Source organism: Paenibacillus sp. FSL H3-0329 (assembly GCF_037963285.1).
Lineage (GTDB): Bacteria > Bacillota > Bacilli > Paenibacillales > Paenibacillaceae > Paenibacillus_AQ > Paenibacillus_AQ odorifer.
This window is the reverse complement of the sequence record NZ_CP150150.1, coordinates 1,211,102-1,268,772: the sequence shown is the minus strand read 5'-3', so window position 1 is coordinate 1,268,772 and position 57,671 is coordinate 1,211,102. Positions and strand designations below refer to the sequence as shown.

General features: G+C 44.5%; 54 protein-coding genes (1 of these 54 cut by a window edge). 15 read left to right on the top strand and 39 right to left on the bottom strand.

Annotated elements, in window-relative coordinates; translation table 11 throughout:
- Nucleotides 1–119 precede the first annotated feature (119 nt).
- The 11 genes from NSQ66_RS05505 to NSQ66_RS05455 all read right to left on the bottom strand — a co-directional run bounded on the left by NSQ66_RS05505 (nucleotide 120) and on the right by NSQ66_RS05455 (nucleotide 11,464).
- Complete coding sequence (locus NSQ66_RS05505) at nucleotides 120–2,348, bottom strand: Tex family protein (protein ID WP_076100050.1); 2,229 nt, start codon at nucleotides 2,346–2,348, stop codon at nucleotides 120–122.
- Nucleotides 2,349–2,521: 173 nt separating this feature from the next.
- Nucleotides 2,522–3,721 (bottom strand): MFS transporter, encoded by a 1,200-nt coding sequence (locus NSQ66_RS05500; protein WP_076100052.1) that lies wholly within the window; start codon nucleotides 3,719–3,721, stop codon nucleotides 2,522–2,524.
- Between the two features lie 172 nt (nucleotides 3,722–3,893).
- Nucleotides 3,894–4,451 (bottom strand): TetR/AcrR family transcriptional regulator, encoded by a 558-nt coding sequence (locus tag NSQ66_RS05495; RefSeq protein WP_051491479.1) that lies wholly within the window; start codon nucleotides 4,449–4,451, stop codon nucleotides 3,894–3,896.
- Between the two features lie 207 nt (nucleotides 4,452–4,658).
- Complete coding sequence (locus tag NSQ66_RS05490) at nucleotides 4,659–5,009, bottom strand: type II toxin-antitoxin system PemK/MazF family toxin (RefSeq protein ID WP_036686777.1); 351 nt, start codon at nucleotides 5,007–5,009, stop codon at nucleotides 4,659–4,661.
- A gap of 3 nt (nucleotides 5,010–5,012) precedes the next feature.
- Nucleotides 5,013–5,294, bottom strand: coding sequence for a CopG family ribbon-helix-helix protein (locus tag NSQ66_RS05485; RefSeq protein WP_025698676.1), 282 nt, complete (start codon nucleotides 5,292–5,294; stop codon nucleotides 5,013–5,015).
- A 215-nt stretch (nucleotides 5,295–5,509) separates the two neighbouring features.
- Nucleotides 5,510–6,691, bottom strand: coding sequence for an alanine racemase (gene alr / locus NSQ66_RS05480; RefSeq protein ID WP_036686775.1), 1,182 nt, complete (start codon nucleotides 6,689–6,691; stop codon nucleotides 5,510–5,512).
- Nucleotides 6,692–6,879: 188 nt separating this feature from the next.
- On the bottom strand, nucleotides 6,880–7,965 hold the full coding sequence (locus NSQ66_RS05475; RefSeq protein WP_036686774.1) for an outer membrane lipoprotein carrier protein LolA: 1,086 nt from the start codon (nucleotides 7,963–7,965) through the stop codon (nucleotides 6,880–6,882).
- A gap of 205 nt (nucleotides 7,966–8,170) precedes the next feature.
- A complete protein-coding gene (locus NSQ66_RS05470; RefSeq protein WP_094903681.1) occupies nucleotides 8,171–8,344 on the bottom strand; it encodes an aspartyl-phosphate phosphatase Spo0E family protein in 174 nt (57 codons plus the stop codon).
- A gap of 145 nt (nucleotides 8,345–8,489) precedes the next feature.
- Entirely contained in the window at nucleotides 8,490–9,875 is a 1,386-nt protein-coding gene (locus NSQ66_RS05465) for a helix-turn-helix transcriptional regulator (protein WP_076100053.1), read from the bottom strand.
- A 256-nt stretch (nucleotides 9,876–10,131) separates the two neighbouring features.
- Nucleotides 10,132–10,890, bottom strand: a complete 759-nt coding sequence (locus NSQ66_RS05460; protein ID WP_038569041.1) for a DUF3600 domain-containing protein — start codon at nucleotides 10,888–10,890, stop codon at nucleotides 10,132–10,134.
- Nucleotides 10,877–11,464 (bottom strand): sigma-70 family RNA polymerase sigma factor, encoded by a 588-nt coding sequence (locus NSQ66_RS05455; protein WP_038569039.1) that lies wholly within the window; start codon nucleotides 11,462–11,464, stop codon nucleotides 10,877–10,879. The genes NSQ66_RS05460 and NSQ66_RS05455 overlap by 14 nt, the downstream gene beginning before the upstream one ends.
- A gap of 135 nt (nucleotides 11,465–11,599) precedes the next feature.
- On the opposite strand from NSQ66_RS05455, the gene NSQ66_RS05450 reads away from it, so the two are divergent.
- On the top strand, nucleotides 11,600–11,782 hold the full coding sequence (locus NSQ66_RS05450; protein ID WP_143758648.1) for a hypothetical protein: 183 nt from the start codon (nucleotides 11,600–11,602) through the stop codon (nucleotides 11,780–11,782).
- Nucleotides 11,783–12,181: 399 nt separating this feature from the next.
- On the opposite strand, the gene NSQ66_RS05445 is transcribed toward NSQ66_RS05450, so the two are convergent.
- Both NSQ66_RS05445 and NSQ66_RS05440 read right to left on the bottom strand, forming a co-directional pair.
- Complete coding sequence (locus NSQ66_RS05445; protein ID WP_038569037.1) at nucleotides 12,182–13,144, bottom strand: DUF4367 domain-containing protein; 963 nt, start codon at nucleotides 13,142–13,144, stop codon at nucleotides 12,182–12,184.
- A complete protein-coding gene (locus NSQ66_RS05440; protein WP_038569035.1) occupies nucleotides 13,141–13,707 on the bottom strand; it encodes a sigma-70 family RNA polymerase sigma factor in 567 nt (188 codons plus the stop codon). The genes NSQ66_RS05445 and NSQ66_RS05440 overlap by 4 nt, the downstream gene beginning before the upstream one ends.
- 219 nt (nucleotides 13,708–13,926) lie before the next feature.
- On the opposite strand from NSQ66_RS05440, the gene NSQ66_RS05435 reads away from it, so the two are divergent.
- From NSQ66_RS05435 to NSQ66_RS05415, 5 genes are all read left to right on the top strand, one after another.
- Nucleotides 13,927–14,346: a MarR family transcriptional regulator gene (locus NSQ66_RS05435; RefSeq protein ID WP_051491478.1), complete on the top strand. Its 420-nt coding sequence runs from the start codon at nucleotides 13,927–13,929 to the stop codon at nucleotides 14,344–14,346.
- A gap of 170 nt (nucleotides 14,347–14,516) precedes the next feature.
- A complete protein-coding gene (locus NSQ66_RS05430; protein ID WP_036686760.1) occupies nucleotides 14,517–15,164 on the top strand; it encodes a hypothetical protein in 648 nt (215 codons plus the stop codon).
- Between the two features lie 12 nt (nucleotides 15,165–15,176).
- Nucleotides 15,177–15,488 carry a hypothetical protein gene (locus NSQ66_RS05425; protein ID WP_038569032.1) on the top strand — a complete coding sequence of 104 codons (312 nt, stop codon included), beginning with the start codon at nucleotides 15,177–15,179 and terminating at the stop codon, nucleotides 15,486–15,488.
- Between the two features lie 103 nt (nucleotides 15,489–15,591).
- On the top strand, nucleotides 15,592–16,725 hold the full coding sequence (locus NSQ66_RS05420) for a copper amine oxidase N-terminal domain-containing protein (RefSeq protein ID WP_052096814.1): 1,134 nt from the start codon (nucleotides 15,592–15,594) through the stop codon (nucleotides 16,723–16,725).
- The gene (locus NSQ66_RS05415; protein ID WP_038569031.1) at nucleotides 16,722–17,504 is read left to right on the top strand and encodes a TatD family hydrolase; all 783 of its coding nucleotides are present in this window, start codon (nucleotides 16,722–16,724) and stop codon (nucleotides 17,502–17,504) included. The genes NSQ66_RS05420 and NSQ66_RS05415 overlap by 4 nt, the downstream gene beginning before the upstream one ends.
- Before the next feature lie 781 nt (nucleotides 17,505–18,285).
- Here NSQ66_RS05415 and NSQ66_RS05410 read toward each other — a convergent pair.
- The 4 genes from NSQ66_RS05410 to NSQ66_RS05395 all read right to left on the bottom strand — a co-directional run bounded on the left by NSQ66_RS05410 (nucleotide 18,286) and on the right by NSQ66_RS05395 (nucleotide 22,926).
- Nucleotides 18,286–18,852, bottom strand: a complete 567-nt coding sequence (locus tag NSQ66_RS05410) for a histidine phosphatase family protein (protein ID WP_076141950.1) — start codon at nucleotides 18,850–18,852, stop codon at nucleotides 18,286–18,288.
- Nucleotides 18,853–19,569: 717 nt separating this feature from the next.
- Nucleotides 19,570–20,871, bottom strand: coding sequence for an MFS transporter (locus tag NSQ66_RS05405; RefSeq protein WP_036680431.1), 1,302 nt, complete (start codon nucleotides 20,869–20,871; stop codon nucleotides 19,570–19,572).
- Between the two features lie 74 nt (nucleotides 20,872–20,945).
- Complete coding sequence (locus NSQ66_RS05400) at nucleotides 20,946–22,097, bottom strand: winged helix-turn-helix domain-containing protein (RefSeq protein WP_052096812.1); 1,152 nt, start codon at nucleotides 22,095–22,097, stop codon at nucleotides 20,946–20,948.
- Between the two features lie 148 nt (nucleotides 22,098–22,245).
- Complete coding sequence (locus NSQ66_RS05395; protein WP_038569023.1) at nucleotides 22,246–22,926, bottom strand: YjgB family protein; 681 nt, start codon at nucleotides 22,924–22,926, stop codon at nucleotides 22,246–22,248.
- 523 nt (nucleotides 22,927–23,449) lie between these two features.
- On the opposite strand from NSQ66_RS05395, the gene NSQ66_RS05390 reads away from it, so the two are divergent.
- The 3 genes from NSQ66_RS05390 to NSQ66_RS05380 are packed head-to-tail and all read left to right on the top strand — an operon-like array spanning nucleotide 23,450 to nucleotide 26,593.
- On the top strand, nucleotides 23,450–23,977 hold the full coding sequence (locus tag NSQ66_RS05390; protein ID WP_280513451.1) for a sigma-70 family RNA polymerase sigma factor: 528 nt from the start codon (nucleotides 23,450–23,452) through the stop codon (nucleotides 23,975–23,977).
- Nucleotides 23,974–24,312 carry a hypothetical protein gene (locus tag NSQ66_RS05385; protein WP_038569021.1) on the top strand — a complete coding sequence of 113 codons (339 nt, stop codon included), beginning with the start codon at nucleotides 23,974–23,976 and terminating at the stop codon, nucleotides 24,310–24,312. The genes NSQ66_RS05390 and NSQ66_RS05385 overlap by 4 nt, the downstream gene beginning before the upstream one ends.
- The gene (locus tag NSQ66_RS05380) at nucleotides 24,302–26,593 is read left to right on the top strand and encodes a carboxypeptidase-like regulatory domain-containing protein (RefSeq protein WP_076214298.1); all 2,292 of its coding nucleotides are present in this window, start codon (nucleotides 24,302–24,304) and stop codon (nucleotides 26,591–26,593) included. Before NSQ66_RS05385 ends, NSQ66_RS05380 begins: the two co-directional genes overlap by 11 nt.
- A gap of 75 nt (nucleotides 26,594–26,668) precedes the next feature.
- Here NSQ66_RS05380 and NSQ66_RS05375 read toward each other — a convergent pair whose 3' ends face one another.
- The 12 genes from NSQ66_RS05375 to NSQ66_RS05320 form a co-directional block, all read right to left on the bottom strand.
- Nucleotides 26,669–27,478, bottom strand: coding sequence for an SDR family oxidoreductase (locus NSQ66_RS05375; RefSeq protein ID WP_038569017.1), 810 nt, complete (start codon nucleotides 27,476–27,478; stop codon nucleotides 26,669–26,671).
- A gap of 46 nt (nucleotides 27,479–27,524) precedes the next feature.
- Nucleotides 27,525–27,959, bottom strand: a complete 435-nt coding sequence (locus NSQ66_RS05370; protein ID WP_038569016.1) for a MarR family transcriptional regulator — start codon at nucleotides 27,957–27,959, stop codon at nucleotides 27,525–27,527.
- Nucleotides 27,960–28,076: 117 nt separating this feature from the next.
- Nucleotides 28,077–28,616 (bottom strand): RDD family protein, encoded by a 540-nt coding sequence (locus NSQ66_RS05365; RefSeq protein ID WP_036680417.1) that lies wholly within the window; start codon nucleotides 28,614–28,616, stop codon nucleotides 28,077–28,079.
- Between the two features lie 35 nt (nucleotides 28,617–28,651).
- Nucleotides 28,652–29,179: a hypothetical protein gene (locus NSQ66_RS05360; protein WP_036680415.1), complete on the bottom strand. Its 528-nt coding sequence runs from the start codon at nucleotides 29,177–29,179 to the stop codon at nucleotides 28,652–28,654.
- Nucleotides 29,180–29,183: 4 nt separating this feature from the next.
- The gene (locus NSQ66_RS05355) at nucleotides 29,184–29,483 is read right to left on the bottom strand and encodes a hypothetical protein (protein WP_143763147.1); all 300 of its coding nucleotides are present in this window, start codon (nucleotides 29,481–29,483) and stop codon (nucleotides 29,184–29,186) included.
- A gap of 146 nt (nucleotides 29,484–29,629) precedes the next feature.
- Entirely contained in the window at nucleotides 29,630–31,480 is a 1,851-nt protein-coding gene (locus NSQ66_RS05350) for an ABC-F family ATP-binding cassette domain-containing protein (RefSeq protein WP_076141943.1), read from the bottom strand.
- Nucleotides 31,481–31,859: 379 nt separating this feature from the next.
- Nucleotides 31,860–32,771 carry a L,D-transpeptidase family protein gene (locus NSQ66_RS05345; RefSeq protein ID WP_051491127.1) on the bottom strand — a complete coding sequence of 304 codons (912 nt, stop codon included), beginning with the start codon at nucleotides 32,769–32,771 and terminating at the stop codon, nucleotides 31,860–31,862.
- A gap of 580 nt (nucleotides 32,772–33,351) precedes the next feature.
- Nucleotides 33,352–33,498 (bottom strand): hypothetical protein, encoded by a 147-nt coding sequence (locus NSQ66_RS05340; protein WP_170914278.1) that lies wholly within the window; start codon nucleotides 33,496–33,498, stop codon nucleotides 33,352–33,354.
- Between the two features lie 779 nt (nucleotides 33,499–34,277).
- Nucleotides 34,278–35,246 (bottom strand): sugar phosphate isomerase/epimerase, encoded by a 969-nt coding sequence (locus tag NSQ66_RS05335; RefSeq protein WP_036680409.1) that lies wholly within the window; start codon nucleotides 35,244–35,246, stop codon nucleotides 34,278–34,280.
- The gene (locus NSQ66_RS05330) at nucleotides 35,247–35,978 is read right to left on the bottom strand and encodes a ThuA domain-containing protein (protein WP_038569006.1); all 732 of its coding nucleotides are present in this window, start codon (nucleotides 35,976–35,978) and stop codon (nucleotides 35,247–35,249) included.
- Between the two features lie 51 nt (nucleotides 35,979–36,029).
- Nucleotides 36,030–37,106, bottom strand: a complete 1,077-nt coding sequence (locus tag NSQ66_RS05325; protein ID WP_038569004.1) for a Gfo/Idh/MocA family oxidoreductase — start codon at nucleotides 37,104–37,106, stop codon at nucleotides 36,030–36,032.
- A 6-nt stretch (nucleotides 37,107–37,112) separates the two neighbouring features.
- Nucleotides 37,113–38,066, bottom strand: a complete 954-nt coding sequence (locus NSQ66_RS05320) for an AraC family transcriptional regulator (protein ID WP_052096809.1) — start codon at nucleotides 38,064–38,066, stop codon at nucleotides 37,113–37,115.
- Between the two features lie 346 nt (nucleotides 38,067–38,412).
- Between NSQ66_RS05320 and NSQ66_RS05315 the strand changes: the two genes are divergently transcribed.
- The 5 genes from NSQ66_RS05315 to NSQ66_RS05295 all read left to right on the top strand — a co-directional run bounded on the left by NSQ66_RS05315 (nucleotide 38,413) and on the right by NSQ66_RS05295 (nucleotide 44,326).
- On the top strand, nucleotides 38,413–39,417 hold the full coding sequence (locus tag NSQ66_RS05315) for a substrate-binding domain-containing protein (protein ID WP_036680403.1): 1,005 nt from the start codon (nucleotides 38,413–38,415) through the stop codon (nucleotides 39,415–39,417).
- A 155-nt stretch (nucleotides 39,418–39,572) separates the two neighbouring features.
- Nucleotides 39,573–40,838, top strand: a complete 1,266-nt coding sequence (locus NSQ66_RS05310) for an extracellular solute-binding protein (RefSeq protein WP_038569000.1) — start codon at nucleotides 39,573–39,575, stop codon at nucleotides 40,836–40,838.
- A 77-nt stretch (nucleotides 40,839–40,915) separates the two neighbouring features.
- Nucleotides 40,916–41,782 (top strand): sugar ABC transporter permease, encoded by an 867-nt coding sequence (locus NSQ66_RS05305; protein ID WP_076141942.1) that lies wholly within the window; start codon nucleotides 40,916–40,918, stop codon nucleotides 41,780–41,782.
- Entirely contained in the window at nucleotides 41,779–42,600 is an 822-nt protein-coding gene (locus NSQ66_RS05300) for a carbohydrate ABC transporter permease (RefSeq protein ID WP_170914277.1), read from the top strand. Before NSQ66_RS05305 ends, NSQ66_RS05300 begins: the two co-directional genes overlap by 4 nt.
- Nucleotides 42,601–42,637: 37 nt before the next feature.
- Complete coding sequence (locus NSQ66_RS05295) at nucleotides 42,638–44,326, top strand: alpha-glucosidase (protein WP_036680398.1); 1,689 nt, start codon at nucleotides 42,638–42,640, stop codon at nucleotides 44,324–44,326.
- A gap of 45 nt (nucleotides 44,327–44,371) precedes the next feature.
- On the opposite strand, the gene NSQ66_RS05290 is transcribed toward NSQ66_RS05295, so the two are convergent.
- The 6 genes from NSQ66_RS05290 to NSQ66_RS05265 form a co-directional block, all read right to left on the bottom strand.
- Complete coding sequence (locus NSQ66_RS05290) at nucleotides 44,372–47,947, bottom strand: hypothetical protein (RefSeq protein ID WP_042124678.1); 3,576 nt, start codon at nucleotides 47,945–47,947, stop codon at nucleotides 44,372–44,374.
- Between the two features lie 70 nt (nucleotides 47,948–48,017).
- Nucleotides 48,018–49,790 (bottom strand): hypothetical protein, encoded by a 1,773-nt coding sequence (locus tag NSQ66_RS05285; protein ID WP_036680394.1) that lies wholly within the window; start codon nucleotides 49,788–49,790, stop codon nucleotides 48,018–48,020.
- A 64-nt stretch (nucleotides 49,791–49,854) separates the two neighbouring features.
- On the bottom strand, nucleotides 49,855–51,444 hold the full coding sequence (locus NSQ66_RS05280; protein WP_042124676.1) for an extracellular solute-binding protein: 1,590 nt from the start codon (nucleotides 51,442–51,444) through the stop codon (nucleotides 49,855–49,857).
- A gap of 51 nt (nucleotides 51,445–51,495) precedes the next feature.
- Nucleotides 51,496–52,377, bottom strand: a complete 882-nt coding sequence (locus NSQ66_RS05275) for a carbohydrate ABC transporter permease (RefSeq protein ID WP_036680390.1) — start codon at nucleotides 52,375–52,377, stop codon at nucleotides 51,496–51,498.
- 12 nt (nucleotides 52,378–52,389) lie between these two features.
- Nucleotides 52,390–53,334 (bottom strand): ABC transporter permease subunit, encoded by a 945-nt coding sequence (locus NSQ66_RS05270; RefSeq protein ID WP_036680389.1) that lies wholly within the window; start codon nucleotides 53,332–53,334, stop codon nucleotides 52,390–52,392.
- 33 nt (nucleotides 53,335–53,367) lie between these two features.
- A complete protein-coding gene (locus NSQ66_RS05265; RefSeq protein WP_231574052.1) occupies nucleotides 53,368–54,453 on the bottom strand; it encodes a glycoside hydrolase family 88 protein in 1,086 nt (361 codons plus the stop codon).
- Between the two features lie 170 nt (nucleotides 54,454–54,623).
- Between NSQ66_RS05265 and NSQ66_RS05260 the strand changes: the two genes are divergently transcribed.
- Nucleotides 54,624–55,493: a helix-turn-helix domain-containing protein gene (locus tag NSQ66_RS05260; RefSeq protein ID WP_036680388.1), complete on the top strand. Its 870-nt coding sequence runs from the start codon at nucleotides 54,624–54,626 to the stop codon at nucleotides 55,491–55,493.
- Between the two features lie 97 nt (nucleotides 55,494–55,590).
- Here the strand turns inward: NSQ66_RS05260 and NSQ66_RS05255 are convergent, their stop codons facing one another.
- The 4 genes in view from NSQ66_RS05255 to NSQ66_RS05240 are tightly spaced (at most 36 nt apart) and all read right to left on the bottom strand, a layout consistent with a single transcriptional unit that may run on beyond the window.
- Nucleotides 55,591–56,136 (bottom strand): GNAT family N-acetyltransferase, encoded by a 546-nt coding sequence (locus tag NSQ66_RS05255; RefSeq protein ID WP_036680387.1) that lies wholly within the window; start codon nucleotides 56,134–56,136, stop codon nucleotides 55,591–55,593.
- Between the two features lie 4 nt (nucleotides 56,137–56,140).
- Nucleotides 56,141–56,512: a cupin domain-containing protein gene (locus tag NSQ66_RS05250; RefSeq protein WP_036680386.1), complete on the bottom strand. Its 372-nt coding sequence runs from the start codon at nucleotides 56,510–56,512 to the stop codon at nucleotides 56,141–56,143.
- 1 nt (nucleotide 56,513) lies between these two features.
- Nucleotides 56,514–57,047 (bottom strand): NUDIX domain-containing protein, encoded by a 534-nt coding sequence (locus tag NSQ66_RS05245; protein WP_042124672.1) that lies wholly within the window; start codon nucleotides 57,045–57,047, stop codon nucleotides 56,514–56,516.
- Nucleotides 57,048–57,083: 36 nt separating this feature from the next.
- Nucleotides 57,084–57,671 carry the 3' portion of an amidase family protein gene (locus tag NSQ66_RS05240; RefSeq protein ID WP_036680384.1) on the bottom strand. The gene runs 888 nt beyond the window's last position, so 588 of the gene's 1,476 nt are visible here — the last part of the coding sequence; the start codon falls outside the window, past its right edge — the gene reads right to left on this strand; it ends in the stop codon at nucleotides 57,084–57,086.

The window sequence follows — 57,671 nt, the reverse complement described above, 5'->3', positions numbered from 1 at the left end:
CGTCCTTCACTCCTTTAATGACAAAAAAGGTTCCAGCTGAAAATAATCAACAAGAAGCCAGTCCCCAATAATAGAGACTGGCTTCTTGTTGTCATTCTTAGAGGATCACAGCGATCTGTCTACTTTACACTTCCCGCCTCAACACGCGGCGGACGCATCGTCAAGCTGACCCGGCCCTTCTTCAGGTCAACACCCATCACCCAGACGGTGACATTGTCTCCTACGGAGACGACGTCCATCGGGTGCTTCACAAAGCTGCCGCTGAGCTGGGAAATATGCACCAGCCCATCATTTTTGATGCCGATATCGACGAATGCGCCGAAATCGATAACGTTGCGGACGGTTCCCTGCATTTCCATGCCAGGAACCAGATCCTCGATCTTCAGCACATCGGTGCGGAAGATCGGCAGCGGCAGCTCCTCGCGCGGATCGCGGCCCGGACGCTGCAAGCTCTCCAGGATGTCGCGCAGCGTAGGCACGCCGACATCCAGCTTCACAGCCAGCTCCTCGGCATTTTGTACCTCAAGCTGTGAGGCTACTTCTTTGCTGCCAAGCTTATTCACATCGAGGCTTAGCTCACGGAACAAACGATCCACCACCGGATAGGACTCGGGGTGAATAGGCGTGCGGTCCAAGGTGTTGTCTCCACCCGGAATCCGCAAGAAGCCGATACATTGCTCATAGGACTTGGCACCTAGACGAGGAACCTTTTGCAGCTGCTTCCGGGTCGTGAACTTGCCGTTCTCTTCCCGGAATTTAACGATATTCTTAGCAATCGTTCCATTAACCCCTGCTACATAAGAGAGCAAGGCAGGAGATGCCGTATTGACATCTACGCCAACATGGTTAACCGCCGATTCCACGACGGCTTTAAGACTCTCCTCCAGATGCTTTTGGGAGACGTCATGCTGGTACTGTCCCACACCTATAGCTTTCGGATCGATCTTCACCAGCTCCGCCAGCGGGTCTTGCACACGGCGGGCGATAGAAGCCGCGCTGCGCTCCGCTACATCCAGATCCGGGAATTCCTCCTGCGCCAGCTTGGAAGCAGAATAGACACTCGCTCCCGCTTCATTAACGATCAGGTACGCCAGCTCTGGATTGCCAATCTCGGCAATCACTTCTGCCGTAAACTGCTCCGTTTCACGCGAGCCTGTGCCATTGCCGATTACGATGAGCTGAATGCCGTACTTAGCAATCAACTCTTTGAACTTAGCAGCAGCTTCGCGCTTCTTGTTATTCGGCGGCGTCGGATAGGTCACGGCTACCTCTAGCAGCTTACCAGTATCGTCTACAACGGCTAGCTTACATCCAGTACGGTATGCAGGGTCAACCCCCAGAACACAACGCCCCTTGACTGGCGGTTGCAGCAGCAGGCTACGTAGATTGCCAGAGAAGATCGAAATCGCCTGGTTCTCCCCACGTTCGGTCATCTCTCCACGAACTTCGCGCTCTACTGAAGGAGCAATCAAACGTTTGTAGGCATCCTCAGTCACTGCTTCCAGCAGTTCCTTCACCGGGGATGGCCCTTTAATAATTTTCCGTGCAATATAGGCATGAATTTTATCAGTGACGACCTCAATGCCTACCTTTAATATATTTTCACGCTCACCACGGTTAATTGCTAGGATGCGGTGAGGTGGCATTTTGTGTACAGGTTCACGGTAACTATAATAATTTTCGTATACGGATTCTTGTTCTGCATCCTTTGCTTCAGACACAAGAATACCTTGACTTGCTGTATACTGGCGAACCCAAGAGCGGATCGCAGGATCATCTGCTATGTTCTCGGCAATGATGTCCAGTGCGCCTTGCAGCGCTTGGTCTGCGCTCTCTACTCCCTTTTCCACATCAATATATTTCGATGCTTCAGTCTGCGGGTCCCCTTGTCTTTGCTGCTCCAAGATCCAGTTAGCCAGCGGCTCAAGTCCTTTTTCCTTCGCAACACTAGCCCGCGTCTTACGCTTTTGCTTGAAGGGACGATACAAGTCCTCTACTTCCTGAAGCTTGACCGCATTGATAATTTGCTCATGAAGCTCCTTGGTCAGCTTGCCCTGCTCTTCAATATTGCGTATAACGTCTTTTTTACGTTCGCCTAGATTGCGAAGATAACCCAGCCGTTCTTCAATATCACGAAGCGCATTCTCGTCCAGCTCACCTGTCATTTCCTTCCGATATCTGGCGATGAACGGAATGGTATTTCCCTCATCCAGCAATCCTACCGTAGTGCGTACCTGTTTCAGACTAATGTTCAATTCCTTGGCAATCGCTACGGTTATCAATTCCTGCTCCCGCTGTGCGTTTGCCTCATCCGTAATGACTTCCGTATTGCTGTTATCTACCGCCATTAGTATCCCTCTTCCCGTACACAATCTGCTTATACATATCTTGATCTCATAATTAAAATAGTATCACAGATTCGGCTCTGCACCAAAGACCAGCCCGAATAGCGCGCGTTGTACTGAACCGCTGTGCGCATATAGCGAGGCATCGTGGACGGGTCAGAGCCCGGATTTAGCGATTACGCCCGCTGCCCCATTCCCCGTTTGCCGGAACTCAGTGACAATACAAAACACAAAGCCAGAACGAGCGCGGCTGCCCCATATGGGAAGTTAATACTAAGATCAAACAAATACCCTGCGACGATAGGCCCAGCAATATTTCCGAGACTTGTATAAGCTGAGTTCATTCCCGCTACGAAACCTTGCTGTGATTCTCCGGCCATTTTGGAAAGCTGTGTACCTACTGCTGGACGCAGAATATCCATTGCAAAGAACACAATAAAGGTAACCGTAATAATCGCCCAAAAGCCGCTTACAAACAAGGTCAGCAGAATAAACAATGATGAGACTATAAGACAAGTGGAGATCACCTTGTTCTCCCCGAATTTATTCAAGATCCAGCCAAATGCGGACACCTGCACCACCGCACCTGCAATAGAACCAAAGGTAATTACAAAAGCGATATCCTTAGGCGTAAAGCCAAATTTATGATCCACGAACAATCCGAACACCGTTTCATAATTAGCCAGTCCAAAAGCCATGACAAATACAATAATTAAGCCGAAAAAGTACGGCTCGCGATAAGAACGCATCAGCTGTGTCAAGAAGCTTTCCTGATTATTTTTTGATAACGTCGCTTCCTTACGTTTCTCTTCAGACAGAGACTCAGGCAAGATTAAAACTGTAATTAGAGCTGCAACTCCAGCTGCACCAGCCGCACAGAAAAAGGGTACCCGCATTCCAAGCTCAGCAAGATAACCGCCAATCCCAGGACCAATAATAAAGCCGGTGGTAATGGCTGCATTAATTAGTCCCATTCCTTTAGCTCTCTCTTCAAAAGAAGTCGTGTCCGCTACATAAGCCATAACTGCCGGCATAATTAGAGCAGCTCCTGCACCACCAAGCAATCTCGAAACGAACAAGAGCCAAGGTACATTGGCCAGACCAAAAATCAGCTCAGATATCGCAAACACGATCAAACCTGCTACAATCACCTTTTTTCTACCGATTCTGTCGGATAATCTGCCGGCAAATGGCGATATTAATAATTGGGCAAGCGAGAAGGAGGCGACCAAGAGCCCGACAGTACTTCCGCTGATCCCAAGCTCATTCATGTAGGTTGGCATTATTGGGACTACTAGCCCAATTCCAGTGAAAGCTAGAAAAATATTAAGCATAACAAGCAGCATAGCGCCTCTGTTTCTAAGTAACAATGACATTGTATTAACCCTCCGTGTGTTTAAAGCCAAATCTTCGAATATTATGCATGTTAAGACCGACCATCCGGTCTAAATAATAGTAAAAAAATAACCCTTCCTATCCCGGTGCCTTTGAGAAGCTTCAGCCTTCATGATCCTGAATGTAAAGCTTCTTTTCATGCCCCTCGTTATCTTACCCCGTACGAATCCCTTGTAATAATAAATTTACTGCTTCCCGGTAATATTTTTTTATATCCTCCCGGGTCTTCTCATGAATCGAGAATTCAGAAACTCTTCCAATCCCTTCAAGCATGCCACTCACGATAATTACATAGTTCTCCAAGTCGCCTTTTACCAAATATCCTGTTTCAATCCCTTCCTTCAAAAGATCACGACAAGCATGTGAGGCTGCTTCATAAAGAAGTGAAAGCCGCTTGCTAATCTCTTCCGGGTGGCATCTGCTTCTGGAGAATTCCTCGAGCGCATGAATCAGTGGATTCTGAAAATCATTTGCGTAATGCTCGGCTAACGCATAAAATCGTTCTTCGATCCCTGCAATTTCCTGTTTCTTATCATTCCACGCTTGCAGCCACTCTAACGTATCCACTTCCACTACAAATAGAAAAAGCTCATCCTTGCTCGGAAAATGGTGATACAGACTGCCCTTACTGACATTCGAGGCTACACAAACTTCATTCATAGTTACGGCAGCATAACCCTTCTGTACAAACAGCTGCGTGGCCTTGCGCACAATTCTTTTTTTAGTTTCTTCTCCGTCTGAGCGTCCTTTGATTCTAAGCACCTCCTAAACCGACCGTACGGTCTAATAATATCAGATCATTTTCAAAAAGTGAAGACCTAACGATTCTTTATTTACTATACGCAAAAACGCACATTAAAAGACGCCCGGATTCGTACCCGAGCGCCAATCTCATGAGTTATCTATAACCTAGGGTGATTAAAAATCAATCAGACCAAGGCTGATTTGCAGCGATTCATCCACCTTTTTCATCGTTTCATCATCAAGGTGGGTGATCTTGTCAGTTAAGCGTTGTTTGTCAATCGTCCTAACCTGTTCCAGCAAAATAACAGAATCTCTGTCAAAGCCATGAGCAGCTGCGTCAATTTCCACATGTGTAGGTAACTTAGCCTTCTGAATTTGGGCTGTGATTGCAGCCACAATTACCGTCGGGCTAAAGCGATTGCCAATATCGTTCTGGATGACCAGAACTGGCCTTACTCCGCCTTGTTCAGAACCTACAACCGGCGAAAGATCAGCAAAAAAAACATCGCCACGTTTAACGATCAATGTCTACACCCCGCTTACTAAGCGGCCAAGAGTGCTGTCTGCATCTTCCTCCGCGAGGAAAGCCTCGCATGCCATGGTCAAGTTGATCTTAGCCATTTCCATGTAGCCGCGCTGCATGGACTCCCGGATGGAACGTTTCCTCCGTTCGCTCAAGTACAGCTTCATGGCCTGCCTAATCAATTCACTCCGGTTGGAATTCTCCAATTGAACAATTCCGTCCACTTCCTGCAAGAGATGATCGGGCAAGCTGATCATGATTCTTTTGGTGTTCTGCAAATTAGCCACCTTCTCTTCCACCCCCACAAACCTTCTGCCCTTGTGTTCCAGTGTTACAATATACAAGGAATTTTATACAAGGAATATATGCCGCCAGTATATCAAGTATGCTGCATCCCATTATAAACTAGAAATGGTGGTTCGTATAGGCTTTTAGTCACATCTCCTAATACGATACAATTCCTTCTATTTTCTCCCTTGTATAACATCACTGTCAAGAACTTTCAGTTTGTGAGTAGAGCATTTACTAATTTAGGAAGTGTGCCTTCACTTATATAAACGCGTGGCACCCGATGAGCCAACATGCAGATAACCTCGTAGTGAATTGTTCCAAGCTGGAGAGCCAACTCGTCTGCCGTGATCATCACGTCAGCTTGACGGCCGATGAGAACAACTTCTTCGCCTGCTTTAATTTGTTCCGCTTCTGCAGCGAAAGATTTGAGTGATACCATACACTGATCCATGCAGATTGTTCCGACGACAGGAACGCGGCGTCCACGTATTAGCACCTCCGCTTTGCCAGTTAGCATGCGGGAATATCCATCTGCGTACCCCACAGGTAGCGTTGCAATAATCTCCTCGCTCTCTGTGATGTACCTAGTGCCGTAACTGACGCCCCAATCGGCAGGCAGGCTTTTGACATATACAACCTGCGTCTTCAGCGTCAATACCGGACGTAGTTCTACCAGTTGACGGTTCACCTCTGTGGAGGGATAAAATCCGTACAAGCTGATGCCTACACGCACCATGTTGCTGGATAAATAAGGTGAATCAATGGCCGTAGCGCTATTGCCCGTATGTATGATCGGGATCTGAATGTTCTGCTCCCGCAGCGTTTCCGCCACGCTCATGAACCGTCGATGCTGTTCCAGTGTATAGCTTTTGTCTTGTTCGTCTGCCTTGGCAAAATGGGTAAACATACCCTCCAGCTCCGCCTGCGCAACAGACTGCACTTCAGAGATAAATGCAGGTGCGTCAGCTGGTAAAAGACCCAGTCGTCCCATCCCGCTATCAATCTTGATATGCACCTTTAGCCGATGTTCCGGATCTATAGGAAGCTGTCTTATAGCCTCCAGTACCTCCGGTGTGAACAGTGTTACAGTTACATGGTTCTCCCAGGCAACGGCTATTCCTTCTGGGGAAGTGTAGCCAAGCACCAGTATAGGAATCAGTATTCCCGCCTGACGCAGCTCCAATGCTTCATCCAAAAAAGCCACACTAACATAATCTGCTCCGAGTCTTTCCAGCTCCCGTGTCACTTCCACTGCTCCATGGCCGTACGCATTTCCTTTGACGCATCCCATAAACTTTGTCTCTGCCGGCAAGTAGCGGCGAAAGGCTTCGTAATTGGCACGCAAATCATCCAGATTAATTTCGGCTACTGTCGGTCGATAGCTTGCTTGCACTTCAAGTCACCTTCTTACGTTGTAGTAAAACGTCATTGCTGCATTGCATTAATCATTGTCTTAGTACCAATGGTAATGCTACAGAAGGTGGCTGTCAATGTGTGCTGGAGCCCCGGCAAATAAAGAAAAGCGGATAATACGTTGTAGAGGAAAGAATCCCACAAAACGCAGTATCCGCCTACTTTTTATTATTTACCCGATTGTGCCTCCATAGAAGCGGCAATTTGCATCATTTCATTAGCAGGAAGATTGGCACTTGTAATTCGGTACTCTACACCCTCAGACATCCAAGTCAATGTCTGCTGCTCATCCCCACTCAGAACTCCCCACGTAAAACCAAGGTCTTTCAGGGTTCCAGGCGCCAGTGCTACCGCACGGTCCAGTGGACGGGATTCCATAATAGTGTACTGATAAATCCCATCATATCGGATGAGAACAGCATGGTCTTTGTTGCCCTCCAATTTATGCGAGTCCTTGAACTCTACACCAGCTGGAATATAATCAGGTTCAATGATCCCAAAGTCTCCAAGCTCTGCTGCCACTGGTTGTTCAGCCTGTTCTTGGCCCTCAGGAGCTGTAACCGGATTACCATTCTCATCAACCTCAGCTACTGTGCTCTCTGCGGACTTACCCGAGGCCATGTTCTTTTCCATATCAAAGGAATCCTTGGTGAAATCCGTATCGAATTTGAAGGTGTCAAACTTCACGTTTACAACTACCTTCGCCTCAGAATCAGAGACTTGAACCTGTTTAGGCTCATAAGTCTTTTTATCAAGCCAAATCTTTTGCCGCACAAGGGCATTGCTTTGATAATTCGCGGCTACCTCGAACACATAGTTATCTCCATCTTCCACAAATTGGCGGTTATTATCCGAAACTATGCCACGAACCAACGTCTGATACAGATAGACCTGACCTTGATCATCCGGCCAATCGCTTTGGAAACGGAAGCTCTTATTCATACTTGGTGTGAGTACGAACACTCCCTCATCATTACGAAGTACGATCTGCGTAATATCCTTCTGAACATTTGCCAAGCTGATCCGGTAGTAGGAAGGATTCTTGTACCATACTTCTACCTTATACTCCTGCGGCTGTTCCCCGGTATACAGGGTCATTGTGCCAGAACCTTGGTACGTTCCCTGCTTACTTTCCAACTTGTCAGCCACATTGTTCAAATCCTTGACTACGGAAGCGGCATCCTTCTTCCCGCACCCCGTCATCACCAGGGCCACGCTCATAATGATCGCGAGTACCCATGTTATCCGGCGCATGACATCATCCCCTTAACCTGTTTTGAATGCATTGATTAGTACATGTCTATGAGGGACTTGGCCGCAATATGCAGACGGGCATGACAAGCGTGCAGCATTGATTTATTTTATGAGATCCAACAAGCCAAAAAGCCCGCGCACAGCGCTGGCTCTATACTTCATCAGAAGTTGCAATATCATTATGTAGGGTGTTTAACCATTCTCTTCAATCCTCATTATCGCTATGTACTGCTTTATTGTACTGATTAATTAATTCATCTAATCTCATGGACTGTCTGATCACATTCGGATGCAAAAGCCCTCCGTGTTGCCTCTCCATTAAATAAAGTTTTTTTCTAGCACCCTCTATTCTCTTTTGGATAATTTCCTGATCATTCATTAACACTACCTCCCTAATTTAATATATTAGAGGTATATGTCAAATTCTATATTTTACATTAAAGTGCATTACTACAATTCAATAGATAGCGATCTCAGATTTAATCTGAAAACTCTTTTTTGTTTCTTCTATAAAACTATCAATACTAGGCACTTCCAATAACAAAACCATTTTTCTTTTCATTGATTCTAATCAGATTTTGGTATTGCTTCTGCGTTTCTAAAGATGCAGTATGCCGAAGCTGCTCAAACATTCTGACACACTTTATTATACAGGATTCGTTATTAATCCTTACAGAAGTCTCCAAACTATCCATTATATACTTTATACTAAGCTCATATTTTCCTCTTCTTATATAATACAATGCTATTTCAGCCATAAAAAAAGTGTATCTGTCTTCGATAATTTGTCGATTATAACATTTAAGATTTCTCTGCTGATCTCTATAATCTGATATTTCTTGCTCAAACCGCTGAAGAATATCATCCACATTAAAATCATAGTGATTGGCTGCCTGAAGGATTTTGAACAGACCTGGAAGAATGTCTTCCTCTCTTTTTTCAATATAGGTCACATATTCCGGAAGCGCTGTCACATCACCTTTTAAAATTCTCAGTAAATATATATTGCCCTGTGCCCAACCCATACATCGATTCATAAGTTGCAAAGCTTCCTCCGTATCCTCACGGATCCAGCTCATATTCATGTAAAGGTTAACATACTGCAATGCTCTATCATAATCTCCCAGCTCTCTGTAAACTACTGAACGTAACACATAAGAAAATAGAATATATGAAAATAAGGGCATTGCAGGTTCCTTCTGTAACCCGTTTTTTCTGGCTCGCTCATTATTATACTTATATTGAATGGATGCTTTTTTTTCAATTTCAATAGCTATGAGCATTACCTTATCCCAATACCTCAATGCGCTATATGTATTCGCCAGAGCCTTCAGCGCGTCAAGTTGATCGACTTCATCAAGCCGATTTACAAAACCCTCAAACTGCACAGCTGCTCGCAAATTCAGATCCTGATCACCCCCTAGAGCAATCGTGAACAGTCTGTATTGGCAAAAAGCCAGCCGCTCTGAATGCTGATACTTCTCACTCTCCGCGACACTCCGGTATAACAACGCTGCAGCATCATATTTTCCTTGTACAAAAAAATCTTCTGCTGTATCAAACAACGAGGGTGTATAAGATAGGCTGTCCATCATGATTCCAATCACCCGACTTATACATTCCAGCTTATCTAGTTCAGCACAGCGATATAGAAAAGGTCGAAGTCGTCTCCAATTGGGATTGGAATGTATGAAACACTCCTCCACATACATATCATAAAAGCCGCCTTCTTCTAATCCCATTCCTTTTGTAATACGGTCTAATTGCTGCATGGCTATAGGCCGATTCCCATTGATAATGTTGCTAATTGTGCCCGAATTCACTTTAGATACCTCTGCGAATTGATTAATTGTTATTCCATTCTTCTTGAGGTAGTCCGCCAGTTCTGCACGAATGGTCATCTGCTTCATGATCAAAGCCACCTTTCGCCATCATGATTCATATATAGATCAATAGTATTTAAATAATAATATGTCTAATTATTCCAGTGGTCAAATACTTTTTTTTGGCTTAATTGATTATACATTTATTCAATTAGTGATGTATAAAATACAAATTAGCCGAATGTAAAAAACCACCAGAACACAAGGTGTATTAGACCTTTTCTGGTGGCTTTTCTAATGCTACTTCTATCCATAGTTATTCAATACATGCATTTAAATTCAACTAAGAACTAGGTTTAATCATCATGTCCAGCTTATTTATATAAGGACCGAGCGCTTCAATTAACTTCTCTTGGTTTTGTATCTCCTCTTTCGAAAGCCGATCCATATGAACACTTCCATCTGCATCAAATACCTTGGCATCATAGCGTTGCAACTCATTTATTAATTGTTCGATCTCCTCAAACTCTTCTTTAGTAAACCTCTGTTCAGCTTTTTCCAGCACGCCATTCCAGAAAGTATCACGATCAACGACAGCCGCCTTTGCCTGAGGGATTTCATTTTCATTCATTTTCTCGAAATAAGGTTTAAGCTCAACCTGTAAATCATTATATGCCTTTTGATCTTTCGCACTTAACTGTTCTAGGTGAAAGACTCCGTCAGCATCGGCCATTTGCAGATTGTAAGCTCCCAATTCCTCTAGTAAAGACATCAATCTTGTAAATTCCTCTTCGTTAAAGCTTTGTTTCGCGTTCTGCAGCTTGGCTTCAAGCCTGTCATATTGTTGCTGGGTTACTCCAATCGTAGCAGCAGTTGCTTGTGAGCCATACAGGGTATCCGCCAAATAATTATATCCGGCATATGCTCCAGTAGGAATTAATAATGCAGCCGCCAAAATGCTTGCTACAAGCCATTTTTTCATTCGTCTTCCCCCTGATCTCGTCTCGGTCTGATTTAGTATTTGCTTCTTCAGTTCCGGTGGGGCACTTAGATTTCTCGCCTCTTCCTGCAGAACTGTCCGTAACTCTTCATTGAAATTCATGCAGGTCCTCCACCTTTCCCTTAAAAAGAGTATGATTCTCCGGCTTCTGACGAAGCTTGTGCAGTGCAGCATGAATACGGGATTTCACCGTACCCAGAGGGATACCCAGTATCGCGGCACTTTCTTCCTGTGAATATTCATTTAAATAGTGCAGAATAATCACCTGCTTCAGCTTAAATGGAAGACGATCTACACTTGCTAGTAGACGGCGGTTAGCTAACCTGTCCACAACATCACTAGTGAAATCAGGTTCCATCCTTAAATCAGTCTGCTCTACTTTTTTAACCATTCGGAGATGCGTCCATCTCTTTCTTCGATAGGCATGAATTTGCCGCATAACCAGCCCCATAAGCCAAGGCCTAAAAGGACGATTGACGTCAAATTGCTCAAGCGACCGGTGCACCTGAATATAAATCTCCTGAACAACATCATCCACATCGGAGGTTTCGCGAACGAGAAAATGAACGGTCTGATACACATCCCGAATCGTTGCTTCATATAGTTCACTGTACGCTTCACGGCTGCCGTCTAGCGTAAGCGCAATGAGCTGAGAATATTCATTTGGATGTTTCATCCCTCTCAATCCCTCCTTCGGTCTTACACTATGTATTGGTACATAGAGAATAAATCGTTCGATTTATTTTTTACTCTGCAGCGGCTTAATGGAGTAGATGAAGTAAGCCGAGGCTGACCGCCAGCTGAACAGATTATGGACAGGTGGAAGCTGATGTTCGGCTTGAGCAAATTATGGGCGGTGGAAGCTAGTCTTCAGCTTTGCCTGAGCAGATTACGGACGGTGGAAGCTGATCTTCAGCTTTGCTTGAGCAGATTATGGGCGGTGGAAGCTAGTCTTCAGCTTTGCTTGAACAGATTATGGGCAGGTGGAAGCTGATGTTCAGCTTTGCTTGAACAGATTATGGACAGGTGGAAGCTGATGTTCGGCTTTACACGCCAGCTTTGGCCGGATCCCGCAGAAATCTATGAGATAACTGCATTCTGTACACTTATTCCATATGCAAAAAGGTTTACTCTGATTTTAAGTGTATTCTATACAATTAAAAAGCGGAGAAACTTCCTATAGTGGGATAAATCGTGAAAATAAGTGTACGAAATACAATTATATCCATCCAAGCGTTATTTCGCAGAAATATAGTTGTACGAAGTACAGCTATATTCTCCCAAACGTTGTTTGCATGTGCCCTCAATAAAGCGAAAAAGGGGAGATCCATATGGATCATCCCCTTGCCTATATATACTCGAACAGTAACCGCCTATCTCTCTAAAAAATCAGTCAGCGGATAGACTCAGCAACTTTGATCAAATCATTCTTGTCCAAGCTAGCTGATGTTACACCGTATAAGACTCCATTGGCTTCCCAGTCCAACCCTTTTCCATTAACCAATACAGCATCAGCTCCGTTAATCTTCACTTTTTCGATTGTGCCATCCGTCGACATCTCATAAGCCGTTTCGGAATCAGCGTGCCGCTGCTGCATCGAGATGATCTCATCGGTAGCTTCATTAACAAAATATAAATTAATATATTTGCTGTTGATTACTTCACCATTGCTATCCTTATAAAACTCTGCACGATCAAAGGTATAACCGTCTGGCAAATACTCCGGCAATCCCACATTAAAAATCGTATATTCATTTAGCTTGCTAGAATCCCTCTCGATCAGCAATTCCGCTTTCTCTTGATCCCTCTCAGATTGCGTAACCAGTCTGCCGTCTTCAACTCCGACGATTTTTTCCCCATCAGCATTGTAGATATCACCTGCCTTTTGAGCAGCGTCGAGGGTCACAAGCGCATTTCCTTTGCTATCAAAAATCTTCCCCTTAAAGTCATCCGGAATCACGTTGGAATCCGCAGAAAATTCTACTTCATGGGCTACAATATGGCCTAAGTTTATCGTTTGCAATACTTTCATTAACAGCTCCTGTGCAAATGACGGCTGCACAAAAGTTACACTTAATACGCTAACCACTAGCAAAGTTGCCAGCATAACAGCAGGACGTCTTAATCTATGTTTTGTACGCAATCCTTTCTCCTCCTTTTGGCCGGCATACTTTCTCCGAGCCTTATTCAGAATGGCTGTTTTGTCAGAGCCCTCGCTGAAATCTTTATGGGCCAGAACCCTGCCTAGCTCCAGCAGCTCCTTGTACTCCCCAGCACCCTTTAAATCATTTGCCGCTCCATATATACTTTCATCTAAATCTGCTGAGAACTTCTGCTGTATGTCTTTACTGTTCATAGCTGCTCCACGCTCCCTATTTCAGTCTTCAGCTTTTTCATAGTCCGGTAGAGTATCACACCGATATTGCTCTCCGAAATTCCCGTAACCTGGGCAATCTCTCTATTTCTCAGATTAGCACCAAATTTAAGAGCCACAATATTCCGCTCCTTTGAGCTCAATGTATTCAAGGCTTCGTTAAGCCTTCCACTACGTTCTCCCTGGAGGATCAAGCTTTCCGGATCTTTTCTGCTAGAAACCAGTTCCTTGACGGCATCCAGCGAAAAGAAACTTTTCCTTTTAAAACTCCGGTAATGATCATTGACCACATTTCTGGCAATGGCGAATAACCATACCTCTAAAGGAGCTTTTTCCTGAGAATAGGTCGATAGTTTCGCCAACATTTTCTCAAAAACAAGGCTTGTCAGATCCTCAGCCGTATGGAGAGAACTAACCCGGTAAGCGATGTAGTTGAATATTCTTTTATAGTAGGTTTCAAAAATCGTTGTGAACAAAACATCTATGTCAGTATTTTCCTGTATATTCTCTTTTACAAAAGGATGAAGCAATGCGCGCTCATGCATCAATCTAACTCTCCTTTCCCACCAAATTTTCACTTAGCTAAGTAAATTCATCAGTTAATACGATATATTTCCAATTTCATTACAAGATATAAAAAAAAGAAGGGTTCCAGCGCTAAATTCAGTCTTTCTAACCAAGCTACAGTAACCCGTCAACTTGACAAGCTTAATATAGCTTCTATATATTTTAGTAACTAAAGTAAATTGGAGCGAGGCAATGTTATGAGCACAAAGGAAGAGAAACAAAATGCTATCCATAAGGTCATGGAATCTATGGCAAATGTGCAGCAGAAATCCCAGTTTTTCATTGATATGATCACTAAAAAGGAAACCCTGACTCACAATCAGATCATGCTGCTGTTTCAACTCCGGCTTACCGGAAGCTTGAACATTACTGACATCTCTGAACGCTTCGTGGTCACACCCGGAGCCGCTTCCTCCATGTGCGATAAACTTGAGGAAGCCGGACTTATTGAACGGGTGCGGACTAAAGAAGACCGCAGAGTTGTCAATATTGTCCTTACAGAACAAGGCGATCAGCGTATCCATACAATATTTGAAGCATTTCCTACCTCAGATCTGAATAAAATCTCCGGAACTTTAGAACAAATAAATAAATTGATGGAACAAATGATGCACTAACAGCCTTCATTTTGCTCCTTATCAGCTATACTCTTTTCTATAAACACTGTCTGTCAGGAAACTGACGGCAGTGTTTTTTATGTTAAACTCCCAATTTATTATATTGACTATATATTATAATGAATATATATTTTAATTATTAAAATATATTTTGAAGGACGGTACTGTAAATGTCCAATAATAACAATACTTATGAACGTACTGACATGATCGATCCACCGTTGAAGGTAAGAGGTTCGCTGTTTGTCCGAGAGAATATTCGTGCGGTTACTGTTGATGTGTTTGGCCACTTAAGTACTAAAAGTAGTGTCTCGACATCAAAACTCAAAGTATCTGGCGACTGTACAATTGGGGGGAATTGTAAGGCCAATCAGGTAAACAATCTAGGGAGTCTGCGCGTTCAAAATATCCAAGCAGATAATCTCCGATCTTCTGGATACATGTCCGTAGCAGAAAATGCTGCAGCCGGGACTTTTTATGCTGAAGGTGCTGTGAACATAAAGAGACTAAATGCAGATTCATCGATTGAGATCCGTTTAGGCAATAGAAGCACAGTCGAGGTTATGAGAGCTGGCGGTGACATTATCGTTAAACCCTCTTCCAAGTTGATTAATGCGCTGATGCACCCTTTTCGAAAACTCACCTGCACAACGATTGAAGGAACTAGCATAACGTTATACCGGACGACAGCTGACCTTGTGTGCGGTGAAGAAATCATCGTCGGACCGGGTTGTACCATTGGGGAAATCCGCTATAGCAAAAGTCTAACGGTGGATCTTAAGTCGCAAGTTGACCGAACTGTATTTTTAAACCAATAAAGGAGAGTCTACATGGAAAAAATCACTCATTTGTCAGGAGCCACTATACTCAAAAATATCGCCAAAGGTGCCACCATCTTGTTCTGTGTACCGATCCTTAGTGTCTGGGCCGTGGGGAGTGTTGTCTGTGCAATCATTGCACCTATCGGTGGTGTGCTAGGTATTGTTGGCATCAAAGGGATAGGACTAAATGCCTTCCCAGATTATGATTTCCCGAACATTCTCAGCCTTCCAATTGGTCTGTGCCTCTCCTTACTTTTGTTCATTTCTTTCTATTACACTCGTCGTTTATTGCGTGGATGCCTGCATTTTATAAAAAACTAGCGAACTGTAACAAGCTTGTATTCTCTTTGTTAATAGAAAGTGACCTACAACGCGCTGTTTTATTCTATACTTAAGGGGACTGGACTTTATCCTGGAGGTAATTATGAATAAAATCATCGCTATAGGAGCTATCACGCTCTTTTTGGCCGGATGCGGAGCATCGGCAACCATAGATATGGATACAACAATGGCTATTAATCAAACACAAGCTACTTCAGCACCACTGAAACTAATCGTGGACGGCGAAGCCGTTCTTCCTACTCTCTCCCCTTTTTTCCTAGATGATAAGGTCTATGTACCTGCAAAAGTACTAATGGAATACTACACCTCAGAACAAAAATGGGATAATAACTTAAAGACCTTGACCATCTCTGATGGAAGCAGTAGTTATGTTCTGACGCCGGACAATGAGTATATGCAAGCTGATGGATATCAAACCTCGCTTGAAGGACCAGCTATTCTACGAAATGGTATTTTATATATTCCTGCCGATTCCTTAAACTCTCTGTCTGGTGCCACTGCGCAGCTGAATGCAGCTGGAACTGAAGTATTAATAACATCAGGGGATGTTAGTACTACCGTCAGAACACCCAGCGAACCTCTCGCTATTGCTACAGAAAATAACCAAGTGAAGCTGTATACTGCCCTTAAAGATGGCGGTACCTACGAAGGATTTGTTGTAGAGGTGAACGGTAACAAGCATACATTTGATTGGGAAACACCCAGACTCCTAAGTTACCCTCCTGAGATTCATTATGCCGACATCGATCAGGATGGACAGGAAGAAGTCGTTGTCATTCTGTGGCTCGGAACAGGTACGGGCATGTCCATGCAGGAACTTCACGTGATTAAGCCTAACCCGTGGGAAGAAGTCACTGTCCCTTCTGCAGATAAAGCCGCCTCCGCATTGGTTACGTCAAAAATTTCTAATGAAAAAGGGGACGCCCTGATTCAAATTCAAGTTAAAGGCTCAACTCCATCCATGGTGACTTTGCGATATCCAGATCGTGCTGAGGATGGCAATCTAGGCGAACAAGCCGGCATTGGTGCTGTTACTCACTACATAGTGGAAGAGGGCAAGCTAAAGGCGGAAACAAATGTTTATATTGGATTTCTGGAGAGTATTGGCACACTAACCTTTGCCTACAAACCGGGAAAAGATGGAATGGAACCCGACTCTATTCGCTTTGAGGTTCATGAGGAATTAGCTTCTTACGTGGAGGGTAAACAGTTATGATTGATGCCCATATACATTTAGAGCAATATGAACCTGAAGTTGCCGAACAGATACTGAGTGAACTACCTGACATGGGAATTAAAGCCCTTATCGCTGTCTCTATGAATTTGGACTCTTGTATACGCACCCAAAGACTTGCAGCCATAAATCCCGGCGTGGTCCGTCCAGCTTATGGCTTTCATCCAGAGCAACCCCTGCCGCAGGATGCTGAGCTGGCTGCTCTGCTGAAATGGATCGAGAGTCAATCTAGTGAGGATTATATTGCTGTGGGGGAAATCGGGCTGCCTTACTATACGCGTGCTGAAGCTTTAGAACGTGGCGAAACCTTTGATATGGAGCCCTATATTGAGCTGCTGGATCAGTTGCTTGGGTTAGCTGCCCGTCTCGATAAACCTGTGGTGCTGCATGCTGTCTATGAAGATGCGCTTATTGCTTGTGATCTCCTGGAAAAACATAACATACAGCATGCCCACTTTCACTGGTTCAAAGGTCCAGAAGAAGCCATTGCCCGTATGATTAAGAACGGCTACTATATCTCCTTCACCCCGGATATCCTGTATGAGCCGGAGATACAGGCGCTTGCCCGCCGTTATCCCCCAGAGCTAGTCATGGCTGAAACCGATGGGCCTTGGCCGTTCGAAGGACCTTTTGCGGGGAAAATCACCCATCCGTCTATGATTCGGGAAGTCGCCGCTGCTTGGGGAGCGCTCCATGGTTACACCCCCGGCGAAGCGGAAGAGTTAGTGACTGCGAATACTAAGCGATTTTATAGCTTGTAGATAGTTTTATAGCTTGTAGATAGCTCTATAGACTATAGATAGATCTATTGCTTGTAGATAGTTCTATTGTTAGAGTAGAAGAAAGTCAGTGCCTTAGCTAGAATAGCCTAAAGTCAGACTAACGTTATGATTAAACACAGCTTGGCTTGTGAAGCCGTATTTTTCATAGTGGAAGTACTGTTCACAAGCCAACCTTACTTAATCCAAATCCCCTTACCCATTTTCGTTTCGGTAATATTTTTGCGTACATATTTTTGCGTATGTATTTACGTGGACGTATTTATGCGTACGTATTTATGCGTACGTATTTACTCGTACGTATTTATGCGTACGTAATTTACGCGTATGTATTTACGTGGACGTAGTTTACGCGTACTTATACCTGTACGCATTTATGCGTACGTGTTTATGTGTACTTATTTATGCGTATGTATTTTACGCGTACCCATTTACGTGTATCTAATTACGTGTACGTATTACCTGTACGTAATTACGCGTACGTATTTACTCGTGCGTATTCACTCGTACGTATTTACGTGTGTGAAGCCGCTATCGGACACAGCTGACCTTATATGCAGCAATTCCCCACTTTTGGGATGAGAAAGGACCCCAGAGTCGCTATTGGCATAAAAAACACCCAATAAGGTGCTCTTTTTAAGGAATAACGACGCTGGAGTCCGAAACCATGCTCCAAAGGCTAATAATCTGCGAATAATGTCATCTGGGTCCGTAAGCCTCAGGTTGATGATGACTCGGGACGCTTGTAAGCAGTCCCCAATAATCATAACCTCTCCACATCCACTAACGTTCCGCCTGCGAACTTCATTTTATAAATATCCGGCTTTGTGGTTTGAAGAAGAAAGCTCAGATCATATTTGGCATCAAAATAGTTCATCATAAGCGTCATGACTGCCCCGTGAGTTCCAATAGCAACCTTTTGACCGCTGTGATTGCTCAGTATTTCTGCCAGCACACTAACTGAACGCTTCTGACACGCATGAATGGATTCCCCACCAACTGGGACAAAATCCGGATCTTCAAACATTTTTGTCAGTAATGGATACAGCTCCTGATCAGTCGTAATCTTATTTCCGTCCGAGAAATGGATTTCCCGGAGGTCTTCAACACTCTGAATCTCTGCTCCTAACTCCTGCGCCAATCCAGAAATCGTATGTATAGCCCGAAGGTATGGACTTGAATAGAAGACTTGAATTCCTTCCAGACGTAGTTTTTCCGTTATCTTGCGGGCATCCGTCTCCCCCTTCGCGGTTAGTACGCGAGTCCTTTCAGTTTCTCCGGGCAGTTTGGGCGACTCACCGTGCCTCACCATGTAAATAAAAGTAGCCATCCTTTCCCTCCTTTACCTCTACAAATTCTAATGTTCTAGCCAATCTCCTCTACACACTAAAAAAGCCCTTACGGACGAGAAACTGTCCTATCGGGCTAGGTAATATTGTAACTTATAACGTTTCGTGCAGCAGTTGCTTTAGATCACAAAGTAATAACTTATTGAGAGGTCACTTATTAAGGAGATACTTATTGAGAAGTCACTTACTGAGAAGTCACATATTAAGGCGACTATGACTAAAGAGACTCTTAATTGCACTATATACAACTATTAAGCGTAAAAAGAGACATCCTGAGCAAATAAGTGTACTTTGTGCAACTAAAAATCATCATTCCTAGACTAAAAGGGAGAATATCAAATAATAACTGCACAAAGTACAACTAAATCCCAGTTTGATCGATGGAGGGGAATTTAACTGCACATTCTGCAACTAAATGCTAGGAAGTCACGCTAGATTATCTTTGCCACTCAACCTGTCTAGTCTAGCTAAGTATCTGCTAGGGAGTCACGCTAGATTATCTTTGCCACTCAACCTGTCTAGTCTAGCTAAGTATCGGCTAGGGAGTCACGCTAGATTGTCTCTGCCACTCAACCTGTCTAGTCTAGCTAAGTATCTGCTAGGTTGTCACGCTAGGTTCTCTCTGCCACTCAACCTTCCCAGTCTAGCTAATCTAGTCCAGTTAGGAAGTCCCGCTAGCTAGACTAGCGTGCTACCTGCTAGCTCCCCTCCATCACCTCAACTGTCCTAGATTGCTCCGCAGAGCTATCGTTCATCTCTTTCTGCGCAGGCCACAGCACACGCCCAAATGCGATGCCCAGCACACCAATCAGAGCGATTACGATGCCGAAATTCAAAAAGATACGGCTAGGCCCAGCAATCTGAACCATCATTCCGCCGAGAAGTGGTGCGCCAATCATAACTCCGCTAAGAATGGTACTCTGAATACCGAACACACGCCCTGTCATGTGCGGGGGTGTTTCTTTTTGCAGACAATAATTGAACGTGATAATAAAAATTCCATTCCCAATACCTAGTAAGAACCCTAATAGCAATACAGAAATACTGGAAGCTCCTGGCTGAAGCAGTCCAAGTCCCCCAACCGATAAACCCATCAGCACATAACCCGTTCCAAGCTTCCAGCCATAACCTGTTCCGCGATTCATTTTGTTCATGACCATAATGATGAATACAGCACCGCCTCCGGATGCCGCCACGAGCCAGCCCAGTAAAGATTCATTAGAGGGTGCAAGTACCCTAAATAGACTGGTGAATTGAAAATCAATCATCTGAATAGCCATTGAACAGACTATGCCAAACAGCATGGTATTTAGCAGCAACCTACTATGCAGCATAAAATTCCAGCCTTCTTTCCACATCGTGCGGAGAGCAACACGTTCCTCTTGATCGCCCTTGCCTTCTGTGCCAACTTGTTCTACTTCACTTTTCTTAACTGTAAGTAGGAGCAAATAGGAACAGCCTCTAAGGCAAGCATTGATCAATATACACCACTGTGGCGTAAGAACAGACAACGCGAAGCCGCCCAGTAAAGGTCCCGCGATTTTCGAGCCTTGATTTACAAGCCCATTAAGCGAGGTAGCTTGAAGCAGTTGGTCTTCTCTAACCATACTACGGGTCATCGACTGCTGAGCAGGCACGTTTAACGTAGAAATGGCAGCACGCAACATCAATAACGGGAGCAACCACACCATACTGGGAGCAAATAATACGAATACGGTTAACAATGCCGTAAGCAGATCACACATCCGCATTAGCTTCAGCTTGTTCAGTCGGTCAGCCACTACCCCTGCGAACGAGCCCAGCAAAATCCCCGGCAAAGCTATGGAGACCGGAATCAAAGCCAGCATTAGCGGGCTGGCCTGCCAGCGGTACCCTACGAGTACCTGAATTGCTAAGGCATCGAACCAATCCCCAAAGGTAGCCGTCGCATATGCGCTGTACACACGCATATACACCTTGTTCTTAAGCAGGCTCGTGCCTGCTTGTGTTGAAGCATTCATTAAACATTCCTCCAAATTACAATTAAGAACTTATTAGCATGACCTTAATGTAATGGAGAATTGTCAGAGAATTATCAGGGGGCAGTCACAAGGTTCGTAAGCACGGTATCCAAGGATTGTTCTAACCGATGGAATCCCCGCTCTTCCTTCTCCTGTTCAAATATATCCACATATTTGCGATACAAAGCTGGCTTAGGTGGAAACTGTTTACAAAAATGAACTATTCGGTACAATGCATATATCCGTATCGGCACGAACCCTGACATCTCAAGCACCTGAAGTGCCTCATCCAACAGTTGCTCGGCTTCACGCCAAGACTTGCGCCGTAGAAACCACAAGCCCCTTGTAACTTTATAACTACCAATCTCACGCAAATAAGGTTTCTCCAGCAAAAGTGCTTCAATGTCTGTTGCCATCCGTTCTATTACGTGATCTTCTGTTCCCATCCACAAGTGTGTAAGCATTTCTGAGGTCGCCGTTATAGGAATGAAACTCTCATACCCCGGCTCTTTAATCACTTCATATGTTAGCTTTAGTCGTTCCAGTGCTTTTTCCGGTTGCCCTGCCAGCGTGTACAAATCCAGAATATTTAGAATCTCCACTTCGCGATGCTGAGGCGGCAAAAGAATTTTTTTCTCAAGGACCAACTCACAGAACTCTAATTTTTTCTTAGGATCACCCAATAGAACATAACAGATTAATAAGGAATAAAACCGTTCCTCTATCCCCACCTCGGTTGTGTTCAGCAGCCAATCCAAATCTCCCTGTACAAAATGAATATAGATCGAATAAAACGGATCCATCGCATACCCCAAAACATCCTGTTGGCGTGCGAGGATTAACATCGAGCGACCTTGGCCATATAGGTGATATTTCTTGAATACCTCCCGCATCGTCTTTTGCATCTCTAAGTCATATGTAGTCGGATTGGCCATAGCAGCTGAGGGCTCCTGCATAGTCAGACTATAACCAAATCCCCGAACAGTCTTAATATCTAAGTCTTGAAACTTGCCTAGCTTTTTACGAAGCCGATAAATATGATCATCTACTGTTCGCTCTACCGGATATTCAAGCGGCCATACTTTATCCAACAGCTGTTCTCGACTGAATGTACGCCCTCTATTTTTATACAAGAACTGAAAAAGCGTAAATTCTTTTGGGAATAATTCTATCGTTATCCCTTCTGCGGTCACTTTATATTCACTTTCGTTTAATTCCAGCTGCATGATAGAACCTCACTTTCCCCGAACCCGCTCATTGGTTACATTATAACAGTCCGTCCAAGGCCTACTCCACCTCAAAAAAGAACATACAAAAAGAGCAACCCACAGATTCCTCTGCAAAATTGCTCTCTCCTCTTCTAACCCATGCCACTTACCCAGCCATATTGTTAAAAGAGTCCTGTTCACTAAACACGGAAATATGATCTACTGTACCGGTCGAGCTTGGAATAATAAATTTCAGCTGGTATTGGTCATTGGCTTGATAGGTGTAAATCTTATCGTCTCCGTTCACTTTGGTATCGTCAGGCTTGCCGAGTGTTGCCTCAATTTGCTTCAGCGTCAGCTTTTGCAGTGTGGAATCACTTGAACGAACATCGAAGATTAAACTTCCTTTATTAAATCCAAACACGACATGTTTGTCAGTGTAGGTAGCATAAATACCTTTTCCCGCTGACTCTTGTTGATCAGGTTTGCCCCAATCCGCTTCGACCTCATCAATGAGTCCGGTATGAGCGGCATATTTTACACCGGGTACCTTCCCCTTTTTGGCAAGCTCGAGCAACTCTTTAAGCTGTTTGTCGCTATTTTGTGAATTTGAGCCGGTTGAATCTTTATCAGTCTCCGTAGGGGAGGAAGTCGCTGCTGGTGCAGTTTCTGCTGGGGTGCTTGATGGACTAACTTCCGGCTCAGAGGTTGCTGTTACAGCCGTTTCTGTTGGCGCCGTTGCCTGGGATTCTGAATTCCCCGCCTCATTGTTCGAACTGCATCCAGCAAGCCCAATCATTCCTGCGAGTAGGATAGAGCCTGCTATTAATTTTATCTGTACTGGCATGATGTCATCTCCTTAATAGATTACCTTAAAGTCGTCTTACAAAAAATGAAACTGAACATACAGACGAGCTGAAAATCAAATAGTTGCAGGATAGCGGCAATTTTTCTGGATAACCCTCTTTTACCCATATCTACAAATATAAATTCATACACACTCTATTTTTCTACATAAAACCCTTTTTTCCGACACCTAACTCAAGTAAGTTTCTCTTTTAAAATCTCCACATAACTCCATCTAACTATAAACTCGTAAACTCATAAACCTATGAACTATATGACCTTACCCGTCATTCCCAGCCTCGAAGGGTTTCATTGCAGAACGTACAATAGAAAGGAGCTAATCCTGCTTGAAAAAGCGACCCATTGCAATCTGTACAATAGATTCCAACAGTAACCTCTTATCCGGCGAACTGCAATCGCGACATTTGTTGAATAATTTTCCATCCAAACGCAACCTTAATCCTCCAATCCGCATCTTATTAGTAAAGGGAGGGGAGCTACATCTGAATATTATAGAGAGAATTGTGGCAAAAGATGAGTCAGCTCTCCGCCTGTTAATGGACGAATATGGAGATATGCTGCTGCGAACCGCTTCTTTACTGCTCAAAGATAGACAAAGTGCCGAAGAAGCGGTACAAGATACTTTTATTCAAGCTTATGCCAAAATGAGTCAGTTACAGGAGCCGGATCGGCTGAAGGCATGGCTGATACGGATAGTAGTCAATCGCTGCCGCATGAGGCAAAGGACGTGGAGCTGGCGTAATATTTTCCCGGCGGGAGGGTCAGAGCTGCAAACTAACGAGGATGCTGACTTCACAGCCGGAGCGGAAGAGCTTTTTATGGTGGAATGGCATAATGTCAGGCTCGCCGAGTCCATGAGAAATCTCGACTATCTATACCGTGAATGTCTGACGTTATATTACTTTCATGAGATGAGTATCCGGGAAATTTCCGAGCAATTAAATACATCTGAAAATACGATCAAATCCAGACTCGCCAGAGGCCGGACGCTCTTAAAAAAGATTTTGGTGAAGGAGGGACATTTCTTATGAATACAGAACGCGATGCGGTCAAAAAGCAGCTGGATGAAGAATTAAAGAACCTCCAGTTCACTGGACACGACCGGGTCATTAAGCAGACTCATCCTCCAACCTTTGGAGCCCGTTTATTGGCGCTGTGGAATAAAGAAATTGAGATCCCTGTCAAACCTATAGGTGCGATCGGTGCTATTATTTTAGTAGTTTCGCTTACCCTACATCAACCAGAGGTTAAACAACAGCCACAACAAAATACCCCGCAGCGTGCGAACCGAGAACTAATCGAAGCTGGAGGCAATACGTATTGGAAGGATATCTACGAGCAGGCGGTGAAAAAACATGAGAATTAAGATAAAAATCAAACATCTGGTGTTATTCGTGTTACTCCCTGCCTCCCTGCTTATTCTTCTGTTTAACTTCTTACCTTCACAAAGGCAGATAGATCAGAGCACAGCTATTCAATCTAACATAGCTAGAACTGATCTTCTGCAAAAGCTGGCTTCCACAACCGGGAGTAAACGTATCGAGCTAATCCGTACAAACATCCTTGATAAGGATCACAGCTATGATCCCTACAGATATGACGTTAATGTCAGCCCTTCGATGAGCCAGTGGAGTAATGATGAAACCCAGCGTTCCGGTCTGTTACCGGAGGACATAGTACCTTTGCTTGAGGAATATATCCTTGAGGGGCCTTCGGACAATACACGTATATTTGCGGCTAAGCAGTTAGCTTATGAATATGATGCTCTTGGCCGAAAGGAAGATGGAGATCAAGCGCTAATCACCGCAACGAAACAGTCAAACAGCAACTCCGATATAGCTAAACAACTGGAGCTCCTTCGAGCGGAGCGAGCCCTAAATAGTGGCGATATAACAACCGCTGAAACAATTCTTGAACAAACCCCCTTTCCATCCGAGTATCAGGAAGAGCTAAACGCACAAAAAGCATGGCTTACCGGGCGTTTACTCTTTACAAAAGGCGAAGCGCAGGAAGCACTTGCCGTAGTAAAAGATGGCTTGGAGAGGTACAAAAAATTCTGGCAGGATATTCATAAACAAATGAACGCTGCCACCAGCAGTTCGAACGAAGGCTCCACAGACAATACAGGATCAGCAGCAGCACCAGAAGCTGGGACTTCAGATACTGAAAGACAGCTGGAATCGCTTCGAACCGCAATTCAGTCTGCTATAGATATGGGAAATACTTCAACTGCTGTCGTCTCCGGTACCCTTACACGAAGCGATGGCACCCCAGTTCCGCGGGCAGGTATTTTTCTCCGTGCTGAAAGCGAAGTTAACCATAGCATCACTTCTGCTGAACCCTACCGAATCGTCACAGATACTGAAGGACGTTTCGAATTTCACGGTGTGATTCCGGGCTTTTATCAGTTACAGCTTGGACTTGGCTATGATCAGATCGACGGTTCGACCTGGCCTGTACAATATGACGATTGGATTGAAGTTAAACCGGATGGCAGGTTGAATGAGAGCATAGTTCTACAACCTCTGCTTGAGCTGCAGTCTCCCATTAATCAGGAAACCCTAACGGGCAAGACCATAGATTTCCGCTGGAAAGCTGTTGAAGGTGCAGCTTACTATCGTTTAAGCGGTGGCGGGGAGGGGGCCGTGTTGGGTGTACAAATTCGGGATCGTATTGTAGATAATCATATCTCCATTCCAGTAGAAGAACTTTACGATGGCGGCGGTTTTTCCTATGGCAGCAGTGGAGATGGCTGGGAATCTATTGACCCCCTCTCCCTTCTCGGATTTATGAATCCCGAAGTGCGCTTTTCTTGGAATATTGAAGCCTTAGATGCAGATGGACGCCTGATTACCCGCAGTAATGGCTACAGGCTGAACGAAGACACTGTCGGCAATCTGCCGTTCTTTTATCTCAAGGAAAGAGAGCTTACTGCGGCTGACCAACTACTACTGGATAAGAAAACGGATCAGGCACTAGAAATGTACCAACAAAATATTGCCGATGACCCACAGGATGTTCATGCCCTGCACATGCTAGTAAAGATGATGCTGGCAAAATCATCCCTCACAAAGGATACAACATTAGAAGATAAGGCGATTCCTTTACTCGAAAAGCTAATACAACTACAGCCTTCTACTAATTACGCCTTCACATTATCGCAGTACTATTTTGACCATGCCGACTGGAAGTCGTATAACAAATATTATTCCTACTACAACGAACTAAACCGACCCAATACTAACGGTTATGTACTTTCTATTAACGCCACAGCCCTCATGCAACAAGGGAAGCTTGAAGAAGCTCGTAAACAATTCGCGATCGCCCTAAAGTATGATGATAGCCATCGTTTTATTGGCAGCTTTTTGGCGGCAGAATTATACGCTGGTGAATCACTCTCTTCGGTAATGACACTTGCTGAGCGTTATCCTGAACTCAGCTTTGGTCATAGTGGGTATCGCTGGCCACAAATGATTAAACAACTGTTAGCGGAACGAAAAAATCAACCTAAAGTCTTTGACCAAGAGTTAAAAGAGAAGCTTGGATGGTATATGAATGGTCAAACTGATGAGTTAAAGCAATGGATCGCAAGTGCCAAACCCTCCGCTCTGAAGACCTTTATGCAGGAGGTTTTAGAGGTACGCTAATTCATTAAAATACCAAAATCCGGTCCCGCTCGATAAATTCGAGCATGGACCGGATTTTTAATTACACATAATCTTTTATTTAGATTTAGCTTCCATCATGTAATTCTGGAAATCCGTGATACTTGGGTTAGACATATAATGACCACCCTCTACTTCAATCGTTTGGCCTGTGATGAATTTGGATTCATCCGATGCCAGGAACAAAACCGTATTGCCGATATCATCGGCTTCACCGTGATAAGGTAGGGCGTTGAATTTTTGAAAAATATCCAATACAGCTGGCGGCATATTTCTTGCTGCCGCAGGTGTCAGGATCAGCCCTGGTGCCACGCCGTTACAACGGATTTTGTCTTTACCATATTGTGTAGCAATGTATCGAGTAAGGTTCACAACCGCTGCCTTAGAGGAGCCATAAGCAGTACGCAATGAATCCCCAGCGAATGCTGACATCGAAGCCGTGTTAATGATCGACCCTCCGCCCGCTTTAATCATATGAGGAATAGCAAAACGGCTGCCTAACAGAACACTTTTAGTATTCACGTTCATCAGGCGATCCCATTCTTCCAAATCTATATTGACCACATCAAGGTCTTTTTGCAGATTAGTTAGACCTACATTATTAAACAATATTGTGATGGTGCCATACTGAGCAACTGTGAAATCAACAGCTTCCTTGATCGAATCCGCTTGGGAGGCATCTAAGAAAAGACCTTCAGCTTCTCCGCCTTCACATTTAATCTTAGATGCTGCTTCTTTGGCTGCTTCCACATTAAAATCGGCAATGACAACCTTTGCTCCTTCTCTAGCTAATAGAGTGGCAGCTGATAAGCCAATACCTGAAGCGCCTCCAGTTACTAATGCAACTTTACCTTGAACTCTTCCCATGTTCATACCCCTTTATAATGTTATTGTGCTTCTAAGATGACTTGGTTTATGTTTCAGAGCTATCAAAGCTCATTAACAACTTCTCATAGATTTTCAAGAATTGCTGCAGTTCCTCCTCATTGAGCTTTTGGAACATTTCAGCTCTTAGCTCCTGTCCCTTAAGCTGTGCTTCCTTCAGAACGTCTTTTCCTTTGTCCGTGATAGATAGAAGTACATTCCGTCGATCATCTTCGTTATATTTTCGCTCGGCCATCCCCTGCTTAATTAGTCGATTAGCAATGTTTGTCATTGCTCCTGGCGTATATCCTAGTCTCTTAGCCAAAATAGTCTGCTTCAAGGGGCCTTTTTTATTCAATTCACCCAAGACTAGAACTGGAGATATCCCAATATTGTGATCAAATGCGTTCATCCATCGAACAATAACTTCATTCGTAAATAATTCAACTGCATGTATTAGCTTAAAAATATCTGGATTTTCCAAGAGGTTCTCCTTTGACATTCATGATGATCGGCTGCTTATAAAAGTATTTTAACACTAAAATATTTAATAGTAAAATACCTAATATTTAAAAAAAGAATGCTTGGTGAAAAGCATTCTTCAAATTGCGGATTTATCAACAACATAAGTGCCAGCCAGCAAATCGTGAATCGCACGTTTACGGGGATGGAATCCAACCAACAGGTAATCCACCAGCATGATTGGACCCAGGATTTGAGTGAGGTCAAAAGCCAAATCCGACCATAAGTATAATTTGGCGGAAATAACGGTAAAGTCATAGCTGCTGACCGCAATTACCATTGAAAGAATCATACTAATCATTCGGAAAACATTTCGAATCAGAGCTTCCTTCACTGTTGGGTAATTCCCGTGTTCATTGACAATTTTTATTTTTAAAATCAGCTTCCCAGGGGTTCCGCCAAATCTAACGATCATAAAGATATCAAATGCGATAAACAAAATGTACTCCAGGATAATAGGTATCTCCGAGTGTAATGAAACAGCTAATGAATTGAGTATCCAGTATACGATAACCCCAGGTATTCCAATGACCAAGAAATCAAGAATGGAAGCCAGCACTCTTTTCCAAAACCCTATGAAATTCTCCTGATCCAAATGCTCGGGTAGAATGTTATCCATGCAAGCACTCCTCTCTCTATCGTTTACTTTGTCGCTCAATCCCTATTTAACAATCCCTTCCTCAGATGCTCTTGGATAATGGGCTCCAGCTCTTTGTTATTTTTAACAATTACCCGTTTATCAGACAGAGTATCCGTTAACTCTATAATCCTATGTGCGGCCTCCTGATCATATCCACGGTTCCATTCAAAAATCATCACATACAGATTCTTAAATGACTGCTTGTAATTCGCTTGCTCTAAACCCAGTCTTGTTTTTATAAACCTTGTAAACACTCTCAAATCCCTGATCACTTTATTAGGGTTCAAAATAACGATTAAGTCAGCAGCTTTAAAACTCTCTTGTCCCCATTTGTAATGTGCACCTTCCAGAATCCATGAGGGTTTATCAAGGATTTCTTCCAACTGAGCATCCCTTGCTTCAACTGAAAAACGCAAATTCTCGGCACTTCTGTCCCATACCAAGTTGTCTGTCTCGTAATACTCTACACCATATTTTCTAGATAACTCCCGGGCAATATAGGATTTGCCGCTGCCGCAAGCACCTATGATCCTAATCTTCATAAGCTCAGCCCAGCCCTAGCGGCAGGATTATTAGTCCTATGGAAATTACGGTGATTATTCTTGTGGTGAGGAGCGTTAGCTTTTGGTTCTTCTCTGATTTATACCAGCCTTTAAACTGAAAATGATTCCGGTACAGCATAAAAAATAACAATAAATTCCCGAATCCCATACTCCAGCTATACACGGGCTGACCAAATATCAATTGATAGATCAATCTTTCTGCCCAACCCAAAACTAATAAAGTCAGCACAAGCAATATACATAATCGAAGTAATTCCAATATAAAAGAGCCCAATTTCAGCAATTCTGCAACCATCCTCTCAAGGTTTCTTTATCGCCAAAAAATCCACATTCCTCCAAATTATACACCTTACACCTTACGTCTCCTATCTAAAAACACAACCTGTTCAAGATAAATACATCCTGAGCAAGGTTGTGTTTTTTATCAGCTTAGGAGGATGCGGGTTTCCCCTCGCCCCTTAGTTCCTGTATTTGTCGCTGCAAATTAACGATTTCTGCCACTAGCGCTGCATTTTCCGCCTCAGAATCCACACTGCTACTCTGAATCAACTGATTCAGACGCAGCTGCAGAAGGGCAAGGTCATCCTCCCGAGCCTGTTCTATACCAGTAAGCAGACGGGTTCTGTCTTTTGCGAAGTATTCAGCATACGTTCCTTGAAAAAACTTTGGTGCCTGAGACGGCTCTAATATCACCAAGCGATTAGCCACTTTAGAGTGAAGATAACGGTCATGAGAGACCATCACTAGTCCACCGGGATACACCATCAGTGCCTCTTCTACACGTTCCCTAGTGTCAATGTCCAGATAATTAGTGGGTTCATCTAAGACCAATAAATTCGCTTTTCCAAAATACAACTTGAGGAAAGCCACACGGCATTTCTCCCCCAGACTCAAATCCCCAATCCGTTTAAATACATCGTCCCGCGTAAATAAAAAGCAACCCAAAATTGTCCGCGCCTCCGTCTGGGTCATTCCCGGCAGTTCAAGCAAGCTATCCAGAATCGTAGAGTTCATCTCTAAGTTATCTAGCTCTTGTGCAAAATAACCGATTGTCGTCCGTGGATGCAGCCGCACTTCACCTTTTGTAGGCTTATTGATCCCTGCAATTAATTTCAACAGCGTAGACTTTCCAACACCATTAGGACCCAGAATAGACAATCGGTCTCCCCGGTTTAGCGACAAGTTGAAATCCCATAGAAAAGGCGCACTCCCCTCATACGCAAACTCTATCTCACGGAGTGTCAGTAAAGAATCTGCCAGAAACTCTTCGCTTTCCAGCTTCATCTTCAGCTTGCCAGTCTCGCGGGGCAATTCTACACGGTTCTTATTTAACCGTTCCAGCGCAGCTTCCTTGGCATGGAAACGAGACACATTCTTCTTGGATTTCGAACGCAGGAAATCGTTTTGTCCGGCAGCACGATGCGCTTGCTGGAACCATTCTGCATACCGCCTAATGCTCTCCAGCAGCTTCTCCTTTTCTTGCTCCTGCTTTTTATATTGTCCCTCCAATGTTCTCAACTCTATAGTCTTCTGCTCCCGGTACTGTGTATATCCACCCGAATAACGCCGGCATCCCTCCGGACTAAGCTCCAGCACAGACGTCGCAGTTCGATCAATAAATGTACGATCATGTGATACATAAAACACCGTTCCAGGGTAGTTGCACACCCAATGCTCCAACCACTCCATCGTTTCTCCATCTATGTGATTGGTCGGTTCATCCAGAATCAATAGCTTGGGCTGCCGGGCTAATAATGCTGCTAATTGCACCCGTGTCTTTTGCCCTCCACTAAGTGAGGCGTATGGCAAATCCCAGACTGCATGTTCAAGCTTGAGCTGCTTTAGACTTTTTTCCGCTTTGACCTCCCAGCCATATCCATCAAGCTGCAAGTAACCATCGTACACCTCTGCATATTCAGCCAACTCAGCTTCGTTATCAGCTTTCTGCTCCTGCAATCTCTGACTGAGGGCTTCCAGCTGGCGTTTTAATTCAGGCAGCTGCGCTGGCCCTGAAAGAACGTATTCCAATGCGGTTACTTCCCCTGGTACCTCAAGCTGTTGATCGAGCACACCCCATTCTTCAGATGACAGGCCATGATAGATACTTCCCTCTTCAAAAGTAAGCCGACCGATCAGCCCCTTAAGCAGTGTGGTTTTGCCAATCCCATTTCGTCCAAATAAAAGCACGCGCTCTCCTTCTGCTATCTCAAAGGATACCTCCTTAAATAAAGGGATCCCGTTCCATTCCTTACGTAAATTCTTCGCTTTAATTACAGTCATCTTTCATTCCTCCGATTTCATTGCAAATAAAAAACCGCAGCCAGCGGTCTGCGGTCGAATAGCGTATGAAGGGGGAATGTGCCCAGACATGGATAGACTACGGCCGTGATCACCTGCTGGATGCAGAGTAAACCAACACAATAGATAGAACTATCCATATAAAAGCATCGTAAGGCCCCCGACCGACACACGTATCCCTGACCGTTATCACCCTGCGCGGGTGCTCCGTGACTTGTGCATATGCACTTCACAAACTTTATGGTCTGTTTCAGGAAACGTGTTAGTTATTCATCAGTCGGTGGCCCTCCGTAATTGTCCGCATTTTTAGAATAAGTACAGTATATAACAATTTAAATCAGAAATAAAAGGTCAAGAACAATTATAACTTAATCTTTACCACCTGAGTCTGCGCATTCCACTGCACCTGAACAGCAAATAAATCAGGCAAGATACTCAGCGGAATTAGTAATCGGTTATTTTCATTGCGTGACGGTAAAATCGTAATGGATTTTCCATTCACAATAGCCTTATTGGATAATGGCTTATGTGTCACCGTACGATTGCCGATCGTAATTAGCAGTGCACCTGTCCCCGCTTCACTCTGCAAAGTTCCACCCAGTAAGGCCACGGATTCTCTCAGCGGAACAAACACACGGGAATTTTCCAATATAAAAGGATCCTTCAGCTTTGTTGTCGTCCCATTGATCTCAAAAATCCCCGCAAACTTATTGCTTCCTACAGAATACCCGTTTTTAGTTGCAATATTCTCCATAGCCAGTGTGCTCGTTGTAATGATAACTCGAGTATTCTTGGCTACTTTTGGATACAGCCAATGAATATCATCATTATGCATTCGAATACAACCAGCGCTAACATACTTCCCTATCGATGACTCATTATTATTGCCGTGAATCGCATACGTCGTGCCATAGGTCCCGTTCACTTCCAGCCCCAGCCAGCGGTCGCCAAGCGGATTGGCCGGATCCCCACCGGGAATTTTCTCTTTGTAGTAGGGTCTGTTTTTTACTTTAACCACCATTTTGAAGCTACCTTCTGGCGTCAGTTCCTTCGACTTCCCTGTGGCAACCGGAAAAGTCTTCACCAGCTTGCCGTCACTGAAATACGCGAGTTTGTTTGTTTTTTTGTTCACGATGATCAGATCTGAGCCAGCAGCTTCCACCCTTCCAACTCCTGTAAAGCAAGCAGCGAACAAAAGCCCAAATACAAGCATCAGTTTAATGTTCCGCTGTAAAAAAGTTTGAAACCGGCCTCCCGAAAAGCATAAATTCATCTTGCTCCACCTCCGTTATATAAAGACGAAATCATTTCAAATATGTTGCGTACCAGCCTGTACCTATTCTTTTCAACTCGTCCCCTCCCGCTTGACGCAGAGATTGCAATACTGTAACCAGTGAATGCACGACAAAAAGCCGACCTTTGGATACGCAAAGATCAGCTAACGCATACACACATAAGTTGCGGACCCTAGAGCCCCTATTTGCAACTTTTTCGCTGTTTTGGGATGCTATCGGACTCCAGAGACCCTATTTGCATCTATTTCGCTGTTTTGAGATCCTATCGGACTCCAGCGCAGTTATTTGCTCAAATCACCTCGAATCCCTTGCTTTTCACGACCAATAGTGTCTCTCGGGTCCGAAACTCGCTCAAAAAGACCTAAAACACGCGAATAGCTGCATCTGAGTCCTTTAGCACAGTTCTACCTTGTTCTTTCCTATGTCTCTATCATTTCTGCCCTATGTCTCATACATTACTGCCCTACGTCTCATACATTACTGCCCTACATCTCATACACTTCTGCCCTATGTCTCATACATTTCCGCCCTACGTCTCATACATTTCCGCCCTACGTCTCATACATTACTGCGTCCGCTCATTTGCCCGTTACCGTTAGCACAGTTACCTACCACATCTGCACCAAAACTCCACCATTTTTCCACCACTTCTCCACCACTTCTCCACCACTTCTCCACCACATCTCTACCACATCTCCACCACATCTCCACCACATCTCCACCACATCTCCACCACGCTCCGCTCCAGTCCCAGACTAACTGCGCTGCACATTTACCCGTATCCCATTCTACCGAAGCTCAACGCACCAGCCCCCAAACTAACTACGGTTTTACCATCGAAGATCAGCTAGCGCATAAGCACATTAGTTGCGGACTCCAGAGACCCTATTTGCAACAAATCCGCTGTTTTGAGATGCTATCGGACTCCAGCGCAGTTATTTGCTCTAAACACCTCGAATTCCTTACTTTTCACGACCAATAAGGTCTCTCGGGTCCGAAACTCGCTCAAAAAGACCTAAAACACGCGAATAGCTGCATTTGAGTCCGTTAGCAAACTAGTTCATTTTTGATTGGTAGTTAGTTAGTTAGTTAGTTAGTTAGTTAGTTAGTTAGTTAGTTAGTTAGTTAGTTAGTTAGTTAGTTAGTTAGTTAGTTAGTTCGTTCGTTTTTAGTTCGTTTTTAGTTGGTTTTTCGTTCGTTTCTTGTTTCATTTCTGGTTTAGTTACTAGTTCGTTCCCAGTACATTTCTGGTTAGTTTCTAGTTCGTTTCTTATTAGCTCCTACTCGTCTCTACCTCCTCCCTATCTCTTTGCCAGCTCATTTCTACTCCCTTCCGCTCTTCCGTTCTTTCATTCCGATCTTCCGTTTTCCCCTCCCGCTCTGCCGTTCTCCCCTTCCGCTCTTCCGTTTTCCCCTCCACCCCCACTACACACAAAAAAAGCCTTGATTCTCTTAATAGAGAATCAAGGCTTTCTAAATTGACCTTACACCCACCACATACCCTGAGGTTGGTCATGAATAAGAATGGATTGCAAATTGGTTACTGCACGTTGGAAGCCTTCGTCAACCGTCATAAGAGGGTCTTCATGCTCGATGCTCACCACGTAATCATAACCGTAAGTGCGCAGCGCGCTCATGATATCTGACCACTCAGATATGCTGTGCCCACAACCAACGGAGCGGAAGGTCCATGCGCGGGTCTGCACATCGCCATAAGGTTGCATATCGGTCAAACCATACATATTGATGTTGTCCTGATCCAAGTAAGTATCCTTGGCATGGAAATGGTGAATCGCGCCAGCTTTACCGAGAATCTTAATAGCACCTACAGGATCAATACCTTGCCACCACAGATGGCTCGGATCCAGATTGGCTCCGATAGCATCGCAGGTTGCTTCTCTAAGCTTCAAAATCGTATAAGGGGTGTGGCACAGGAAGCCGCCATGCAGCTCGATGCCGATCTTAACGCCATGCTCCTCGGCCAGCTTGCCGATTTCCTTCCAGTAAGGGATCAGCTTATGTTCCCACTGCCAGGTTTTGATGTCGCTGTACACGGTAGGCCAAGGCGTGACTGGCCAGTTCGGTGCTTTTGCCTCATCGCTGTCCCCAGCCGTTCCCGAAAAGGTGTTCACGACCTTAACACCCATGAGTGAAGCCAGCTTGATCGATTTACGGAGAATTTCATCCCCAGCGCGGGCTTCTTCTTTATCTGGTGAAATCGGGTTATTATGGCAACTGAAGGCACTGATCATAATGCCACGTTTCGTGAACTTTTCCAAATATTCTTGACGTGCTGACTCGCTGGCAAGCAGCTCATCTGTCGGACAGTGAGCATTACCGGGATTACCACCCGAGCCGATTTCTACCGCATTCAAACCTGCGGCGGCGATTTTATCTAACATCTCGTCAAGACTCAAGCTTCCAAATACAGGATCAAATACGCCTAATTTCATTTATACGACCACCTTTTCTTTGATAGGCTCTAAGGCTTCAGAATGTCCGTAAACCGGATAGTCACGTTTCGTTGGGGCACACCAGTTCACGCCATTGATGATAACTTTTTGAATATCCTTGTTGTAATAGGTTGGGTAAGATTCATGACCAGGCTGGAAATAAAAGATCTTCCCGCTGCCTCTACGGTAGGTCGATCCGCTTGGGAAGACGTTGCCGCCTTCGAACCAGCCGACAAATACAAGACTCTCTGGTGCTGGCACATCAAAATGCGCACCGTACATTTCCTCTTGCTCCAAGTCGATGTATTCACCAATACCCTCAGCAATCGGGTGACTTGGGTCCATGACCCACAGGCGCTCCTTCTCCTCAGCTTCACGCCATTTCAGATCGCAGCTGGTGCCCATTAATTTCATAAAGATTTTGGACATATGGCCCGAATGAAGCACTACAAGTCCCATACCTTGCAGCACTCGCGCATGTACACGGTTTACAATCTCATCACTTACTTCATGATGGGCGATATGTCCCCACCAGATCAGTACATCCGTGTTATCCAATACCTCTTGCGTCAGCCCGTGCTCTGGTTCATCCAGCGTAGCTGTCTGAGTGTCCAGTCCTGCTTCTTGAAGGAAGCTGGCCAGTTGTCCATGAATACCTTGCGGATAGACCTTAAGAATTCTTTCTTCCTGCCGTTCATGACGGAATTCATTCCATACGGTTACTCTTGTCACTTGGGACACACTCCTAGTTCATATTTATCTATGACCATCGAATTTGCTTAATTATTCAAAAAACACAGGCATTCCAGTTTCAGAGGATTTATAAATAGCCTCCAAGATGCGAGTCACAACCAACGCCTGCTCCGGCTTCACTACAGGCTCGGTGTCATTTACAATGCTGTCAATCCACTGAGCTGCCTCTATCATCGCAGGATCATCTCCCGCACCATCATAAAAGTCGACGCCACCGGCATCCAGACCGATATGCTTTTCAAATGTTTTACCGTAGGCTTCTCCGTTAATGCGCAGACCGTTCTCCATATCTGCTCCGCCTTCAGTCCCACAAAGTACCGTTTTGGCCTCACCGACATCGAGTGTATTCAGTGCCCAGCTTGCTTCTAAGACGATGGTAGCCCCATTCTCCATAGTGATGAATCCAATGGCGGAATCCTCAACTGTAAACTTCTCAGGATCCCACGGGCCCCAAGCATTTGCAGCATTTTTACGACCGGACAGCTTATGATAAGCGTTGCCCACGACATATTTAGGTTTGTAATTATCCATCATCCACAGGGTCAAATCGAGCGCATGGGTGCCGATATCAATCAACGGACCGCCGCCTTGCGCTTCTTCATCCAAAAACACACCCCAAGTTGGGACAGCGCGACGACGGATAGCCTTAGCTCTGGCGTAATAGATCTCACCAAGCTCATTATTCTCACATACCGCATGCAGATAAGCTGAATCTGGTCTGAAACGGTTCTGATAACCGATGGTCAGCTTTTTCCCAGTTCGCTCTGAGGCCTCGATCATCGCTTGTGCTTCTGCCGTGGTTTTAGCCATCGGCTTCTCACACATTACGTGTTTGCCTGCTTCCATAGCCGCAATGGAAATCTCCGCATGGGAAATGTTCGGCGTACATACATGAATCACATCTATACTTGCATCGTTAAGAAGCTCTTTATAATCTGTGTAAACTACGGACTGCTCATCTCCAAACTCCGCTTTTGCCTTCTCGGCACGTTCAGCGACGATATCACAAAAAGCAACCATTCGCGCACCTTCTACTTTTTTTAACGCGGGCATGTGCTTGCCGTTCGCAATACCTCCGCAGCCGATAATTCCTACTGTTAAAGTCATTCTGGTCTAACCTCCACTTATTCCTGTTTTGATATCTCTATCATACAAAGCTGAGGAAGGGCTTTCTTCCTGCAATCTTGCTGTATTATTCCCGAATATTGTCTTGTGGTATTTCAGCGGGGATATCCCCGTTGCTTCCTTGAAAAAATGATGGAAGGTCTTCACGCTGCCAAACCCGGCTGCTTCCGCCACGGCAGACATCGGCAGATCTTCATTGATCAAGATCCATTTGGCTTTGTTAAGCCGGTATTCATTTAAGAACGCGATAAAGGTCATGCCCGTGTTTTTCTTGAACAATTTGGTGAAATAATAAGGACTAAAACCCATATAATTAGCTACCTCATTCAGCGAAATAGCCTCCTGATAATGCTGCTCCACATAAATAAAAATCCGCTCTAGTCTTTCCAGTGTTTCTCTGGATTGATTCAGTGTATCTTCCGAGAACTTAGGCTGTTTCTTGATCGGACTCTTTGGCACCTCCCGTAAAATAACGGTCAGCAGTTCAAACAATCTAGCCTTGATTAGAAAAACATACCCTTCTCTTCGCTGTACATCTTCCTCGTAAATACTCTCAATCAGCCCTTTGACCTTCGCGGCAGTTGCCACGGGCCATCTTGAACTGGAATACTCCATAAGCGTAAAGACCTCACGAAGTGAGTAGTCATTACCGTTCAAAGCGGCTACTTCCTGGAACAAATTCAGGTCAAATTGAATCACTACCCGTTCACTCTCAGGTGAAGAGAGAAAATAATGCACATCCCCACCATTGATAAACTGAACCTCGCCCTGCTCCATGTGAATAGGGGTATCGTTAATTCCCAGATTCAGGCTTCCTTTGGTAACATAGATAATTTCAATTTCTTTATGCCAATGCGGATAACACAACGTATCACCATTGCAGAGTAAACTGCGGTAAGGAAAGTGCTTATCTACATCCGGAATCTCGAGATAAATATTCATAAATGCAACTCCTTATCCGAGTAAATCATTAAAACCAGGGCTTGCATGCCATATTTTAAAATTTTACGTAAGCGTTTACTCTCTAAATGTTAGACCTCCAATATTCTTTTGTCAATTCCGATATTTCTAAGTAAATTTTTGGTATATACATCGGTATCATTCCTATTAAAAGATTACTGCTCTTGCGTAGTTTTGATCATTTTTTTATTTTTTAAGTACAGTTGACAAAAGCGCCTACCAGCATTTATATTCGGGGTAAGCGTTTACGTTCTCTTCCTTCATAACTTACTCTCATCAGCGTAAGCGTTTAATTCAAGGATAACCGTAGTTTAAGGAGCTCATAGGAATGAACCCAACGATTAAAGATGTTGCACAGAAAGCGAACGTTTCCATTGCCACAGTCTCTCGCGTGCTAAACAATTTAAGTGGGTATTCGGACAAAACGAAACAAAAGGTAAATGAGGCGATCAAAGAAATTGGTTATCAACCCAATGCGATTGCCCGGGGTCTAATCAATAAGCGTACACAGACCATTGGTGTTATGTTCCCTAGTGTTTCTGGTGCCTTCTCTTCCGATCTGCTCAAAGGTATTGAAGAATTGGCCAATGACCGGAACTACAGTGTGATGGTATGCAATACCGATCAGGACGGTAAAAGAACGTTGAAGTATTTGCAGCTCCTGAGAGAGAAACAGGTTGATGGCATTATTTTTTCGAGTGAAGTCCTTAAGAAAGAATATTACGATGTGCTAGAAACCATGAGGATCCCCGTTGTACTGGTCTCTTCCCAAACAGAATTCGCCAAGGTCCCTTATGTGAAAGTAGATGATTATCGAGCTGCTTTTGACGCTATCCTCTACTTAATTTCAAAAGGTCACCGCAAAATAGCCATGATTAGTGGGAACCCTAGCGATCTTATCGCTGGTGCGCCAAGAGCAGAAGGTTACAAGCATGCGCTTGAAGCAAATGGCATTCCTTTTGACAGCCGCTATCTTGCTTACGGAGATTTTTTGTATGAGAGCGGAAGTATAGCTATGGAGACTCTTTTGGAGCAAGCGCCTGATGTGACTGCCGTTTTTGCTGCTAGTGATGAAATGGCGATTGGTGCCCTCTCCACCGTTATCAAAAATGGTCTAAGCGTGCCCGAGGATATCTCCATTATGGGATATGACGATCTTGGATTAGCCAAAATGGTTATTCCGCCTTTAACAACAGTACGCCAACCGCTGTACGATATTGGAAAGATCGCCGTGGAGAAGCTCATTCAGATGATTGAAACAGGCGAGTCTGTGAACAGCCAGATTGTCGATCACACAATTGTGGAAAGACAAACGGTAAGATCGCTTACCTAAGTCTTTTTATCAATATTACGTAAACGTTTACTGTCTCTTTTATGGCATACCCGTCGCTTAGAAGAACATGCATATCATTTAAATTTGCAATCAACGTAAACGTTTACTCTTACCAAATTCACCATAATACCAACACATTATTAGGAGGATTTATCATGAAAAAAACAATTAAACCCGTAATGGTTAGTCTACTGGCTATGTCCGTGCTTAGCGCCTGCGGTAGCAATAGTGGTAACAATGCGGCTGACAACACATCTAGCGGCGGGAACTCCTCCGGTGACAAGGTGAAAATCGAGTTTTTCCAAAATAAGACCGAAGCCAAAGCCACCTTCGACAAGCTGGTTGCGAAATTTAATGAAGCCAATCCGAACATCGTAGTCACTCAAGTGAACCCACCGGATGCCGAAACCGTGCTGAAGACTCGTGCAGCTAAAAAAGACATTCCTGACGTGGTCGGTATCGGTGCCACTGACACCTACAAAACATTATCCGGAAGTGGTCTGTTTGAAGACTTCTCTAGTGATCCACTTGCTGAAAGTATCCAGCCTGCTTATGTTCAAATGCTGAAAGACCTGACGGGTTCTAGCGAGCTGAATGGTCTTCCATTCTCTTCGAACGCAAGTGGTGTCATTTACAATAAAGCGATGTTCACTGAAGCCGGCGTTACTGTGCCAACCACTTGGGACGAGTTCATTGCCGTCGCTCAAAAGTTCAAGGACAGCGGTAAAAATGCTTTTTACCTGACCCTTAAGGATTCCTGGACAACCCTTACGCCGTTCAACTCCCTCTCTACAATCATAAAAGGCAATGATTTCTTCAAGCAGCGTACTGAAGGTACTGTGACTTTCGCAGACAGCTTCAACGAAATTGCTGAAAAGCTGCTTAAGCTGACGGAGTTCGGTCAGAAAGATATTTTTGGAAAAGGCTACAATGACGGCAACACAGCTTTCGCAAAAGGTGAATCTGCAATGTATCTGCAAGGGGTATGGGCGATCCCAGAAATCGTGAAGGCTAATCCATCCATTGAGCTTGGTGTATTCCCTTTCCCAGCGACAAATGATGCTGCTAACAATAAGGTCATTTCTGGCGTAGACACATTGTTGACTATCTCTAAGAGCACTAAACATAAAGAAGAAGCTAAAAAATTCGTGGAATTCCTGCTCCAGCCTGAGAATGTCAGCCTCTACATTAACGAGCAAAAAGCATTCCCAGCTGTGCAAGGTGTAACACAAGATGATCCGACAATGGACGGCTTCAAAGCAGCATTTACCTCAGGTAACTTGGCCGACTTTGCGGACCACTACATCCCAAGTGCCATGAAAGTGGATACCATCAATCAAGCCTTCCTGCAAAAGAAAGATGTTGATGCGTACCTGAAACAGCTTGATAAAGAATGGGATAAGGTAGCTGACCGGAAATAACAAGACCTGACAAATAAGAGCCGAGAAAGAGAACGGGACTCCCCCTTCTCTTTCTCTTTTCCAAGGAGGATTACATGATGGCCAAACGCCGAGTCGCCTTTTATCTAATGACTATACCGGCATTGCTTCTTTTCTTTGCCTTTCACACCTTTCCTGCACTGCAGGGTATTTATTATTCGTTCACTAACTGGGACGGCTTCAGTGACAGCTTTGATTACGTAGGATTTAAGAACTTCATTAACATTTTTCAAGACGAAAATGTGCTGAATTCATATGTGTTCACTTTTAAATATGCCATCTTAACAACTATTCTCATCAACATCATCAGTTTGTTGATTGCGCTTGGGCTTAACGCCAAGATTAAAGCCAAAAACTTTTTCCGCGGTGTATATTTCCTGCCTAATATCCTCAGCGTATTGATTGTTGGTTTTATTTTTAACTACTTGTTCGCTAATGTATTCCCTATTTGGGGTGCGAAGCTCGGCAGCGAATTCCTATCACAGAACATTCTCGGTAACTCGGACTGGGCTTGGATCGGTATCGTCATTGTAGCCGTTTGGCAGGGGATTGCTTATAACACGATTCTCTATCTCGCGGGCCTTCAAACCATTCCTCATGATCTTTACGAAGCTTCCAATCTGGACGGCGCTAGCCGCTGGAGAGAATTCTGGAGCATTACGTTCCCAATGCTTGCTTCCTTCTTCACCATCAATATGGTGCTCGCGATGAAGGGCGGTCTAATGGTATTCGACCAAATCGTTGCCTTGACAGGCGGGGGTCCAGGTCGTTCAACGCAATCCATTGCCCACTTAATCTACACAGGCGGCTTCCAAGGCGGAGAATTTGCCTATCAATCGGCGAACGCCGTGATTTATTTTATCGTGATTGTCGTTATCTCCGCCCTTCAGCTTAAATTTCTGCAGAAACGGGAGATGGACTTATGATCAAAAAATCAACCAACTGGCCTGTAACGATTCTTATCGCCCTAGGCTCACTACTGATCCTGTTTCCGCTGTACATGACCATTGCCATCGCACTCAAGAATCCCGAGGAAATGGCTCAATCTATCTTCTCGCTGCCAACTGGCCTGCATTTTGAGAACTTCTCCAATGCGATTAAAGCAACGAATTTCTTCAATGCATTAGGAAATAGTACCGTGATTACCGTTACAACAGTCGTGTTCATATTGCTTACCAACTCCATGGTAGCCTATGCTATTGCACGTAATATGAAGCGAAGATTTTTCAAAGTGCTGTACTTCTATTTTATCAGCGCAATGTTTATCCCTTTCCAGATTATCATGCTGCCTGTGGTCAAAGTGACTACGGATCTACACATGAACAACATTGTAGGGATTATTATTCTATACGTCGTTTATGGTCTGGCCTTTAACGTGTTTGTTTACACCGGTTATATCCGTTCCATTCCGTATGAACTGGAAGAAGCGGCTACAGTAGACGGCGCATCGACCTTTGGAACGTTCTGGAAGATTATTTTTCCACTTCTTGCTCCTGTTAGTGCAACGATCGGTATCCTGTCTTGTCTATCCACTTGGAATGACTTTATGCTACCGCTGGTTCTGCTCGGCGATCAGGATTCCTACACACTTCCGCTGGTACAATATGTATTCCAGGGGCAGTTCAGTACAGATTTCAACTTAGCTTTCGCTTCATATTTGCTCGCATTAACCCCGATGCTCATCGTCTATTTGTTCGCACAAAAATGGATTATCAGCGGACTTACATCAGGGTCCATTAAATAAAATAGCTAGATCTATATAGAGATAGGAGATTACAACCTTGGATAAAAAATGGTGGAAAGAAAGCGTAGTGTATCAAATTTACCCTCGCAGCTTTAAAGACAGTAACGGGGATGGCATTGGTGATCTGCAAGGGATTATCTCGAAACTCGATTATTTAAATCATCTTGGTGTCGACGTGGTGTGGCTGTGCCCAGTGTACCAGTCGCCTAATGACGATAACGGTTATGATATCAGTAATTATCAAAGTATTATGGATGATTTCGGAACGCTCTCCGATTGGGAGGAACTGCTTGCTGGTCTTCACAGCCGTGGCATGAAGCTGATTATGGACCTTGTGGTCAACCATTCCTCAGATGAGCATGCTTGGTTCGTAGAGTCCCGCAAATCGCAGGATAATCCTTATCGTGATTATTATATCTGGCGTCCGGGTAAAGACGGACAGCCGCCGAACGACTGGGGCTCCTTCTTCAGTGGATCAGCTTGGGAATACGATGAGAAATCGGAGGAATATTACCTCCATCTCTTCTCCCGTAAACAACCTGATCTAAATTGGGACAATCCAAAGCTCCGCAAGGAAATCTACGATATGATGACCTGGTGGCTGGATAAAGGAATTGACGGCTTCCGCATGGACGTAATCAACCTGATCTCCAAAGTACCGGAATTACCTAGCGTTTCTGGGGAAAGTAACGGAGAACAGCCTACGTACCACTTCGGTGGAGACTATTTCGTTAACGGTCCACGCGTACATGAGTATATGCAGGAAATGAACCGTGAGGTGCTATCCAAGTACGATATCATGACCGTGGGTGAAGCCGTTAATGTCACTCCAGAAGAAGCTTCACTGTATGTTTCCGAGGATCGTAACGAGCTGAACATGGTATTCCATTTCGAGCTCATGGACGTCGATTCCGGTCCTGGAGGTAAATGGAATGTACAGCCTTGGAAGCTGGCGGACATTAAGTCCATTATTTCCAAGTGGCAAGTCGCACTCGACGGTAAGGGTTGGAACAGCTTGTATATGAACAACCATGATCAGCCACGTATGCTATCCCGCTTTGGTGATGATAAGCTGTTCCCGAAAGAGTCTGGCAAAATGCTAGCAACACTGCTTCACACGCTCCAAGGTACACCTTACATCTATCAAGGTGAAGAAATCGGCATGACAAATGTTCAATTTGCTTCCATCGATGACTACAAGGATATTGAAATTGTAAATATGTATAAGGAATACTTGGCTGCCGGACACTCGGAAGAAAAAATCATGAATTCCATTTACATCAAAGGTCGGGACAATGGCCGTACGCCGATGCAATGGAACTCGGAACCGCAGGCAGGCTTCACTACCGGCAATCCGTGGTTGGCTGTGAACCCTAACTACAAAGATATCAACGTAGAGAAGGCACTGGCTGATCCCGATTCTATTTTCCACTACTATAAGAAGCTAATTGAACTGCGTAAGCAGCATGAGATTATCGTATACGGAAACTATACAATCTTGGCCGAGGAGAATGAGCAGGTATACGCTTATCTACGTACTCTTGGAGAAGAACAGCTACTGGTTGTATTGAATTTCTTCGGAGAGCCTACGACTTTCGAACTTCCTTCTACTGTGAAATTCCAAGCGAAGGAATTGCTTATTGCCAACTACGAAATAAATCCAGAAGAAGAACTAAACACAATTCAGCTTCGTCCTTATGAAGCTCGTGTATATAAGCTTAAATAATTTAAATAAGGAAGAAGTCCTCGCGACTTCTTCCTTTTTTTGATACTACTCTGTCTGAAGTTGATTCACTGACATTAATTCCAAATCATCAGCATCAATTTGGCCGTCCCCGTTCAAATCTAATATATATGGAAATTGTTCTGGATCGTCTCCTAATGAACGGTCTAGTTGTCCCCTAAGCAAAGACAAACCTGATCCATGAACGAGATGACCATCAATTAAAGCTGCTTTCCCCGCTTTATCAATAAACAGGGAGTGCCCGTCATACAACACCAGTTGCATCCCTTCATCTTCAATCATCAATACACGAAGTACGTCCGTTCGTCCTGTATACTTCGCAACTGATTTGACTGTAAAGCCGGACGCCTCTGCATTAGGCTCGATTTTACTAACGAAGTAGACCCAGTCTCCTTCTTTATAGGATACAGGAAGTGTACTGTCCGTTACTTGAACAGTAATCTTATCGCTGTTGGCGAACTGAACGATATTTCCGTTGTTCGCGGAAGAACGAACATTCGTTGGATCCCATAACGCTTTTGAATACAAATCGTCCATAATTTTTCCGGGTGTAGTAACAAATCCTGTGCTTAGCGCCCCCTCATCTGCAGTGGATAACCATGTCGGCTTGGCTGCTCCTCCAGCGGGTGCATTCTCCGCCTTCAACATCGGGAATCCGGTAATTCTGGCCGTCCCCGCCACAAAAGCAGGTGCTGATACAGAACCGCTATCCTGAGCTAAATCGAGCAGTGGCGTACCGTCCGTGCCGTAAAGACCATTAATACGAATCCGATCAAGCTCATTCTCCCCCGGAATATACACCCGATTTGGTACAGACATATATGGCAAGCCGATCAGTTCACCAAGTGATAAATAGCTTTGAGCAGATCCGAACCGGACCGCTAAAAGATTATATAACGATTTGCCGTCGGTGATGTAATATTGCTTCGTCAAATTAACTCCATTCGCTGTCGTACCTTCATCTTGGTGTACATAATAAGAAGGAAGCTCGTGACTCACTGTAAGCTGTTTGATATCATCGTATTTCCAGTTTCCGTCAGCCCCTTTTGCATACCAACCGTTCACCCGATCGATTTTTGGGAAGCCTGGTTTATCGGGATCATCCTTTCCGGTATCGTGCAGGCTCTCCATGAAATCGGTGCCGGATACAGAAATATTAAGCGGCTGCTTGGAATCGGCTTTAAAATAAATCGATACCTCTCCTTTGCGCATGCTGCTATCTTCCAGCTTCTGCTGCTGAGTACGATCCCACGGATATCGCTTGATTGTTTCGTACATTTGCAGCGGACCATGTACCGCTAGATGTCCCAAATTGGCTGTATCCCCGTATGACATTACAGGAGAGCCGAACGATTTGATCAAAAAACGACCGAGATCCGCTTGCAGTGCATGACCCCAGTACGAAAGCCCTGAAAAGTTCCCCATATTATAAGCTGAGCTGCCGCCCTCGTTATGCCGTGATCCCGCAAAAATCCACCCATCCGCAGACATGCGAATGTTGAAATAGTTCGCCATTTCCAAGCCATCCTGATATAGCAGTTCCTTCACATCACCATAACCAGCATCCTGATCGGGAAGAGCCTGCATAATACCGGCTAAGTCGCTTAACGAAACGCCCGCATAACTCACGTCAAATCCATTAACTTCGTAAAAAATATCATAACCATCGATATTTTGCCGCGCGGCCTTGCGCATGCCACCAGACACTATCGGGAGATTTGTGCCGTCGATGCCTGCCGCATAATAATCGCGAATTTCTCTTTTCAACGCATCATCTTGAACCAGGTTCGCCATCTGAATCCCACCTAACAAAGCGACAAGTGATTGGTTCATAGACTGCTGTGTATTGAATTGGCTTACCCGAGTGAGCCAATTCCACATTGACAAAGCTTTCTCCTTGGCGTCCTCCATTTGCTGTGGCGTAAACAAGTCGTCTCCATACTCGATAGCCGTAGCCAAGTTATGCAGACCAAAGGCTGTCGTTGGATAATCTGCACCTGTAGTAGCACCACTTACGCTGTATGGAACATAAGCTGCCCCACTGTTAGCCTGACCGGGCATTAACTTACTTGCATTAGCAATATTATCGATTGCAGTGACTCTACTATTTAAATAAAAATCAAGTCCGTCTCTAGCACGTTTGGCAAGCATCTCGTCTGTTTTGCCGCCGCGGACCCAGTTGAAAGCGAGCAGCCCTATCGTGCCGAAGCCCGCCTCCGTACTGCTGGCCTGTTGATCTACACCAATGTATGAGACATTATCAAAAACTACCGTGCCTTGGGCATGATTGCTCCGCAGTTCGATCCGCACATAATAAACGGGATATGGAGTATCAAAGACGCCATTGATCTCCATCCACTCTCCCCCTGTCGAATCTCCATAAAAGCTCTGGCTGCCGATTTGCTCCTTCCTTTGATTAAGATAGATAAGACGAGCTTCTACGCCATGTTCTTCGGTAGAGGTAAAACCCGGTTCTGTTTTGTACTTCACGTTGAAAATGCGATAATCCCCACCAAACTGCCGCGTCCCGTTACCAGATGCGGACAGCGTATTGCTCAGTAGAGCGACAGCCGAGGTGGATGAGGACACAATCCAGCCACCCTTTCCACTATAACCTCCAGCGACCGACGGTGTTATGGAATCCACCGATCCGCTTTCTGTCACCGGCATCCATGAAGCAGACGATTCAAATCCGGCGTTCGGAACTGCTGCTGTTCCTTTCGTTGCATATGGAATCTGATCGCTTCCAACCGATGTGTTCACACGCATCAGACGGACACCATCCCACATTACGGTTCCTTTACTCTCATCCAAGCCTACTTGCACAATAATGCCAGCAGGCTGCTGTGGAGGAACCGTCACAAGCCCGCGAATCTCTTGCCAGTCTACCGCATTGGATGCAGCATTGGATGCAGCATTGAACACATAAGGGTCTCCAATCGGGGTACCACCCTGATCCACAAATGTCACTTTGCCATAAATTCCCCGACCTTGTGGTGTTGTCATAACCTGATCCGCTTTATAAAAAGCGCTGAAAATCATCAGGCTGCCAGGCTTTAGCGTTACATCAGCGGGATTTGTGTAGTCCACCAAAACATGTAGCGGATTACTTATATGCTGTACGAGCGCAGCACTGCCAAATGAATGCGCTGTCATTTCAAAGTAACTCTTACCCTCCAGAGCCGCAGAAACATCCTGTTGCCAAGCGACACTTACCTGTTCTGGTGCTCCTTCGGCTTCGTCAATAATACTCCAGCCTTCCGCTATGCCAGATGCGCCAGACTCAAAACCGTAATTATCTGTAACGTTTCCTGCGGTTAAGGTATCTCCTGTGACATATACTTTTTGCGGATAATTGTCAAAACGTCCATCAGGCTGCTGATTGGCAATTAGGTTCTGTTCAAAAAAGTCCAGCATTACTTCACTTCTGGCCAAATCAGGATAGACATTGTCTACCCTATCGTAATAGATCGGTGTGTCCTGTGTCATGGTCGTTAGCCCGACAGCTTCCACTGCCGGACTAACGGCAGTGATTGTAAGCAGTATGGTGAGTACCAGCGAGTACCACCGTTTGCTTGGGTTTCGTTTCAATCTATCCTTCATAGTTGACCTCCCACACCTTAATATTTACTTACATGTTTTTGTTGGAGCGAGCGTGAAGCTGCTCCTCCTTTTACACCGACCATATCGGCGCTCCCGCTTCGAGCTTAATTTCTATCCTTCCAGCAGCCTGCTCCATCGTTTGACGGAATGGCAATACCCCAGTTGGCACCTGTAATTCCAACTTTTTGCACGGATCCTCATAAGCAAGCTGTAACTGCCCCTCTTTGTTTACCGTACTTATACCAGCAAGCTTAGCAAGTATTTCTTCCTCTGAACCATTCGCATTTTCAACCACTAATCCGAACGCAAGATGTGCTTCCTTTAGTTCAGTTAACTTCAACTCCTTAATTGCTCCTTCATATAGGATGATTTCCAGAGAGGTTGTTGTTTCTTCTTCGATCACGCGAAGCTGCGGTATATAAGCTCCAAAACGGTAATCTTCAAACACAAGCCCTATCGTTACATATGGAGAACGGATTAACAGCGGTTTGCCCGCTTCTATCTGCTCCGGCATCACCAGCTGACTTCGTTCTCCACCGAATTCAAATCGAAAGAGTAAGGAAGTAGCTTTAACCACTCCATGAATAGGGTCCAAGACAAAATGTTTGTCACCATGATCCGCACAGAAATGAGCGATGCCAAGCAGCATACCACGATGCTGAACCGTGTGTAGCAATCCAGAACTAAAATCATATTGGTCATGAAGACAGCGGAAACGCAGGCTGGAAGCATGCCCTCTCTCTCCCCAGTACGCGGTCAGTGGTCTGCGCTGATTCCACAGATCACAATGGTTGAAAGAACCAAGCGCTAATTCAGGCGTCAGGTAAGAAGATGCAACTACCGGAATAGCTCCTTTAACTATCACCTTTTCCGAGTATGAAGCAGCGCGTGATTCCTTAAAATAAGACACATACTGTTCCGGCATATTTAACCCGACACGCACCCAAAGCGCGCTGATCTCCAGCTCATCCTCATCCAAGAAATGGAGACGTCCCTGCCCTGCAAGCTGTAAGAATGACAATAATCCCTTTCCTTGCAGCGTTTCGTATGATCGGCTATGGGGTCCTGCCCATTGTCCAGTAGTGCTATGATAATGTTCAGCGATGGAAGCCCACGCCATGTCATGCAGCTCACGGATCATCTCTAAACTGGCTGTGTCCCGTATATGTCTGAGCATAAGTGACAAATCTTCAATCGCTACAATGGTATAAGTCGGACTATTGTACTCCGTAAATGCACCATGCAGTGTGCAATATTCATGCAGAAGCTTCAATTTACTCCGTCCGTAAGTGAACAAGTCCTTGTTGTCGAGCAATTCCCCTGCAAGCAGTGCTACGTAAGTCCCCATGATACAAATATTCGTATACGAAGGTAATACATTGCGCTCTTTAATTAATTCAGCAGCTGCCTCCAGTGAATTCTTAATTCGACCCTGTAGCTCAGCCGGCAACTTATCGCCATGATCCACATAGGCCTGAATGAGCGCTTTCCCACAGAAGTCAGCCCAATTGCGATCAGGAGAGGCCATATCGGCGACTGATTCTTCCATATAATAAGGCCAAATTCCGTAATAAGGGTGTTCTCTATCTAGTTCCTGGAAGTCGAGCAGACAGCCGATCATTTGCGCCGCAAGTTCGGCATCGCCCTCATCTTGGCGGTCTAGTAAAGATAAGGAAAAATAAAACGATTCACGAATCAAATGAACCTCTGCGTCGCGCACATTAGTATGATAATTGTAGGCTGGGCCTCTCCTAGTCTTAAGTGCAAGCCACTGCTTGTCGAAATCCTTCCACTGCTTCTCTATAACATCTTTATAGACTTGTTGGATTGATGAATTCATCATATGTCTTGCCCTTCCTTTACAGAGGATAATTTGAAAATATCCCCCGGAAACCGGGGGAGAAGCTTTATTTTTTAGCGTTTTTCAGTGCTTCATTAAATTCTTGCGTCACTTTTGTACCATCTTTGTCCATGAACGATTTAAGCGCGTTGTCCCATTCCTCAGAGCTCAATTGACTCATGACGTATTTCACTTTGGCTTTTACAAGATCCATGTACATATCCGGAGTGTTTTGTTCTGTAGGGGAATGAAGTCCGGCGATGGGGCTTACTTTCAGATGCTTTAGCAAAATATCGTTAGCAGCGATTTCCAGTGCCAATGTTTCAGGATCATCCGAATCTTTTGTATAGTTCGTGTTCTCCGGATTCGGAAGTGCTTGAGTTGGCAAAATGTATCCGCCTCCAAGTTTTTTCAGCTTATCCTTATCGGTCACTTCAACACTGCCGTCACTGTTCGTTTTGAAGGTAACGCCATCAAGCCCATAGTTTTGCAATTTGTTGTATTTCTGTACACCGTCTACAACATAACCATTTTCCATGGACGGACCGTAGTCAAGCCATTGCAGAATCGTCTTCACTTTATTCTTATCTTTCGCGGCCTCAGCACTGATAAAGATGACACCTACATTACCCGGACCAGATACGACTCCGCTTTCGCCATTAGGTCCAACCGGAGGTTCAAATGCAGTTAGCTTAGCCCCAGGTGTAGTCACTGGAACGGTCGAAGTAAAATTACGGATCATCGAAACAAAGTCGAAGGCAATTCCGCCTTTTCCGTTTTTGAAAAATTTATCCTGTGCCTCATTCGCTTGGTTCAAGACGAAATCAGGATCAACCAAGCCTTCGCTGACAGCTTTTTTCAGCCAATCCAGATAAACTTTATATTCAGGCATCGCTTCGTTCATAACAAGCTGACCATCCTTCAGCACCCAGCCCGAGCCATCAAGACCGAAACTGTATAACAGGTCGCCTGTTCCCCAAAATTCCCGTCCATTGAAATCGCCTGCTCGACCAGTAATTTCACCAAGCTGCAGCCCATACGTATCCTTCTTCCCGTTGCCGTCCGGGTCATTATTTGTCATCGCCTGCATGGTAGCGTACAGCTCATCCAATGTCTTCGGAACAGGCAAGTTCAATTTATCCAGCCAATCTTGGCGGATCAGCGGCGCGTTTGGAGCAGCAAGCAATGAGCGTGCAATAGGAATACCATAAACCTTCCCATCATAGCTGACATTATCATAATGAAGCTGGGTATATTTCAAATTCGGATACTCCGAAATGTACTCGTCGAGCGGAGCGACGGCTCCTTGCTTGATGAGCTTGATCGCGGTTGCATCGAAATTAAAGGTAAATACATCAGGCATCGAGCCAGAAGCGACCATCGCATTGAATTTTTCCTTAAAATTAGAGTTTGGAATCGGTGTGAATTTTAGATCCATATTGAACTTTTCATTCAACCATTTGATCCCTTCATTGTTATTAACATCTGGAACCGTGTTCACGTTCATCGAGAATTCAATCGGTACTGGCTTGGATGGAGCATTGGCAGTTCCCTCAGAACTACCTCCCTTCGAATTGCCACAGCCAGACAAGATGAGCGTTCCCCCAATCAGGGCAGTGAAGCAGGTATAAGCATTTTTTCTAGACAGCATTTTCATTTGATATTCCTCCTTGGAATAAATCGCTTACTTTAATTATCGAGGGGAAATCTACCCTTTGATTGAACCGATCATGACACCCTTCACGAAATACTTTTGTAAAAAAGGATAAACAATAACAATCGGTGCTGTAGCCACAATGATCATCGCCATCTTGATAGGTTCAGCCAGCTGCATCATTTGATCCTGATCAATCATAGAAGCGTTAAGCTCCGATGAACTCAATACCAGAAGCACTTGGCGCAAGAACACTTGCATAGGCCATTTGAGTGGGTTGTTGATATACAATATCGCTTGAAAAAATTCATTCCAATGTCCGACGGCGTAAAACAGGATCATGGTCGCAATGATTGGCATAGACACCGGAATCACAATGCGGAAAAAGGTACCGAATTCCGTACATCCGTCAATCGTCGCTGACTCTTCGAGCCCATCTGGAATCGTCTGCATGAACGATTTTACGATAATGATGTTAAATGCACTTGCCGCTCCGGGAATGATAAGCGACCAAAGACTGTCCAGCATCCCCAGATCTTTAACTAGAATAAATGTTGGAATCATCCCGCCACTAAATAGTGTAGTAAAGAATACCATCATAAGCATCGGATTACGGAACGGCAAATGCGATTTCGATAGTGCATACGCGAGGGTAAATGTAACGATTAGATTTAGTGCTGTTCCTACTACGGTGATAAAGATGGTAACGCCCAAAGCCCGAATTAAATCCCCTTGTTTGAAAATATAGCTGTATGCCTCCAGTGACCAGCCACGCGGCCAGAGAACAAGACCCCCTCTGCTCAGCCCAACCCCGGTAGAGAGCGACGAAGCAAGCACATTGACAAAGGGTAGCAGCATGGCAGCCGACACAAGGGCAAGTAGTACATAGTTCAAGCGGTCAAACAATCTTTCGCCAAGGGTTCTTTTGAATCTCATAATTTCACCTCTTTAGAATATTCCTTCTTCACCCAGTTTTTTGGTCAGCTTGTTTGCACTCAGAATTAAGATGAGTCCTACCAGAGAGTTGAACAAACCCGCCGCTGAGGCAAAGCTGAAGTCCCCTTGAAGAATACCCTCACGGTACACAAAAGTAGGAAATACATCACCAACATCCATAACGAGCGGATTCAGCATCAAGAAGATTTGCTCGAAGCCGACATTAAGGATATGGCCGAGCTGCAGTAACAGCATCATGATGATGGTTGGGCGGATCGAAGGAAGCGTGATGTTCCACAACTGGCGCCAGCGGCTTGCCCCATCCATTACCGCTGCTTCATAGAGTTCAGGTGATACGCTGCTTAGTGCAGCGAGAAAGATGATCGTTCCCCACCCTGTTTCCTTCCAGATATTTTGGAGTACGATGCTTATTTTAAATAGCTCAGGCATCATCATCCAATTCTTGACCGTTCCTCCGAGCATGACTACAAGTTCATTGACGAAGCCCGTTGAAGAAAACATCAGTGAATAGATCCCTATGACGATGACCCACGATAAGAAGTGAGGTAAATAGACGATCGTTTGTACCCATCGCTTGTAAAGTGCATTCCGAACCTCATTCAGTAAAAGCGCCAGTACAATCGGTGCAGGAAAGAAAAAGATAAGCTTCAGCACACTGATCACGAGTGTATTACTTAGCAACCTGATAAAATTGTCCCCTTGAAAGAAGTCAATAAAATGTTTAAACCCGACCCAATCACTTCCAAAAAAACCCTGAAACGGACTGTAATCTTGAAACGCGATCAACACGCCCCACATTGGCACATAATGAAAAATAATAAAATATATGATGCCGGGAAGCGCGAGCACATACAACCTGCGATAGCGATACATGCTGCGCAATATCGATCCCTTTCGGGGGCTGGTCAGAGGTGACGCTGACTTTTGTAAGTTCATACCTAACCCTCCAGAACAAAAAATAGCTTTCGTTTACTCATTTCCGAAGCACTCCGAAAACAGCATCAACACAAGCCCTTGACCATACAAGGTCGGTATACGCTCAATCGTTTGATACGCCTCGATGGTCGGCATGATCGGTGTCCCTCCGGAAACACTGCTCACTTCTCCGGCAGTATTAATACATCTCAAAACACCCTTTAAAGCTTTTAACACGTGTACTCCATAGGTTTCTTCCAACAGACCTGTACGGATAGCCAGCAGTATTCCGCAGGCAATACCCGCGCTTCCCGACGTTTCCTGGTAAAAGTCTGTCCGGTCCATTACCGTGTGCCATAGACCGTTGCTGCTTTGGTATTCGATCAAGCCATCCATCATGCGCTTGTAGCTAGACCTTATATCAGACGGGATCGTGACTAGTCCTACGATGTCCTGCAAGATTTCAGGTACGGCTATACAAACCCATGCATTCGCCCGCGTCCATCTGGCAGCGGATAAATGATTTCTCTCGGCACTGTTCCAGCCGTGAAATAGAACCCCGGTCACTTCGTCCTGCAGCAACCGCATATGCAAGCTGACCTGCTCCAAAGCCTGTTTTGCAAGATCCGAATCTTGCGTTAATTTCGCTGTGCGGGCAAGCAGTAGTACAGCCATAAACATTGTATCTGCCCATACCTGCTCTGGGAAGCTACCTTTCTCCGTGACGGTATGCTCAAATGCACCTTCTCGCGTTCGCGGAGCCTCTCGTACCATCCACTGAGAGATTTGTTTCGCTTGGTCCAAATAATACGTTTCTTTGGTTAATTCATACAGCCTGGGAAAAATGGCGAACGGCGCCATCGAATTAATAACTTTCGTACGTCCTGCTTTTTCTTGATTTCTTTCGACCCATCTAATTAAATAATCAAGAACTTCCTGGTTTCCCGTCTTCTCGTAATAATGCAGCAATGCCATCGTACCTACACCAGGGACCCAGTCCCATTCATTGATGTTCATTCCCCAATCGGTCGATCTGCTTTCCGTCATATATCGATACACACGATCAGCGGCATGTCTTATTTGTTCATTCATTTCAATAATCATTTCCTTAATTCCACTCCTCTGGTTGAATACCGCCATACAATATATCGCCACCTCCCAACGGCGCTATTAGCGGCCTGAATCCAAGTATATTATGAAAACGGATGCAATTCTCTCGATGAATTGCGTAAAACCATACCGATATTGCTTTATTGATTACGAGCCTATATGATGTATGAAAGCGCATTCTAATACAGGAGGAGTGGAGTATGGAAGACCGAGCTTACCAATCGACTGACGTTTTCGTGAACAATAAATTGCAAGAACTACCCATTCATATGAAGTATAGAGAAACTGAACAAACCTTTTACATGAACTTCCATTCCCATGCCGGATTTGAGATCTATATGTTTCACGAAGGCAGTGGTTATTTTTTAATAGAAGAAAATATCTATCCGCTTGAAGGCAACGACTTGATTCTGATAAGCTCCCTAGAATCTCATAAAAGTTCGCCTAAGCTGCAAGTACCCAGCACACGTACCGCCATCCACTTTCTCCCTGAACTCCTGGATTCTGAAATTCAGCAACGATTTCTTCGTATGTTTGACCGCAGTAACCAGCATAGGCATATACGAATGAGCGGTGAACGTCTGCGTCATTTCGAATATCTCCTAGATCGACTGCAAGAAGAATATGTAAAGCTGAATACTGGTGACTTTTTGGCTATGCGAATTTACCTCAATGAGATGCTACTTGAAATACACCGCCTTGTGTTTAACGGAGAAGAGCATGGTCTTGAGCCCATTGAGAGAAATACAATCAATGTCAAAATCGAAGAAGCGGTAAAATATTTATCCAAAAACTTCACCACGGATATTTCGCTCGAAAAGCTTGCACAGGATTTATATATCAATCCGTATTATCTGTGTCATTTGTTCAAAAAAACGATTGGTCTGACTATAACCGATTTTCTAATCCAAACACGGATTCATCACGCCAAGCGGCTGCTCACAAATACTAGCATGCCGATCACAGAAATCTCGGAAGCCGTGGGTTTTAACAGTTTCTCCTATTTTGGTCGTGCTTTTAAAAAGATCGTCGGTACAACGCCGCGCACCTATCGCAATAAATCCAAATAACAATTTGTATAGCCCTTATTGCACAGCAAAAAGGAGCCACTCGGCTCCTTTTTGTTTTATTTGCTTGTAAAAACTTTAAAAATCCATCTTATGTAGCCTAACCTTCAGTATTTATAATCCCATAATGAATTAGGTCATCATATTTATTTTCTTTATAGATATGCTGCAATAAAATGCCTTCCTCCACCATTCCACATTTTTGCATCACTCGCCCAGAGCCGGGATTTGAAGCAAAGTGTCTTGCAAATACTTTATGATAATGCTTTTCTGAAAAAGCAAACGCAATGATCGCTTTTGCTGCTTCAGTCGCGTATCCTTTCCCCCAATATTCCTCACCGATCCAATATCCTACTTCACCATTTCTGTATGCTTGCTTATTTGTCAGTCCTATAGCTCCATAAAGCTCGTTTGTACTCTTATCAGTAATGGCAAACTCATAATACATATTATTGATAAAATTCTCTTCATGAGCTTCAATCCAGGATATTGCACATTCGATAGTGTAAGGATAAGGTAGAGTCAACGTACTTTTGTAGATATTATAATTATTGCAGAGGTCAGAGACACGTTTTGCATCAGATAATTCAAAGGGTCTCAGTATCAATCTTTCGGTCGTAATTGTTCTTTTCTCTTGATTAAACATTGTTTTACCTCCGCTCAAGAATCTCCTGCACAATTGGCATCGCCAAACTCATATTCTCTGCTTCGATTACTATCGCTGTTAGTCCTGTCTCTGTGCGTGTCTCATGCCACTCGCCCTTGTCCCAATACACAGCTGAGCCAGCGCTAACTGAAAGCTCTGTTTCTTCCCCTGCTCTGACCCAGCCTTCTCCGCTAACGACAAGAAATAGCTGTGGAACCGGAGCCTGATGCCAGCCAACAAGTCCATTCACACCCAAGTGCATACAACCCACATGCGGAGAAACCGCCTCTGTCAGTATTCTCGACATATAAAGCTGCTGGCTTCCGAACGCATCAATAGATTTACCAGCTTCTTTGGCAAAGCTATATACTATCATCTTACACTGTTCCTCCTACCGACACCGGATTTACCTGTACCTGATCTGCATGCAATTTTTCAATAATCGCCAACAGGAAGGTTTCGGCTAGACTATTCTTTTTAATGGCTCTGGCGGCCTCTTCCAAGGTAAACCATTCTGCATGATCAACCTCAGCACTCATCTGACTTAAGTCCTCCGAATCTGCAACACCTATAAAATTCAGCATTAGCGTATTAGAAGGTGCGAAATATAAGCTGCGCATATATTCATAGGCTACAATATCAATTCCTACCTCTTCTTTTACTTCACGAATAAGTGTGGTTTCCGCATCTTCACCTTTATTCACGTACCCTGCAAGCAATATATAATCTGGTCGGTTATACTGCTGGATCAATAGAATCTTATTCATATCCTGATTTAATACTGCTGTACTGATCGCCGTGCTAAAAATAGGGAATCTGAACATTTCGCATGCATTACAATAAGGTACCTGTCCTTCCCCATCGCTTTCTTTCATTACTAACGCTGTTCCACATTCTAGGCAATATTTCAAGCTGATCTCTTCCTTCTATAATAAAGTAGTCAATACCTATTCCAATTGCGGTGGAACACGATGCTGCGTAGCTTGTTCAAACCCGTAGGCTATGGATAGGAGCGTAGGCTCACTATAGGCTTTTCCGGAAAAAACTACCCCAAAGGGCCCCCGAGTTGGGTCACCGTCGGAATCAATAATGCCCTGAGCTACAAATCCTGCCGGAACGGTAATTAACGGATACCCCAAGCGTGCTGCAATATACATACCATCTACATCTCCAGGCAGTAATAATGCATCCAAGCTATATTGCTCCAACACATAATCTATGCCTTGCTCAAGTGCTAGCTCTCTGTATTCTTGTTTCTTTTGCTGATATTCTTCTTCGGTTAAAGTTATACCCTCTGACCTAGTTAATGTATCTTGCCCAAATTGTAATGCGATTTCAGCATGTCTTTCATTATACGCTATCAATTGCTGCAAAGAGTGAATCGGAACGGAATCATCTACCCCAGATAAATACGCGTTGAGCCCCTTTTTAAATTCATAACAGATTACATCATTATTCCAGTTTTGTTGTTCAACGTAAAGCGTAACCGGATCTATTATCGTAGCCCCTTCGTTCTTCAAAGTCTGGATAGCTGT

Coding starts and splice junctions, on each gene's coding strand:
- NSQ66_RS05505 (WP_076100050.1), bottom strand. CDS start 2,348: ATGGCGGTAGATAACAGCAATACGGAAGTCATTACGGATGAGGCAAAC.
- NSQ66_RS05500 (WP_076100052.1), bottom strand. CDS start 3,721: ATGTCATTGTTACTTAGAAACAGAGGCGCTATGCTGCTTGTTATGCTT.
- NSQ66_RS05475 (WP_036686774.1), bottom strand. CDS start 7,965: ATGCGCCGGATAACATGGGTACTCGCGATCATTATGAGCGTGGCCCTG.
- NSQ66_RS05470 (WP_094903681.1), bottom strand. CDS start 8,344: ATGAATGATCAGGAAATTATCCAAAAGAGAATAGAGGGTGCTAGAAAA.
- NSQ66_RS05465 (WP_076100053.1), bottom strand. CDS start 9,875: ATGAAGCAGATGACCATTCGTGCAGAACTGGCGGACTACCTCAAGAAG.
- NSQ66_RS05460 (WP_038569041.1), bottom strand. CDS start 10,890: ATGAATTTCAATGAAGAGTTACGGACAGTTCTGCAGGAAGAGGCGAGA.
- NSQ66_RS05455 (WP_038569039.1), bottom strand. CDS start 11,464: ATGAAACATCCAAATGAATATTCTCAGCTCATTGCGCTTACGCTAGAC.
- NSQ66_RS05450 (WP_143758648.1), top strand. CDS start 11,600: ATGGACAGGTGGAAGCTGATGTTCGGCTTGAGCAAATTATGGGCGGTG.
- NSQ66_RS05445 (WP_038569037.1), bottom strand. CDS start 13,144: ATGAACAGTAAAGACATACAGCAGAAGTTCTCAGCAGATTTAGATGAA.
- NSQ66_RS05440 (WP_038569035.1), bottom strand. CDS start 13,707: ATGCATGAGCGCGCATTGCTTCATCCTTTTGTAAAAGAGAATATACAG.
- NSQ66_RS05435 (WP_051491478.1), top strand. CDS start 13,927: ATGAGCACAAAGGAAGAGAAACAAAATGCTATCCATAAGGTCATGGAA.
- NSQ66_RS05430 (WP_036686760.1), top strand. CDS start 14,517: ATGTCCAATAATAACAATACTTATGAACGTACTGACATGATCGATCCA.
- NSQ66_RS05425 (WP_038569032.1), top strand. CDS start 15,177: ATGGAAAAAATCACTCATTTGTCAGGAGCCACTATACTCAAAAATATC.
- NSQ66_RS05420 (WP_052096814.1), top strand. CDS start 15,592: ATGAATAAAATCATCGCTATAGGAGCTATCACGCTCTTTTTGGCCGGA.
- NSQ66_RS05415 (WP_038569031.1), top strand. CDS start 16,722: ATGATTGATGCCCATATACATTTAGAGCAATATGAACCTGAAGTTGCC.
- NSQ66_RS05410 (WP_076141950.1), bottom strand. CDS start 18,852: ATGGCTACTTTTATTTACATGGTGAGGCACGGTGAGTCGCCCAAACTG.
- NSQ66_RS05405 (WP_036680431.1), bottom strand. CDS start 20,871: ATGAATGCTTCAACACAAGCAGGCACGAGCCTGCTTAAGAACAAGGTG.
- NSQ66_RS05400 (WP_052096812.1), bottom strand. CDS start 22,097: ATGCAGCTGGAATTAAACGAAAGTGAATATAAAGTGACCGCAGAAGGG.
- NSQ66_RS05395 (WP_038569023.1), bottom strand. CDS start 22,926: ATGCCAGTACAGATAAAATTAATAGCAGGCTCTATCCTACTCGCAGGA.
- NSQ66_RS05385 (WP_038569021.1), top strand. CDS start 23,974: ATGAATACAGAACGCGATGCGGTCAAAAAGCAGCTGGATGAAGAATTA.
- NSQ66_RS05380 (WP_076214298.1), top strand. CDS start 24,302: ATGAGAATTAAGATAAAAATCAAACATCTGGTGTTATTCGTGTTACTC.
- NSQ66_RS05375 (WP_038569017.1), bottom strand. CDS start 27,478: ATGGGAAGAGTTCAAGGTAAAGTTGCATTAGTAACTGGAGGCGCTTCA.
- NSQ66_RS05365 (WP_036680417.1), bottom strand. CDS start 28,616: ATGGATAACATTCTACCCGAGCATTTGGATCAGGAGAATTTCATAGGG.
- NSQ66_RS05360 (WP_036680415.1), bottom strand. CDS start 29,179: ATGAAGATTAGGATCATAGGTGCTTGCGGCAGCGGCAAATCCTATATT.
- NSQ66_RS05350 (WP_076141943.1), bottom strand. CDS start 31,480: ATGACTGTAATTAAAGCGAAGAATTTACGTAAGGAATGGAACGGGATC.
- NSQ66_RS05345 (WP_051491127.1), bottom strand. CDS start 32,771: ATGAATTTATGCTTTTCGGGAGGCCGGTTTCAAACTTTTTTACAGCGG.
- NSQ66_RS05340 (WP_170914278.1), bottom strand. CDS start 33,498: ATGTGGTGGAGATGTGGTAGAGATGTGGTGGAGAAGTGGTGGAGAAGT.
- NSQ66_RS05335 (WP_036680409.1), bottom strand. CDS start 35,246: ATGAAATTAGGCGTATTTGATCCTGTATTTGGAAGCTTGAGTCTTGAC.
- NSQ66_RS05325 (WP_038569004.1), bottom strand. CDS start 37,106: ATGACTTTAACAGTAGGAATTATCGGCTGCGGAGGTATTGCGAACGGC.
- NSQ66_RS05320 (WP_052096809.1), bottom strand. CDS start 38,066: ATGAATATTTATCTCGAGATTCCGGATGTAGATAAGCACTTTCCTTAC.
- NSQ66_RS05315 (WP_036680403.1), top strand. CDS start 38,413: ATGAACCCAACGATTAAAGATGTTGCACAGAAAGCGAACGTTTCCATT.
- NSQ66_RS05310 (WP_038569000.1), top strand. CDS start 39,573: ATGAAAAAAACAATTAAACCCGTAATGGTTAGTCTACTGGCTATGTCC.
- NSQ66_RS05305 (WP_076141942.1), top strand. CDS start 40,916: ATGGCCAAACGCCGAGTCGCCTTTTATCTAATGACTATACCGGCATTG.
- NSQ66_RS05300 (WP_170914277.1), top strand. CDS start 41,779: ATGATCAAAAAATCAACCAACTGGCCTGTAACGATTCTTATCGCCCTA.
- NSQ66_RS05290 (WP_042124678.1), bottom strand. CDS start 47,947: ATGAAGGATAGATTGAAACGAAACCCAAGCAAACGGTGGTACTCGCTG.
- NSQ66_RS05285 (WP_036680394.1), bottom strand. CDS start 49,790: ATGATGAATTCATCAATCCAACAAGTCTATAAAGATGTTATAGAGAAG.
- NSQ66_RS05280 (WP_042124676.1), bottom strand. CDS start 51,444: ATGAAAATGCTGTCTAGAAAAAATGCTTATACCTGCTTCACTGCCCTG.
- NSQ66_RS05275 (WP_036680390.1), bottom strand. CDS start 52,377: ATGAGATTCAAAAGAACCCTTGGCGAAAGATTGTTTGACCGCTTGAAC.
- NSQ66_RS05270 (WP_036680389.1), bottom strand. CDS start 53,334: ATGAACTTACAAAAGTCAGCGTCACCTCTGACCAGCCCCCGAAAGGGA.
- NSQ66_RS05265 (WP_231574052.1), bottom strand. CDS start 54,453: ATGGCGGTATTCAACCAGAGGAGTGGAATTAAGGAAATGATTATTGAA.
- NSQ66_RS05260 (WP_036680388.1), top strand. CDS start 54,624: ATGGAAGACCGAGCTTACCAATCGACTGACGTTTTCGTGAACAATAAA.
- NSQ66_RS05255 (WP_036680387.1), bottom strand. CDS start 56,136: ATGTTTAATCAAGAGAAAAGAACAATTACGACCGAAAGATTGATACTG.
- NSQ66_RS05250 (WP_036680386.1), bottom strand. CDS start 56,512: ATGATAGTATATAGCTTTGCCAAAGAAGCTGGTAAATCTATTGATGCG.